We start from the raw sequence: 57,671 nt of genomic DNA, 5'->3' as shown, positions 1-57,671 counted from the left end.
AGAGATAATCTCTTCCCATAATAAGGCTATAGATAAAATAGAAAAAGGCTTCAAGTTGGTATATCTTGGGAAGCCTTTTAATAAAAATTCTAAACAAGGAATTTAAAAGTTTCTATGAAATAACATGGAGTTCTGTAAATTCTTTACTTACTATGATGGTATTATCTCCATTAAGTTTAACGTCTTCAAATAACACCTCTTCATTATCAATTTGAATTTTAGTGATATTAAATGGTAAACCGTGGAATTTAATTTTTAAGGTTTCGTAAGGCGTTATATATTTACCTGATTTGAATTGTTGGATAATTAATGACTTTTTCTTGCCTAATAGCTTAAAATTTCTTAAGCTATATCTGCCTTTAATATAATCATATCCGTCTTGAGCATCTTCAAAAACTTGAGAGGTTTCTTCACCTGCTTTGTAATAAACATCTAAAACAAGTTCATCAATAGTTTTCTCGCCTACATATTGTTGAATAGGGTATTTTGGAATAATAGCACCTTCTTTAACAAATATTGGCATACTATCTAAATCGGCATCTACCCATAATTCTTGTCCGCCTTCTAATACTTCGTCTGTCCAGATATTATACCAATTTCCAAAAGGGAAATACATACGTCTTCCTTTTGCATTAGGTTCTGTTATTGGGCAGGCCAATATTTTTTCACCAAAAACAAACTCATCGTTTCTATAGTGATTATGCGGGTCTTCTTGATCGTATAAAACAAGTGATTTTAAAATAGGAACCCCTTCGTTTGCATACCTCCAAAAGGCGGTATATAAATATGGTAATAATTGGTATCTTATTTCAATAAATTTTCTAACTACATCTGTAATGTTTTTCCCAAAAGCCCAAGGTTCTTGGTCTCCATGGTCTCCAGATGAGTGGGTTCTGCAAAATGGATGGAATATTCCTAATTGTATCCAACGTGCATAAAGTTCGCCATTTGGTTGTTCAGCAAAACCTCCAATATCCGATCCAATAAATGAAAATCCAGACATACACATGCGTTGTGCTTGTATGTTGGCAATAGTTAAATGTTCCCAACTGGCTACGTTATCCCCAGTCCAGCTGGAAGTATAGCGTTGTGTACCAGAATAAGCGGCTCTTGTAATAACAAAAGGTCTTTTTGGGTATGCGAATTTTTTAAGACCTTGGTAGGTGGCTCTAGCCATTTGCATACCGTAAACGTTATGTGCTTTTCTGTGGCTACATGGGTTTGCGTCATAATCATGTCTTACATCATTTGGAAACGTTTTACCTGGTACATCCATTACTGCAGGCTCGTTCATATCGTTCCAAACTCCTTTAACTCCTATGTCTTCTACAAGTTCTTTAAATAAATCGGACCACCATTCACGTACTTCTGGGTTCGTAAAGTCTGGAAAATAGCATTCCCCAGGCCACACTTTACCTTTCATGTAAGGCCCATCGGCACGTTTACAGAAATAATCTTTATCCATCCCTTCTTGATAAACCGAGTAATCTTTATCAATTTTGATTCCTGGATCGATAATTACAATGGTTTTAAAGCCATTGTCGGCTAATTCCTTAACCATTCTTTTTGGGTCTGGAAAGTATTCTTTACTCCAAGTGAAGCATCTAAATCCTTCCATATAGTCAATATCTAAATAAATAGCATCACAAGGAATTTTTAGCTTTCTAAATTCGTTTGTAATTTCTTTTACTTTTGATTCCGGATAATAGCTCCATTTACATTGGTGGTATCCCAACGTCCATAAAGCAGGCAACTCATGTGGTTTTCCTGTTAAGTCGGTGTATATGGAAACAACATCGGACATTTGAGGCCCATAAATGAAATAATAATTCATTTCACCACCTTGAGCCCAAAAACTGGTAATGTTTCTGCGTTCATGACAAAAATCAAAAAATGTTCGGAAGGTATTATCAAAAAAGATCCCGTAGGATTTTTTGTGGTGTAAACCTGTATAAAACGGAATGGCTTTATAAATTGGGTCTGTATTTTTGCCGTACGCGTAAGAATCTGTTACCCAGTTTTCGAAACGTTTGCCTTTCAGGTTATTGTCAACCGGTTTATCACCTAAGCCGTAATAGCTTTCACCTTCTTGAGCTGTTTTAGACATTTTAACAATATCACCACCAAACTCATAACTTTCTTCCCAGTGAAATCCTAATTCATCTTCGCAAATAAGGGTTTTATCTTTGGCATCAAAAAGAGCAATTCGCATATCGATTTTTGATATGTGACAAATAAGTTTTGATGTCGTAACAATATATTTATCTTCTTCTTCAGTTACCTCAAGGAAATTATAGCCTCTACTGGCGTATTTAGTAATAGCGTATGAGAAATCTTTTTCAAAAACCCCAGTAGTAGTATATCTAAATCTTAAAACACTGTCACGTTGTACGGTTACTTGTAAAACTACATTGTTTTCAGAAGTAAACGATAAGGTATCTAGATTCTTTTTATAAGAAATTATATTTGATGGGAATAGATTTCCCTTATATTCTAATTCAGTGTTTAATATCATTTTTAAGACGTTAGAATTAATTAGCGAAAATACTAAAAGAATTAAATTTTAAGAGCGTTTATTCATTAAAAATACCGTAAGAAACCTGTTTAATAATCAAATAATTACTTGTATAATTATATAATTCACAAATTTTATAGAAATAGTGTAATAAAAATGAATTTTTTTAATTTTTGAATACAAAAAAGGCTTCGCTAAGACCAATTTAGCCATAACGAAACCTAAGTTTTAACATTATAAATAAGCGTTTTTTAAGATTTAAACTGAAAAACAGTTACTGCTAAAGGAGGTAACGTTATTTCAGCAGAATACTCTTTACCATTCCAAGATTTTTTAGTAATTAATACCTGTTTTTTGGTTTTATTAGTTACACCACTACCACCAAAATCGATATCATCACTATTAAATATTTCAATGAGCCTTCCTTTTATAGGAAGCCCTATAAGATAGTTTTCTCTTATAGTTGGTGTTAAATTACAAACTACTACTACATCATTTTCAGCTTGATACCCTTTTCTTAAGTATGAGATCACACAGTTTTCATGGTCGTCGTAACTAATCCACTCAAATCCTTCACTTGTAAATGCTTTTTCAAATAGGGCAGGGGTTGATTTGTAGAATGTGTTTAATGCTTTATAATATTGCTGAAAGTTTTTATGCGGTTCGAATTCTAATAAATTCCAATCTAAGCTTTCTTGAAAATTCCATTCGTTATATTGTCCAAATTCGGTACCCATAAACATGAGTTTAGTTCCGGGATGGGTAAACATACAACCAAACAATAATCGAAGGTTTGCAAAACGTTGCCATTCGTCTCCTGGCATTCTTCCTAAAATGGAGTTTTTGCCGTACACCACTTCGTCATGTGAAAGCGGTAGCATAAAATTCTCTGAAAATGCATAGGCTAAACTAAATGTAATGTCGTTTTGATGGTATTTTCTATAAATTGGGTCTTTTCCAAAGTATTCCAGTGTGTCGTGCATCCAACCCATCATCCATTTCATTCCAAAGCCTAAACCTCCTAAAAATACTGGTTTTGAAACCCCTGGAAATGCTGTAGATTCTTCTGCTATTGTTTGTACATCTGGGAACGATGCATATACTTCTTGGTTTAGTTCTTTTAGAAATTCGATAGCAGCCAAATTTTCTCTACCACCATAAATATTAGGTTCCCATTCCCCATCTTCTCTAGAATAATCTAGAAATAACATGGAAGCGACAGCGTCTACACGCAGGCCATCGGCATGGTATTGATCCATCCAAAAGATGGCATTACTTATTAAGAACGATTTTACTTCGTTACGCTCGTAGTTAAATATTAAGCTTTTCCAATCTTGGTGGTAACCTTTACGTCTATCAGGGTGTTCGTATAAATTAGAGCCGTCAAAAAACCCTAATCCATGTGCATCTTCAGGAAAGTGTGAAGGCACCCAATCGAGTATAATACCTATATCGTTTTGGTGTAATTTATCTACTAAATATTTAAATTCTTCTGGATACCCAAAGCGCGATGTTGGTGCAAAATAACCTGTTAATTGGTAACCCCACGATGGGTCGTAAGGGTATTCCATAATTGGCATCAATTCTACATGCGTAAAATTCATGTCTTTAACATAGGTTACCAATTCGTCTGCCAATTCGTAATATGATAAAAAGCGGTCTTCTTCTAAATGGCGTTTCCACGATCCTAAATGAACTTCGTAAACCGAATAAGGTGCATCTAAAGCGTTGTGTTTTTTACGCTTTTTCATCCAATCTGTATCCTTCCATTTATAGGTGTCGTCCCAAACTATGGAAGCTGTTTTTGGTGGATGCTCACAACGGCGTGCATAAGGATCTGCCTTTTCTGTTTTGATATCGTTATTATGGCTTTGAATTTTGTATTTATAAATATTGCCTTTTCCAACCGTGGGAATAAAGCCTTCCCAGATACCGCTAGAATCCCAGCGAACGTTTAGTTGGTGCTCACCTTCAATCCAAAAATTAAAATCGCCAATAACAGAAACTTGTTTTGCAGTGGGTGCCCAAACTGCAAAATAAGTGCCTTCAATACCTTTAACTGTTGTTATGTGTGATCCAAATTTTTCGTAAAGTCTGTAATGTTTACCTGCTTTGAAAAGGTTGATATCGAATTCTGAAAACAAACTGTGAACTTGTACTTGAGCCATAAATTAGTGGTTTATAATATTAGAAATACCCTTTAAAGGGATAATTGCCCATTGCGGACGCGAATTAAGTTCGTAACCTAATTCATAAACTGCTTTCTCTAATAAGCAGTATTTTAAAATAAAAATGCGTTCTTGATTGTATCCTGTATTTAAATTTGCGTGTTGCGTTTTGGTCACATAAGTGCCTAAAAACACACCTGAAATGTAACCATAAATAATTTCGCCTGCTTTAAATAAATAATCTTGTGTAAAGTTGCTAAATCGTTCTTTGTTATTGAAAATTGTAGCATAAATGGCATAATGAAACGATCTGAGCAAACTTGCAACATCTTTTAAAGGAGGTTGTTTTACTTTTCTATCGCGAATAGTACTTTCGGGTTCTCCCTCGAAATCCAAAATATAAAAATCGTTGTCTTTAACTAAAATTTGCCCTAAATGATAATCGCCATGAACACGAATGCGCTCGCCTTTTAGTTTGGTCCAATCAAATGTTGTAAAACGCTTACGGATACTGTTTTTGTTTTTTAAAATTTCATGAGCCAATTTTAACGCTAAACCATCTAATTTGTGGAGGTTATTTTCAACAGCGTTTAACCTGTTTTGAAACTGGTATATCATTCTGTTTTTCAGCCAAACCGTATAATCTCCATTGAAACGAGAAGGTGTAAAGGCAGTTTCTTCAAATTCAGACCCTAAGGCAATGTGCATTTCTGCGGTGCGTTTTGCCAAGGTTTGAATTTTTTTAAAAAGGTCTAATCCTACCCATTCTATAATTTGCGGAGGAACGGCTTCTATTGCTAATCGCTGAAATAATTCGGTTTCGGGAAGCATATTAACATTAATGCTTTTTAACTCGATATTAGAGAAAACAGTATGGAATTCTTTTAGCATATATTCCCAAGCATCACCTTGGTTTGGCACCATTTCCTGCATCAATGCAATGGTTATATAATCGTTATCTGCATCAACCAAATTAATACTTCCAAGATAAGATGGAGTGTTTTTAAATTCTTTTTTCTCAGACAAAAACCGACTCATTTCATAATCTGGATTTTTATCGGCAAAAATGCGTCTAAAAAATTTTAATACATATTTTTCATCATTGTAAACCAACGATGTGTTGCTTTGTTCTAAGCCCATAAACCGAGACGATTTATATACTATATCAGTAAAAAAATGACTTTTATGGTATTGAACTTTTGTGGTGTCTTTTGGTAATGCCGTAGTTATTCTTTCAAAAACCAATTTTCTAAAAGATTCTAAATTAACGGCATCAATAATATAGCCTTTTTTGTTTTTAATGCTTATTGAAAGAATTCTATCTTCTTGAGAAAAAGTGTCATCAGTAACAAATGCAATGGGCAAAAAGTAATGCTGATAAAAAGCTTCAACAAAATTAACTTCTAAAAGCAGGCCGTAATAAATTTCACCAAATTGTTGAATTTTAAAATATTCGGCTAATTCAATGTATTTTATAGTGCTGGATTTACCACCAAACCACCGTTGTTTAATAATATAGGCTTCTAAAACATCTGATAAAAAGATTTTTACAAAATTGTTATTATCTAACAATTCTTCCCACGATTCGTTAAAATCGTAAGTTGTTTTCAATCCATTTATTGCAGGTTCTTTTAGCATGTTATTTCGTTATATTGAAAATATGGAACGGTAAGGTTGGGTGTAGTTCTACAAAATTCCATTCATTATACCAATTATAACTACTGTTGGTTATTAAATCTTTAACTTCTATTCTATGGCCTGCAGGAATACCTAATTCTTTTAATGGTAGCTGTATAGTTCCTTGTTGAGAATTGAAAGCATCTAAACTAATGATGATTAATAATTCGTTTGTTTTAGCTTCATTCCATTTATAAAAAGCCATAAGGTTTGAATTTTCAACATAACAGAATTTTATATTATTGGTTTGTTGAAGTGCTTCGTTTTGTTGACGGATATGATTTATTTTTGAAATAACGGTAATTAGTTTGTTTTCAATAGTCCAATCATAATGTGTTATTTGAAACTTTTCAGAGTTTAAGTATTCTTCACGGCCAATAAGGGCATCACTTAACATATATTCATAAACAGGACCATAAAGTCCGATACTGGAACTTAAAGTAGCTGCCAGCACATAGCGTTGAATATGTTTTGATTCGTTAGCCCCTTGCAAGTGCATTGGGTTAATATCGGGTGTATTTGGCCAAAAATTGGGCTGCATATACTCACGAAGTTCACTTTTTGTTAACTCCTCCACATATTCTGTTAGTTCATGTTTATTGTTTCTCCATGTAAAATAGGTATACGATTGTGTGTAACCTTGTTTTGCTAATTGCGCCATGACTTTTGGCGCCGTAAACGCTTCGGCTAAAAAGATAACATCAGGATGTTTTGCTTTTATGTTAGATATAATCCAGTTCCAGAAATAGAAAGGTTTGGTGTGTGGATTATCAACTCTAAAAACATTGATACCACAATCTATCCAATACATTAAAATATCTAAACACTCATCCCAAAGTGCTAGATAATCTTCGCTTTCCCAATAAATAGGTAAAATATCCTGGTATTTTTTTGGAGGATTTTCGGCATATTGAACAGTGCCATCTGGTCGCCATTTAAACCATTGCGGGTGTTCTTTTACCCACGGATGATCAGGAGCTGCTTGTAACGCATAATCCATGGCAATTTCAAGACCATGCTCTTTTGCTTTATGAATTAAACTTTTAAAATCATCTAAAGAGCCTAATTGTGGATGAATGGCTTTGTGTCCACCATGGTGAGATCCAACACCCCAAGTGGAACCTACATCGCCTTCAACAGTAGTAGTAGTGTTATTTTTGCCCTTTCTGTTTACCTCTCCAATGGGATGAATAGGGGGAAAGTATAATGTGTCAAACCCCATTTTTGCAACTCTTGGTAGCAAACGTTCACAGTCTTTAAAAGTACCGTGAACCCCTTGATGCTCTGAAGCAGAACGCGGAAAAAATTCGTACCAAGTACTAAAACGCGCCTTTTTTCTATCAACATAAACGGTGTATTCCTTGGAAGTATTTGCCAATATTTTTTGCGGGTTAGCACTAAAAATATGATGAAGGCGTTCACTGGTTGCTTCTTTTATGGCTTCGTCATAATGGTTTTCGTTAGCAAAAATGTTTTTTAAATGGTCTAGATAAAATTGATCGTTTTGAGACACTTTTTCATGAATTTCATCTAAAAAAGCTATTCCTTCAAGTAGTTCTGAATTTACATGTTGGCTATCGGCAATTTTACGTTCAATACCATGTTGCCAGTTTAAGGCATAATCTACCCAAGCTTCTACTTTATAGGTGTAAAACCCTTGTTTTTCAACATAAAAAGAACCTTCCCATTCGTTATTTACAACAAGTTGGATACGATTTTCCCTCCAGTTTTTTTCCTTTTCATGTTTGTATAAAACTGATGCCCCAAGCACATCATGGCCATCTGCGAGAATATGTGCTTTAATATTAACTATTTCGTTAACCACACGTTTTATATAAAATTCGCCACCATTAACACTAGGTGATACGTAGTCTATTACAACTCTTCTTTGGTCTTGCATTGTTTTTAGTTAGTTTTAAGATAGTAAAAGCGGTAAATGATAGTTCACGGCTTTTAAAATATACTTGCTATTAAGATAAATTATTGTTTAAATAACGTAGCCAACAGGAATTGTAGCGCCTTTTTTTATAACTACAATACCTTCTTTAATAACATACATATCGGTTTCTTTGTCCTCTAAATGTTTTCCGCCATTAATCCTTACATCATCACCAATTCGACAGTTTTTATCAATAATAGCATTTTTAATAAAACAGCGTTCGCCAATTCCCATTAAGATTTTAATTCTGTAATTCTCAATTTCTTCAAGGGTTTCATAATAATCGCAACCCATCATATAAGTATTAATTACTGTAGATTCATTTCCTATTCTGGAACGCACCCCGATAACCGATTGTTCAATTTTGGCCGCACTTATTATACAGCCCTCAGCAATCACAGCTTTATTTAATGTAGTACCTAAAATTTTTGAAGTTGGAAGCATTCTGGCACGGGTATAAATACGTTTTGATTTATCGTATAAATCGAATTTTGGAATGTCATCAGTTAGTCCAATATTAGCTTCAAAAAAGGAATCTATGTTTCCAATATCGGTCCAATAACCTTCATATTGGTAACTTAATGTTTTATGTGCTTCTATAGACTGAGGAATGATTTCCTTACCAAAATCTATAGTTGAAGGGTCGTTCATTAAATCAACCAAAAGTTTGCGGTTAAAGATATAAATACCCATAGACGCCAAATAATTACGTCCTTGATGCTTCATGTCGTCGCTAACTTCCGAAGTCCATTCTGGCAATAAACTTGCATCTGGTTTTTCTATGAATGAAGTAACAACGTTTTCGTCATTAGCTTTTAAAATACCAAAGGAGGTGGCATCTTTTGCGTTTACAGGAATGGTTGCGATAGAAATTTCTGCATTACTTGCTATATGCGCTTCAACCATCAAATCATAATCCATTTGATATAATTGGTCTCCTGAAAGTATTAAAGCATATTCAAAATCATGTCTTAAAAAGTGATGCATACTTTGTCTAACAGCATCAGCAGTACCTTGAAACCAACCTTTGTTGGCAGGCGTTTGTTCAGCTGCAAGTACATCAACAAAAGCACTACTAAAAAAACTAAAATGATAGGTGTCCTTTATATGACGATTTAACGAAGCCGAATTAAATTGTGTTAACACAAAAATTCGTTTTATATCGGCATTGATACAGTTAGAAATGGGAATATCAACTAACCGATATTTTCCAGCAATAGGCACTGCCGGTTTGGATCTTGATTCTGTTAAAGGGTAAAGTCTTGAGCCTTGGCCTCCACCTAAAATAATTGATAAAACTTTGTTGTTAATCATGGTCGGTTAGTTTTAAGGTTATTGTGTTTAATTTCTTTTATTGATTTGAACTCTAAATTAAAGATTTGTATAGTTCTTCAACTTGCTTTGCAATGGCTACCCAATCAAAATAGTCTTCTACTCGTTTTCGCCCATTTTTTGCCATGTTGTTTCTTAAGGCATCATCATTAATTAAATCATTAATCCCTTTGGCAAGATCTCTAGAAAATTTATCTGGATTTATAGGTTCAAACGGAGCTTCTTTTTGTTGTTCTAAAGGAATTAATATGCCAGTTTCACCAGGAACCACAACTTCTTTTATACCTCCAACAGCACTTGCCACTACAGCAGTGTTGCATGCCATGGCTTCAATATTAATGATTCCGAAAGGTTCATAAATAGAAGGGCAACAAAATACATCGGCATGTGAGTATAATTGAATGACCTCATGTTTTTCAAGCATTTTATCAATCCAAATAACGTTGTTGCGCGTTTTTTTAACCTCGTTAACAGCGTCTTCCATTTCTTTACCAATTTCCTTTGTATCAGGAGCACCAGCACACAAAATTATTTGAGTGTCTGGGTCTATATATTTTATGGCGTTTACTAAATGGATAATGCCTTTTTGCCTGGTAATTCTTCCAACAAATAATACATAGGGTTTTGTTTTATCAATTCCATAGGCATCAAGTGTTGTAGTTTCAGAGGTTACTATATATTGTTGAAGATTGATACCGTTGTAAATAACCTTTATTTTACTTTCATCAACATTAAAATGTTGCAAAACATCCACTTTGGTTTCTTTGGAAACGGCAATAATGGCATCTGCCATTTCAATAGCGGTTTTTTCTACCCATGAAGAGGCATCGTAACCTCTACCTAATTGTTCTCTTTTCCAGGGTCTTAATGGCTCTAATGAATGTGTTGTTATGACTAGTGGCGTACCATAGCAAAGTTTAGCAACAATACCAGCAAATTGTGCATACCAAGTATGGCAGTGTACAATATCGGCATCTATTTTATCGGCGTTCATATGTATAGCCGTACTTAAAGTTTGAAATACAGATTTAAGTTGGGAATCAGATCCATTAAAAACGGTATTGTCGTATGGAAATCCTTTAACGGTTAAATTTTCAGTTTTTTCATTCTGGTCACCAAAACTACGAACATCTACTTCCATTAGTTTTGATAATTCTGCTGCCAAATATTCAACATGCACTCCTGCTCCGCCGTATACATAAGGTGGAAATTCGCGCGTAAAAAACAATGCTTTCATAAAATCAAGGTCAAAATTAATTTAATAATAGTTTTTCATTTTATCGATACAACTTCATAGAACAATCTTTAAATTCACTAGAAATGACAAGGTATTACTTCTTTTAAAAGAAAATTGGTTAAAATTTAATTTTAAAAAAACCATATAAACTTGGCTTAGGAATAAAATATCAATAATTGAATGTAGTTAGTTTATAAACTTACAAAAATATTGTTAATAACTTTGTTGAAATCGCATTTTTAAAGAAAAAAGCACAGAAATGGAAATTATTGAAATAATCACTAAAAAAAAGCTTTAAATAGCGCTTTTTAGTTTTAATAATTCAATGATATTTTGCTTTGTATTAATGAAAAGAGGCTTCAATGAAAATTGAAGCCTCTAAGTCAAGAGAATTGTTAATAAATTTAAAGTACAGATTTTGATGGTTCACTCAAAAGAGTACTGGTTATGAAATTTTAATCATTCAATTTTAAAACAGCCATAAACGCTTGCTGAGGAATTTCTACATTACCTACTTGACGCATACGTTTTTTACCTTTTTTCTGCTTTTCTAAAAGCTTACGCTTACGCGAAATATCGCCACCATAACATTTAGCGGTTACATCTTTACGAAGTGCTTTTATGGTTTCACGCGAAATAATTTTAGCGCCAATAGCAGCTTGAATAGGAATATCGAATTGTTGACGCGGAATTAACTCCTTCAACTTTTCACACATTTTTTTACCAATATTTTGAGCATTATCGGCATGAATTAATGCAGAAAGCGCATCAACGGGTTGTGCATTCAGTAAAATATCTAAACGAACTAATTTTGATACTTTCATGCCAATTGGATGGTAATCAAAAGAAGCATAGCCTTTTGAAACGGTTTTCAATCTATCATAAAAATCGAATACAATTTCAGCCAAAGGCATTTCAAAAGTTAATTCAACACGTTCGGTAGTTAAATAGGTTTGATTGGTTACAATGCCTCGTTTTTCAATACACAACGACATGACGTTACCAATAAAATCGGCTTTTGTAATAATAGTTGCTTTAATATAAGGTTCTTCAACTCGGTTTACGGTGGAAGGATCTGGTAAATCGGATGGGTTATTTACAATAAACGCCTCGTCTGGGTTTTTGTTTGTAAATGCATGATAGGACACGTTGGGAACTGTTGTAATTACCGTCATATCAAACTCACGTTCTAAACGTTCTTGGATAATTTCCATGTGAAGCATGCCCAAGAACCCACAACGGAAACCAAAACCTAATGCCGCCGAACTTTCTGGAATAAATACTAAAGAGGCATCATTTAATTGTAGTTTTTCCATAGAGCTACGAAGCTCTTCATAATCTTCTGTGTCAACAGGATAAATACCAGCGAAAACCATTGGTTTTACATCTTCAAAGCCTTCAACAATATTGGTGGTTGGGTTTGCGAAATCGGTAATAGTATCACCAACTTTTACTTCTTTAGCGGTTTTAATACCTGTGATTAAATAACCAACATCGCCCGTTTTTACAGATTGTTTGGCTACTTGGGTTAATTTTAGCGTACCTACTTCATCGGCATAATATTCATTATCAGTCGCAACGAATTTAATTTTTTGACCCTTTTTAATTTCACCATTAAACACTCTAAAATACGTTTCAATACCTCTAAAGGTATTGTAAACAGAGTCAAAAATTAAGGCTTGCAATGGTGCATTGGGGTCTCCTTTAGGTGCTGGAATACGCTCAATAACTGCTGCTAAAATATTATCAACACCAAAACCTGTTTTTCCACTGGCGTGAATAACGTCTTCGGGTTTGCAACCTAATAAATCGACAATATCATCGGTAACTTCTTCAGGGTTGGCACTCGGTAAATCTACTTTATTAAGAACAGGAATAATTTCTAAATCGTTTTCTAAGGCTAAATATAGGTTGGAAATAGTTTGCGCTTGTATACTTTGTGCTGCATCTACAATAAGTAAGGCCCCTTCACAGGCTGCAATAGATCGCGACACTTCATAAGAGAAATCTACGTGACCAGGAGTATCAATAAGGTTTAAAATATACTGCTCACCTTTATAGGTATAGTCCATTTGTATGGCGTGGGATTTAATGGTAATACCACGTTCACGCTCCAAATCCATATTATCGAGTAGCTGGTTTTGCTTTTCACGCTCGGTAACTGAACCTGTAAAATCTAACAAACGGTCTGCCAAAGTACTTTTACCGTGGTCTATATGTGCAATAATGCAAAAGTTTCTAATATTCTTCATAAAGGAAATTCTATCCTAATTTAATTTGCAAATATAGATGTTTTTAAATGAGGCTGAAAGATTGCATACATGTAAATTGTACTATCTCATAACAGATTAGTTATAAATGTGCGATTTAAACCCAAATAACTATTTGTTGGTATTAAATTTATAATCTATTATGGTGTTTTTTATGTAAGAAATTAAACTTTTATCTATTTTTAAAGTCTTAATTTCATTTGTGTTACATAATATCTAAACTAAATTAACCTCCATTTTTAAATGTTAAATTCATTAAACAGAATTACGAAACAATTATTAAAGTGTTTTTTAGTGTTTTTTACCACGACGATCTTATTAAATGCACAGGAAAAAAAGTCGATTCCCAAAATTGAAAAAGTATATATACATACCGATAGAACTTGCTATACACTTGGTGAATCGTTATGGTATAAAGCCTATTCGGTTTACGCCTATAACCATATACTTTTTAATGAAAGCAATATTTTATATGTAGAATTAATTTCGCCCGATTCTAAAATAATTTCACGTAATAAAACACCCTTGGAAAACGGTTTAGGCCATGGTGATTTTAAATTGACTGATTCAATAGGCATAAAAAAACCAGGGACTTATCAAATTAGAGCATATACCAATTATAGTAGAAACTTTGGAAACGATTTTGTATTTGAAAAAGAGATTGAGGTTATTGATGTTTTTGAAAAACAAAAGGAGGCTAAAGAAACGGCAGGTAAATTGAAACCTAGGAAAGCAGATGAAAATGTGATTGGATCTTCTGAAAAATCTCCTAATATTCAATTTTTCCCAGAGGGAGGGTCATTGGTAAATAGTGTTCAAAGTGTTGTAGCTTTTAAGGCGGTTGATGATTATGGAAACCCTATTAAGGTGGAAGGGAAGGTTTTTGATGCAAATGAGGAATTAGTGGCAATGTTTTTAAGCAGTCATGATGGGATGGGAAAATTTCAAATGGAACCACAAGCAGGAAAAGCGTATCATGCTAAAGTTTCAATTTCAGACGGGCGTTTAATTAGTGTACCGCTTCCTAAAGTAAATGAAACCGGTTACTTATTGAGTTTTAAAAATGTTCAAGGAAAAGATATCATAACGATAAAAACCAATAAGGAAACCTTAACAGAAACACCACAAGCGTTGCTTACTTTTGTTTGTACCACAAGAGGAGCTTCTTATTTTGAAGGAAGCTTACCTTTAACCAGCACAACACTTTCTTTTGAATTGCCTAAATCTGAAATTGCCGATGGCATCACTCAAATAACATTATACGATGCTAATTTAAGACCGCAAAGCGAACGCTTGGTTTATATTGAAAAAGAACACGACCTGCAAGTAAGCGTAACAACCAATAAAAAGGTTTATAAACCATTGGAACAGGTGATGGTTAATGTGTCATCTAAAACCAGCACAGGTAATTTAGTGCCGGCGAGCTTTTCATTAAGTTGTACCGACACGAATGGACAGAATGATACAAAAGATTACGGAACAAACATTAGTTCTTATTTTTTGATGGAATCTGATATTAAAGGAAATGTACACAATCCAAGTTATTATTTCGATTCTAGCAACCCAAAACGTTTGTACCATCTAGATTTATTGCTTTTAACACAAGGTTGGCGCGATTTTTTATGGAAAGAAATGCCAAAAATGAATGATACTATTTATTACAAACCAGAAAAAGGCTTTACCGTATCTGGTAGAGTAAAGCAACTTTTTGGAAACAAACCAAAAATAAATAGTAACATGACTTTAGCTTTAATGGGAAAAACAGGGATAAATATATTTGATACCCAAACAGATTCTCTTGGGATTTTTAAATTTGAAAACCTTATGTTTTATGGAACAACCAATATGTTTTTAAATTCAAAAGACGACAAAGGAAAAGGTAAAGGAGAGATTATTGCATTTCCATTTGAGCAAAATCCTATGCCAGTAGAATTTAAAAAACAATCAACCAGTATACCATTAATTACAGAAATCATAAAAGAAACTATGTTAAAAAAGTATGTTAATTATGGAATTGCCCCAGAAAACATATTGGATGAAGTTGAAATTATTGCCAAAAAGAAGAACTCCACACCAAGTTTATACGGCATTCCAGATTTTAGCTATGTAGTAGGAGACGAAACTCCTGTTTTTAACGATATTTATCAATTAATTCAATACAACATCCCAGGTGTTATTGTTGACGGAGATAGCATCCGTTTTATGAGATTTAATGGGGCTGCACATATTATATTAGACGGATTTCCAATAAACGACTCTTCTCAGATAAACTTTATCTTGCCAGATAATGTTGAAAAAATTGATGCAATAAAAGGCCCGTCAGCAGCTATATTTGGTTCGGAAGGGGCTAATGGCGTTATTGCTATTTACACAAAGGACCCTACTGCAAATGTACAATCTAAAAAAGAATACCATAATATCAATCAAAGAATAGAAGGATTTTATGATGCTCGTGTGTTTTATTCACCCGATCCAAACAAACCATCTTTAGAAATGGATAATACAGATGCCGTACGCAATACGTTGTTTTGGAATCCGTACGTACACCCAGACCAAACAGGCACTTCTCGAGCAACCTATTATAACAGTAAGGTTGAAACTACTGTAAAAGTAACTTTAGAAGGCATTACGGCAACGGGTATTCCTGTGGTGGTAAAAACGGATTATATTATTAAAAATTAAACGGTTAGACACCTAGTTTTACATTTATATGTTTCAAATAACATAAAAAACTGTAATTTTGCAGTCCAAAATAAAGAACGTGGTAAAAATACACAACATAGAACTTCCTGATTTTCCATTGCTTTTAGCACCTATGGAAGATGTTAGCGATCCACCATTTCGCGCTTTGTGCAAAGAACAAGGTGCCGATGTTGTTTATACCGAGTTTGTATCTAGCGAAGGTTTAATACGTAACGCCGCCAAAAGTGTTATGAAGCTGGATATTTATGAAAAAGAGCGACCAGTTGGCATCCAAATTTTTGGAGCTAATTTAGAAAGTATGCTGCAAACCATTGATATTGTAGCAGAATCTAAACCAGACATTATCGACATCAACTTTGGTTGTCCCGTAAAAAAAGTAGTAAGTAAAGGTGCAGGTGCCGGTATTTTAAAAGATGTGTGTTTAATGGAGCAACTTACCGCAGAAATGGTAAAACGCACCAACATACCTATTACTGTTAAAACCCGTTTGGGTTGGGACCACGATTCCATAAGAATTCTAGAAGTTGCTGAAAGACTGCAAGATGTTGGGTGTAAAGCTATCGCTATTCATGGGCGCACCCGAGCACAAATGTACAAAGGGGATGCTGACTGGAAACCCATTGCCGAAGTGAAAAACAACCCACGCATGCATATTCCCGTGTTTGGCAATGGCGATGTAGATACGCCTGAAAAAGCTATGGAAATGCGCGATGTTTACGGATTAGATGGCTGTATGATTGGACGTGCCAGCATTGGTAACCCTTGGTTTTTTAAGCAAGTAAAGCACTTTTTTAACACCGGTGAGCATTTAGCACCCATTTCCATTGAAGAGCGTGTGGAAGCAGCACGCCGCCACCTGCAAATGGCTATCGACTGGAAAGGCGAAACTTTGGGTGTTTTCGAAACCCGCCGTCATTACACCAATTACTTTAAAAACATTCCGCATTTTAAAGAATTAAGGATGAAAATGGTAACGAGCGATCACTCAGAAGATGTCTTTGCCGCTTTTGATGAGGTGCTAGATCAGTTTGCTAATTATCAATTTGCAGAGTAGTTTTCTTGAGCGCAATCGAAGGGTTGTATCTTTTTAAAAACGTCCTTGCGAGGAGTGTGCGACGAAGCAATCTGTTAAATTTTAGTTTAGAGGTTTATTCACTTTTTAAAAAGGATACACTTTACTATCGCTTTTGCAAGTTTTCCAATAAGCTTTACTTTATTGTTTAAAGCATTTACAATACAAAAATACAGATCTCATTGGTTTTTAAAACCTGTGAGGTCTTCAAACAAACCATAAATAAAAAGATTATTTAAGGGCTTAGCAATACAGCTGAGGGTTGGTTCAAGAAGGATTGAACAATTTGTTTGAGCTCTCCCGATTTTTATCGGGAAGCGAGTTGTGAAAGCCTGTTTGCCATTTTTCATGGCAACTTGCCCAAATTAATACCCTTCTATCAAAGATTTTGTAACACGAACCGATGCTATTTTTGAAGCAATAATACCCAAAACCGAAATGGTTATAAATACAATAAACAAGTTTTCAACTTTAATATTTACAGGATAAGCCAGCGATGGGGTTATCATAACCAAAGAAAATGTTTTTTGAAGAAATACAATAATAAGGCTAATTAGTAAGCCTATAAAGCCACCCACAACACTCATTAAGCTTCCTTGGTAAAAGAAAATACGCCGAATATCCCTCACAGTTACCCCTACATTAAATAAAGTACTGAGGCTTCGTTTTTTATCAAGCATCATCATTATTAAGGAACCAATAACATTAAAAAAGGCAATAATTAACACCAACGTAAATATTAAGTAAACCGCTAAATTTTCGGTATTAAGCATTTTATAAAGGGCATCGTTTAATTGGGCTCTATTTTTTATAATAACTTTATTACCTAAAATAGCTTGAATGTGCTCTTTTGCAAGGGCTTCGTCAACGCCATCTTTAAGTTTAAACTCTATAGCGCTTATTTGGTTGGGTTCGTAATTTAATAAGTTTTGTGCCAAATCTATTGGAGCAAAAACATAGGTATCGTTTAGCTTTTCATTAATAAAAAACACCCCCACATTAATAACGTTTATACTATTAAATGCATTTGTTGTTGATGTGATTTGGTCTTTTCCGGGTTTTGGGACATAAACGTTCACTGGGTTTGTGTAATCTAAAATTCCTAATGATAAACTATTGGCAATACCCCAACCAACTATAATTTGTTGTGATTTTGGTTCTATCCAATTACCGTGTTCGATGACGGTATCAAAATTAACTACTTGTTCAAAATGCTCATCAACCCCTTTAATAGTGGCGATGGTACTTTTGTCCTGAGAGGCAATAATAACGCGTTCTTCAACAATTTTGGCATATTGGGCAATATCTATTAGGTTATTAAGTTTGTTAACATCATCATCAGTTAAAATAAACGATTTTCCTTTAGCGGTTTCAGCTTTTAAATTTGGATCTATAATACTAGAAAACTGAAGTGTAAAATCTTTCAAACCCGAAAAACCAGACAGCACAATAAATAAGGATGCTGAACCTAAAATAACGCCAACAATCGCAATAATGGTAATAAAATTAATAGCGTTGTTACTGCTTTTTGAGCGTAAATAACGTTTTGCTATATATAAGGGAAAGTTCAATTTTTAATTAGGATTTTTTCCTTTTATCTAAAATAGACGGGTCTTTAATGGGGTTTTCTTGCCCTTTTAAAGACTTATCAATTTGGTCTATATACTCTAAAGAATCGTCTATAAAAAATTCCAAGTTAGGCATGCGTCGTAGTTGGTTTTTAGTACGTTGTGCCAATTCGTGTCTAATTAATGGTGTGTTCGATTTGATGCCTACCAACAATTCTTTAGCCTTGTCATTAGGAAAAATACTTAAATATACTTTAGCAACCCCCAAATCGACTGTTACTTTAACTTTTGATACCGATATTAATATACCATGCATACCGCCTTGTGTGGCAGCGCCTTGTAAAACTTCAACTAAATCGCGTTGTAAAACCGATCCTATTTTTTTCTGTCTTTGACTTTCCTCTACGTTACTCATTATTTACCCATTAAAGGTTTAGAATGCAAAAATAGCGGTTATTTAAAGATTATCTTACTTTTGATTTACAAAATTTGTATCTTACTATAAAGCATTGATAAATGAATAAAATTGAACATATAGGAATAGCGGTTAAAAATCTTGAAAACAGTAACGAATTGTTTTCCAAAATTTTTGGAGCACCGATTTATAAAACCGAAACAGTTGAAAGTGAAGGAGTAAAAACATCTTTTTTTAAAGTAGGAGCTAATAAAATAGAACTTTTAGAAGCGACAAGTGAAGATAGCCCTATAGCAAAGTTTATTAATATAAAGGGCGAAGGCATTCATCACATTGCTTTTGATGTAGTTGATATTGATGCAGAAGTAAAAAGATTAACCAATGAAGGGTTTGTAGTTTTAAACGAAAACCCTAAGAAAGGTGCTGATAATAAACTAGTTGTTTTCCTGCACCCTAAGACTACAAATGGTGTCCTTATAGAGTTATGTCAAGAAATTAGTTTAAAAGAATAATTTTCTTGTAGAGTTTTAAAATTAGTATTAAATTCGCAGCCAATTTCGGTATGAAGCTGTTTTTAAATGGATAAATATATGAAATCGGTCCTATAGCTCAGTTGGTTAGAGCACCTGACTCATAATCAGGTGGTCCCTGGTTCGAGCCCAGGTGGGACCACTTTTTAAGCGTTAAAAGCCTTGTAAATCAATATTTTACAAGGCTTTTTTGTTTGTGGGGGACGAATAAGGGGATGAATATTTTATTGTTTTAATTCTTTAAAATGCTTGAAATCACAAACTAAAGTTGGGTGATTACCACTAGCGGAAGCCATTCCTGCTCCACCTTGAATTGTTGCAGAGCCTTTTGTATGTTTGTAAAAATCATTTAAGCTGATATAAAACCAACCATCTTTAAGCCTTTCTTTTTGGTTATTTACTTTTTTAACCATATACACATATGTTAAGCCAGTAAGTTTTTGAATTGATAGTAAGTCATTTAATCTTTGAGTATCCATACCAAATCCTTTAGGATTTCCTTTACTTAAATCTTTTTCTTTTATTTCAAGTAAGAAAAAATTATTTTCTTTCATGTCAATAGCATCTATATCAGATGGCACACCCTTAACCTTACCTAAGCCAATAAAACCGTCAAACACCAATCTATCAACATAAATATCAATTAATTGTTCTATTTCAAACACTTCTAACATTTCAAAACATTCCTGTTTTATTTTTTTATCTACTATAAACCTGTTAGGATTTCTAGTTTTGTCCATAAAAAGGTTTGTAATGTAGTTAATACCTTGTTTTGTGTGTTCTATTCTATTATATGTTTTTTCATAAACCGAAAAATCGGGAACTCGTAATAAATCTCCAGTTTGCATAACATCAATCGTATTCCAAGAGTCAATATCATAGTTTGGAAAATGAATTACTAGCATTTTTGAAAATGGAAAAGATTCGAGAATGCTATAAGTACGAAGAAAAGAATAAGGTTTTTTAGCTGTTATTGTAAAATAAAGAGGGGCGTGTAAAGTTGGCTTTTTATCCTGCATAGGGAGAATATAACCTCCATCAATTAACCTTCTAGATTTAAAATCGTTTTTAAATTCTAATTCAGACCTAAAACCAATAAACCTATTTCTATATGCTGAATTAAAGAAACCCTGGGTACTGCCATATAAGTTATGCGTTAACAGAATATGTAGATACTCTAGCACTTCCGTTTTTGATGTCATTTGAATTAGATTTATTTAATTGAGATATCATTTCTTTTGCTATTTGTTCAATTACTTTAACTGCAACACTATTGCCGAATTGTCTATAGGCTTGGGTGTCTGAAACTGGAATTATAAAGTTTTCTGGAAACCCCTGTAATCGTGCAGCTTCTCTAGGAGTTAATTTTCTTGGATTTTTACCATTTTGTTGTATCAAAATTTCACTTCCATCTTTGTAATATCTAGCTGAAATTGTATTCGTGTATTCAGAGTTTCTATTTACTATACCATATCCGAAACCTTTACCTTTTAATTTATTCTCCCTTTTTCTTCTCTGATGTCCTTCCCAAAGCTTATCTGAAATAGTATATTTTGAATCTACTTTATTTTGTAGAATATCCCCAACTCTAGTTTCAATATTCAGAGGTTTTGGAAAACGAAAGTCAATATTCTCGTCTAAAAATCCTATTATATATATTCTTTCTCTATTTTGTGGAAGTCCAAAGTCTCTTGCTTTTAAAACGGCATATTTAACATTGGAATAGCCTGCTTTTTTTAAGTGTTCAATTATTGTTTTGAGTGTATTCCCTTTATCATGTCCCCTTAATTGTTTAACATTTTCTAATAAAAATGCTTTCGGTTTTTTTTCTATCAAAATTCTTTCGATATCGAAAAACAAGGTACCTCTTGTATCACTAAACCCCTTTTTTAATCCTGCTTGCGAAAACGGTTGACATGGAAACCCTGCAAGTAAAATATCATGATTTGGGATTGCTGAAGTTTCAATTTTTGTAATGTCTCCATGTACAATTTCATCATTGAAGTTAGCCTTATATGTTTCTACGGCATATTTATCCCATTCACTCGTAAAAACACATTCTATATTTTCATAAGATTTTTGAAATCCCATGCGAATGCCTCCAATTCCAGCGAATAAATCTATAATTCTAATTTTTTTCATTATTTCCAATATTCAAAAATTGCGGGTATTTCATCAAATAAGTATTCTTCAAAACTAATAATATTTTTTGATGATTTTAGTTTAATTGAATCAGAAACCCAATCAAATGTTACAACAACAATATTATGTTTGGACATTTCAGATGCTTTGGATGAGGAAATATCTTCATCAGCTGTTAAAAGATGAATTTCAGGAATTTTAGTTCTTTCAATTTCTTCTGCAACTTCTTGCCATCTTTCTCTTAAGGAAGTTTTCATTGTTCCAATAATAGTTTTATTCCGTCGTTTGTTGAATTCGTTTATACCTGGTAATATTGAATCTACTTTTTTACCTAATCCAACTTCATCAAATATTTTTCTACCTACTTTGCCCTGTGAATCAAATTTGTAATCCAGTAAATCATATACTTTATAAATTATTGCTTCAAATGTTTTGCCAGCTCTTGACCTCCTTGATTGTGTATTGCTTAACGACAACTTGTATAAGTAAGGAAAAATTCTACCTGCATATTCCCCGCATAGTTCTTTAATGGATTCAAATAATTCGTCTCCTTGTTTCTCAACAATATTATTGTTTACCAATATGTTTAGAATTTCTCGAGGTGTGTGAATTAATTTATGTAAATCTCTCATTAGTTTTGCATTAAACTCAACTTCTTCTTTCAAGAATTCTTGCCATGCAGACTCTCTTAAAACGTTTATAAATTCACTAGCTTTTTTGCTGTTAATTAATTCTAGGTATTCTTTTTTATTCGTATTAAAAACTAATTCTACTATTTTATCAGATGAACTAATATATTTGTTTCTATACTCTCTAATATGTGTATCGAAAGCTAATGCTTCCTCTTTTGGAATATCAATGATAATAGGAATTTTGTTTTGTGTTACCATAAAATTCGTGTTTCATCAAAAATATATTAATGTTTGTTATTTGTGTAACATATTTCGGATAAATTATTCAGACTTTATTAACTTCACTAAATAGCATTATATTTTTATCATCAAGCCTTTTATAAAGAGGTAAAGTTTGCCTATTTAAATCAATCATTTTAACGTTAATTACAGGGCTTTTAATGTCTTTGTTTGTTATCTCTTTTGTAACAGCATTAAGGCGTTTAAATTGGTCTGTAAATTCGGCAGATGTATAAAAGTCTGTATAAAGTTCAGATACTTTCTTTGAACAATTCCAAATCTGACATTTAAATTTCTCATTATTCTTTGTTACATATTTTGTAACATATGAAGTTATTCTTTTGATATTAGTTGCGTTTAACTGTCTAACATCAAAAGCGGATGAGGGCTTAAAGTCTTTATCTCTTGGAATAACGCCATTTTTTTGTTGAAGCGTTAACCAGTAATTCCACCACTTTTCAATTTTCCAATATTTATTGGTTATCATGTGAAAATGAGGATTCCCCTTAAATTCGTCATTTTTTGTCTGTCTTTCAACAACCCAGATATATTGAAAATCTTCACTTCTTTTTTTAACGTTATCAATAAATTTCCTTAAAATATTTACAGCAACTTCATCGGATACACTGTTCAAAAAGGTTAGTGTAACAAAACTTAATCGCTTTTGGGTTCTTGAAAAACACGTAATCTTTTTTCTGATTTTTTGTTTCGAACGCCTAGACAAGGAACGTGCTTTCCGTTCCTTGTCCTTATTCTCATTTTTTTTTGCTTTTGTATTTTTTAAAGGTTCTTGTTTTTTACGCTGTAATGCCGAGCCTGTAAATTCACTTGTTGGTGTTATTCCATATTTAGCAGTTGAAAATGCTACACTTACGCCGTATGTGTTCTTGACTATCATAATCTGAATCGTTGTATAAGTATTAAAACCATTAAAAGGTTATTTATTAAAGGTTTTTATATAAAGGTTTTTAATTTTAAAGGTTAAAAAAAAATAAAAGTCATTCGATGAAGGCAGGTACAAAAACGCCTTTCCTGAATTGCTTCATAAATAGACCGCTTCGCCTGTTGTAAACATTCATATACTCCCAAGTAGGATGATTTTTTGAAAGAAACATAGAGAAGCCATTTAGCTTGTTCACATAAAGCCATTTTTTAGGCTTAGTTTCGTTTTCTAAAAAAACAATAACGGTGTAATCATTTTTCTTTTTTAGCATGATTTACCCCCTCTCTTTGTATTGGTTGCTATAAGGCACAGGGCGTTTGAAATATCCTCATGTTTGTACAAAACTCGTCCTCCAATTCGATAAGCTTTTATTATTCCTGTCTTTGTCCACTCGTTAAGAGTAGGCAAGGAAATGCATAACATTTTTGCTGTTGTTTCTCTTGTGAACAAAGAAATATTCACTTCATTTGATGGTGTAAGCTTGTCCCTTACTTCTTTTATTACAGTTTCTGTAATTACATTTTTTATCGCTTGTTCTAAGTCAGCGATTTTAAAGTTGTTGATTTCAATTTTTTCCATTTTTAATCGGATTTTATGATTTATAATGGTGCAAATATGAAATAGGGGTTACCGTATGGTAAGAGGTGTGGTAACCACAACTTTTATTTTATTTTTTCTATCTCTAAATTAATTTTAGTTGATACTTCTGTAATTCCAACATTTTCAAATAATTGGGATATTTTTTCAAGATTGTTTTTTGTTCTTACTTCATTTTTACCAGAAGATACATAAGACAAGTATTTTCTTGTATTTTCTTCTCCTTGGTCTATTATTTGTGATAATATTTTGGCGGTTTTTACATTGTCGTATTTGTTCAAATCTAGTCCTAAATAATATAGGGCTAACATTTTTTGCTTATGTGAAAGATTTGCCTTTTTTGATTCAGTTTTGGAAGCTTTATTTTTTTGTAATTCTTTGAGCCAAGTATAATATTCTGCAAAATATTTAGCTTGTTCATACCATGATTTAATCAGTGAATATGATATTTCTTTTTCACTCAATTCAGGCTTTTCATATATAAGATATTCAAAATAAATTTTATTAAATCTATCACGATCACCTATATAACTTAAATCGAATACGCTATTTGTTTTATTACTACACATACCAAATCTATCCATTTTTGAGTATTGAGGAGTAGTTGATGTAAATACTTCTATTTGAATTATTTCATTTTGTATTAGGTGTTCCTTGTTTTTGACTTTTTCTAATTCTTTATTAAAATCAATTATAAACGGATTTATGGATTTTTCGTTCATTATTTAAAAAATGGATGCGTTAATAATTTATCTGCATTTTCTCTTTGCGAAACACGAATATACTGTAAAAATGAACGTTCGGTTTTATGTCCTGTTATTTTCATTATTGAAATAGTTGGAACTTCGGCTAAATATAAATTTGTAGCAAAGCTTCTTCTTGCGGTATGCGTAGAAACTAACTTATATTTTGCAAGCACTTTTTTTTCGACTTTTCCGCCCTTTGTTATGGTGGTTTCAATAAGTTCTTTTATTCCAGCTAAACTAACTACTTCTTTTAAATAGTCGTTCATGGTTTGGTTAGTGTAGGCTTTAGGCAGTTTATTATTATGTTTTTCTAAAATACTTCTTACGGTTTTATGTAGCGGTATAGACACTCTTTGACCAGTTTTTTTTGTTCGCACTTCTATAACGGTATTATTTGAAACAATGTTTTCGGGTTTTATTTGAGTGAAGTCTGAAAATCGTAAACCTGTATAACAGCCTATTAAAAACAAATCTTTTACTTTTTCAAGTCGTGGAGAAGCTTTTAAATCTAATTCTTCAATTTTTTGCAATTCTTCAATGCTTAGATAAACGGTGTCAGCTTCTTCTCGAATAGTTTTAAAACGCTTATTTCTAAAGTCATAATTATTATTATAACCTCTTTCGGTTGCTTCATTAATAAAAGACTTGATAGTTTTTATATGTTTGCCAACAGTGTTAGATGATAAATTATGTTCTATTCTTAAAAAGGATAAATAGTGATTATAAAACTCTAAATTAATAGTTTCAAAATGTATAGGTCTATATTTCTGTGCATATTCTTTTAAGTATTTAAAAGTTGTGTTATAGACTTTAATTGTTCCCTCTTTTTTGTTTAGTTTACTTTCTTCTATATAATTTTCAACAAATGAAAAGAATGTAAGTTTATTAGGTTTTAAAATTTTGTCTGATAAAGTAGCTTCTAATTCTACTTTCAAATTTGCATTGTTTGGTTGAACACCATCATTTAACAGTTTTCTAAAAGCGGTATTAATACCATTTTCAAGAACATCAAGACGAGCGTTAAATTCGGGATATTCTTTAAACTGTTTAGATTCTTTTGCTCTTTCAGATGTTTTATTCCAAAACTTAGGATTTATTTTTTCTCCTGTAGAATATTTGAACCTTTTATACTGATAATTGTATATTAAGTATATTAAAGTTTCTACTTTTGAGTTAGGTTCTTTTAATATGAATTTTGCCTTTGCCATGGCACAAATATATATTAAAAAATCATTGTAGGGGACGAATGAGGGGACGAATAATTTTAATTTCGTTTAATTTCACTTAATTTCGTCTAATTGCAAAATGCCCTGTTTGTAAGGTTTAACAAGCTAAAATACAGCCAAATAGAATAAAATATAACCAAAACACATTGGGTACAGGTGGGACCACTAGTAAAATCAAGGCTTTACAGAGTTTTAACTCTTTAAAGCCTTTTTATTTGCAAACAATTTGCAAACAGCATAAAATTTAACATTTTTTAACAAAATTTCTCGGTAAATGGTTCGTTTTGCGTATCGTTGTTTCTTTTTATGACATTTTATTTTTATTGACCTACCAATTTATCATTTATAATCATCTATTCACCTAAAGTATCATCCTTTTTGTATAGGAAGCTTAAATTCGCTAGAATTGAAATTAAAGAAATTTCAATTTATGATTACTCATTGCCTTTAATTAGAAATTAATGCTATTAATGTGGGTTTTTTTACTAAGATAAAAGTAAAATTTTGGTTACATTGTTAATAAAATTACTTTTGATAAAAATATTTATAGAAAAGAACTAGGTGTTTGTTTGGAAGAATCAATACACAGATTTCACGAATTAAAGATATTTATACTTTCAAAGTCATTTTTTGACTTTATAAATCAGAAGTTAGATTAATTATTAAATGAATAACGAAGTCTTTTTTAACATCAGTAAAATCATAGAAAGAGACAGTAAGTCCACAACATATAAATATGCACTTTTGCGAGGTGTTATAGATATTATTCAAGATAATTCGCCCTATATTTCATTTGATAAATATCGAGTTCAAATACCGACAGGACTTCTTATTGAAAAATGGTTGATGTACTACTATCCGATTTTGCAATCCCAGACTTCAATCCCACAAATTAACGGTGAAACTAATTTAGCTTTCAGCATACAGTTAAATAAATTAATTTCTGATTATGAAGCTCGTGGTGGTTTTTCTGCATTTTACAACGACCTAAAGAATAAAGGAATACCTGAAGATTTGCAAAGTGATTTTTTCGAACTTGCTAAAAAACTTAGAGATACGATTACCAAAATGCCAATGAAGTATATTGGTCGTTCTATTACTAATGACTTTTATTCCATTTTCAATTATGAAAATCATACAATCAGAAGAAAATCAACAATAGACATTGAAACTTTAATCAAAGAATTTGGAACATTTTCAATTCCTTATGGATACTATGAAGCCTTTAAGATTTTAGGTAGTTTTATCAATGGGCAAGATTCTATTCTATTCAAATGGGCAGAATTTTCAGTGAATGCTTCTGGAAATAATCTTTCTGTTCATAAAGTTCTAAATGAAGCTTTAAAGAGTCCTATCACTATGCGAGATATTAAGGAATCGAAAAAATTGTATAAAGAGATTCTTCAAAAAGAAGGTAATGTTTATTGCGTTTGGACGGGTAGAAAAATTTCAAACTACGATATTGACCATTTGATTCCGTTTTCAGTATGGAAAAACAATGACCTTTGGAATTTACTTCCGTCAGACTCAAGAATTAACAATCAAAAGCGAGATAAAATTCCAACACCAGAAATAATTGAAAGGCAAAAAAATCTCATTCTTGATTATTGGGGAATCATATTTGAAAGTCAATCTAAACGATTCCAAAAAGAGATTCAAGTTGCACTTTTAGGTAATCATTCATTTGATTCATGGAAAAATATTGGAATTACTCAATTGCAAAATAGTTGTAATTATTTAATTGAAAATAGAGGTTTTGAGGGATGGAAAATTTAAAATCAAATCCAAACAGTCATTTAACAGCAAAAGAAAGACAATACCTTTCTTTTCCAGCTAAAATTCTATTCAATCAGAGTTTATTAGTTGGTGATGTTTTGGATTTTGGTTGTGGATTTGGAAATGATGTAAAATTGCTTCAAGAAAAAGGAATTAATATTGAAGGTTACGATAAGCATTACTTTCCTAATTTTCCTAAAAAGAAGTTTGACACCATAATTTGCTTCTATGTTTTGAATGTGCTGATGCCAGAAGAACAAGCAACAGTTTTAATGGAATTGTCACAACTTATAAAACCAACAGGGAAAGTATATATTGCAGTTAGACGAGATTTGCAATATGAAGGATTTAGGACGCATAAACTTCATCAAAAGAAAACATATCAATGTAATGTAATTCTAAATTCAAAATCATATTTCAAAAATGAATATTGTGAGATTTATGAATATCAGCATTACAATCAATTAAAAAGAAGTGAAAAATCCGATTGTCCTTTTTGCAATCCTGATTCTGAAGGAGAACTTATTGTTGAATCAGCAACTGCTTACGCTATTTACGATAAATTTCCTGTCAATGATGGTCACGCTTTAATAATTCCTAAAAGGCATAGTGCAGATTATTTTGACTTAACTTTCAAAGAACAAGCAGCTTGTATGTTTATGTTGAACAAGGTTAAAGAAATAGTTTCAGCTAAGTTGAATCCAGATGGTTTCAATGTTGGAATTAATGTAGGCGAAAAAGCAGGTCAAACGGTTGGTCACGTTCACATTCACTTAATTCCGAGATACAATGGAGATGTTGAAGAGCCAAGAGGTGGTGTGCGAGGGGTAATTCCTAACAAACAAAAATATTGAATAATAAGTACATTAAATGAGTAAAGGCATACAAAAAAGACATTATTCTAGGGTACTGGTTAATCCTAATATTTGAAAGTAGTTTTATGCTTTTAAATAAAATTTAGATAACAAAATTTATAAGATTCTTGAATAACGCTGTAATACTAACTCAATATATCTGACCTTCATACCATCTGATAAAAACGAGTTTTCAATCCATTTTACAGCAACACTTTTCTTTTTGTTAAATCGATTAAAAACACCAGTGATTTGCTTATCGGTTAAGTTTAAACTTATACCTAGCGCTTCAAAATTAGAACTTGTAAGCTTGCTTTTTTTGCCTTCGATGGTTAATGCCATTTCTTCTTTATCTTCTGGATTTACTATGGTTACATTTAGCAAGTCATAAGCAGGGGACAATAACCAACCAGAATTTGATTGAATCATTGAGAAGTTTTTAAGATGCATATCATTATTGCCAGTTAGGAAACTAAAAAGGGCTAGTTCGAAAAAGAAAATTTTGTCCAATACGGTATTACTTGAATACAAGCCTAAAGCTTTCCCAATTTTCTCCATGGAACTTTTGTATTTGTCAAAGGCTTCGGTAATTTGAAACATATCAAGCATATGAATCTTTTCATTATCATCTGTTCTATCTATGCGTTTTGTAATATAAGATAACTCTCCAGACTGCAAACGAATTAAGCTAGACTTTACTGTTTGAATACCAAAGGCTTCTGCAATACGCATGGTTACATGTTCATTTTGAGGCATATCGGGATAGTCTTTCGAAGGTGGTTTAAAAATGAAGTTTCCTCCTAAAGCTCCAACAACTGTTAATCGAAAGTTGGTGTTGTGGGTCACATCATTTACTATTGATAGAGATAATTTCGGCTGTACGCCTGGAACGGCAACACTGCGTTCAATAACGTCTTTTGCGAGTTCAGACATTTGGTATAATGAATATTCCAGTTTTGGAGGGAATTCTGTTCCAAAAAACGACAGGCTACATGCTTTATGAAAGTCTGTTTCATGGTCAAGTGGTTTGTAGCAGTATAAACAATTATGCTTCATTATCTTCTATTATTGGTTGAACACTAACGGCTCCTATACAGTTTTGGCAACAAGCAAGTAATAATCCCATACGATCGTTGGGGTTTAATTTCCAATTTTTAGTGGCAATGTTTAAGAGCCAACCTTCGGGAATTAAACCTTCAAAAAACGGAAATAAACGATTGCTTTTGTAACGCTCTGTTCTAACTGGCATTGTAAAGGTTATAAATTGACTGCTATAATTTTTAATGTAATATTTAGTGTATTCAAACAGGTAATCGCCATCATCAGTTTCTGTGAGAATGCCTGCAACTATTTCGTTGTAATAAATGGATGCTTTTCTCATTTTAAATGATTTTTAAGCACTTTTGAATCTACGGGCGCAAGCTCATGACCGAACATGCTTAATACAAGGTTTACCTTATCCATGTTTAGATTGGTTTTACCTTGTTCTATTTTTCTAACCACCGTTAATGCAACGCCAGCACGCTCTGCAAACTCTTCTTGAGTAAGGTTGACGTCTTTTCTACGGGCTTTTACAAATTCTGATAACTCGTTCATTATATGTTTTTAAATATAATTTTATACAAATATAACGAATTATATGCAAATGCGTATATTTAGTGTGTAAAATATGTTTTTATATGTTTATACGTATAAATACATATGTTTGTGTTATATAAAATCAGTCTTAAAGCTATTAATCCAAGTTGAAAAAGCCCCACTTCCAGCACATATTTTTTCTTTCACTCAGCAAAAAAAGCATCATTTCATAAAAAATAAGAGCTTACAGTTCCGCGCAATATCAGTTATGGCATTTTAGGATATTTCATTTATAAAACCTTTAAATACCATAACCAATATTTTTAGTCCACCCGCAATTTAGAATTTCTATTGAAATTTAGAAATGCCATCCTAATTATTCTAATGAGCTTGTAACTTTTCCAAAGAAAGCTATAAAATTTGTTTCTCAACAGATTGCATCATCAGGCTCGTACTTCGCTCTTTTTATAAATCTTTATGAGTTCCAAATTTTAAGTTGTACCAGTTTGGAAAAGGTAACAGCGAGAGCCTTTAGATTTGTATTATAGATTACATACATTTTTATACATGTACAATTTACTTATTTGTTAAGTTTATAAGTTTTATTTACTACAATAAACCATGAATTCGGATTGACTAAATATAATTTAGCAACTGCATTTTGTCTGTTTTTTATGTTGTTTGAAGATTTTATGTAATCGATTACTTTTTTTAATCTAAAAAACGTATAATTGTAATCAATTTTACAAAACTAAACTAAATTTTACATTATGGATTCAGCTTTACTCTTTAAAAGTCATAGGGCTTTTTTTATTGTTTTTTTTGCAACAAGTATGCAATTAATGGCACAAACTGTTAATGAAACAGCAACTATTATATGGCCATTTAATTTAGGAACAGCCAACCAAGTGGCTACTTATTCAGGTTCAGCTTCGACAGCAGACTATTTTAAACCAGATTATACAAGTCTTGGTAGTAACTATATTTATAATGGTTCTAAAACAGAGTCAACCCAGCCTGGAGTTACCTATACATCTATTAAAAATCCAGGGGGATCGAACACGCCTACAGGAGCAATAGTTGGAAACCTTTTAAGCTTTAATATAACACCTGTAACGGGATTAAATTTCGCTCCAACCTCCATCGCATTTAACTGTCAACGATTTGGAACAGGTTCAGGGCTTTTTGATTTATATTGGAAATCTACCGATGGAACATCTAAGTTAATACAAGCCAATGTAAAACCTGCTCGATCAGGTGCAGATGGGGTTAACTCAGTTAGTATAGACCTAACAAGCTTATCTATACCAAGCTCCAGTGGTTTATGTACATTAGAGGTTTATGTACATAGCCTTGGTGGTGGAAAAGATGTAGGGATTTCAAACGTTCAAATTATTGGGAATTTAAGTGGAACAGTTGCTACTGTTACAACTTATACTGTTACAACATCTAATATGCCTGTAAATGGAGGAAGCATTACAAGCTTTCCAGTAGGTTCTGTACATGATGAGGGCACAGAAATCACTCTTACTGCAAGCAGAAATTTTGGTTATCAATTTTCACATTGGGCAGATGGTGCAGAACAACAGGTTTCTACCAATAACCCATATACATTTACATTAAATAGTAATGTAGAATTAAAGGCCGTTTATACCGTAATTAACACTTATTCTTTAGACTTAACAGTAAATGGAGGTGCGGCAAATTATATGGTAGCTATTGCTCCAACAGGAACAATGGTTAGTTCTTCTAGGATGTATGAAGAAGGAACCAGTGTAACACTAACAGCAAGTAATAACGAGATTTTTAATTTTTCAAATTGGGAAAGTGGCGAAACGAATGCTATACTTAATGTTGTAATGGATGGAAATAAATCTATTTCAGCTGAATACAATGCCTTAGGTTATATTGTTGGATGGGATTTCTATGTCTCTGGAAGCAGCGGTCGACCAGCCGATTTTTCTTCAGATGTTGTAAACGATGCTTCTGCTTTAATACTTCGTCAAGCAGATGGCACACAAAGTTCTTGGTTAGATAAATCTTCGCCAGCAGGAGGTTATGAGGGCAGAAATGCTGCTGTTAACTGGAAACCTATTGCCGATAAATTTTACTATCAAATTAGTTTTAATGCTACAGATTACACCGATATTAGTGTAAAAGCTTCAATGCTTTATAATTATAACGCCTATTCAAAACAATTATGCGAATATTCAATAGATGGTACTAATTTTACTCAAATTGGTTCTATTGATTTAGTGAATGCTAAAACTTATTACGACGGAGTATTTACGTTACCATCAGACGCGAATAATCAAAGCGCTGTTTATATTAGATGGATTCCAGATTACAATTCAAGTATTATTGGAGCTACTGCAACTAATGATGGAACAACTATTTCTGGCATCTATGTTTTTGGAACAGAAAGTGTTTTTAATGATGGTATAGCACCAGTTCTTGCAAACTCTGTACCTACAAATAATGCATCGGGAGCATCAGCTACCGGAAAAGTAGTACTTAATTTTGATGAGCGTGTTAAAATAGCTGATAACACAACGGCTACACTTAATGGTAAAGACTTAACACCAGTTGTATTTGGTAAATCAATTTCATTTAATTACTCAGGGTTAGATTATAATACGCAATACACATTTGAGTTGGCCGGAAATGTTGTATCAGATTTAGCCGATAATACGAAAACAGATGCAATTTCAATCACTTTCACAACGCTTAATAAACCAACCGTAACAAAAAAAACCTACGATTTTATAGTGGGTGTAGATGGCAATTTTGCTGCGGCTTTGGCTGCAGCTCAAGCAGCGTCTTCAAGTGGAGAAAGATTCTTTATATTTTTCCCTGATGGTGAATATGATTTGGGTAACACCACAGGAGATGCTACACAACAAACCTTTATTAATATCCCTAAGGTGTCTTTTATTGGGCAAAGTGCCGATGGTGTCGTTCTTTTTAATGAGCCTCTTGCGGCAAATGAAGGCATAGGCACCACGCCAACTATAAATTTCCAAACAAATTCTAAGGATATTTATATGCAAGATATTACTCTTTTAAATAAGATGGATTATCGTAAAGGTGCGTTTACAGGAAGAGCGGTTGCATTAAGAGATCAAGGAGATAGAAACATTTATAAAAACGTTAAACTTCTAAGTAATCAAGATACTTTCTATACCGGAAGCAATAGAATTTATTTAGAAAACAGTGAAATTCACGGAACAGTAGATTTTATATTTGGTGGCGGTGATGTGTTTTTTAATGAATGTGATATTTATTTAGAAGACCGTGGTGGGAACCATGTTACGGCAGCGGCTACCGCATCAAGTTGGGGTTATGTGTTTAGAGATTGTACTATAGATGGTTTCCCTCAAACAAATGGCACATATAAACTTGGTCGTCCATGGCAAAGTAGCCCTAAAACGGTGTTTATTAATACAGTTATGAAAGTTTTACCGGCCAATGAAGGTTGGTCTGAGTGGGGGGCTGCTCCATCGGTTTATGCTGAGTATAATAGTTTAACATCATCTGGAGTGCCTTTAGATTTGTCTGGAAGAAGAACTACTTATAATTACACAAATGGTGGAGGCGGAACTGTGGTGCTTAATCCAGTTTTAACGCCAGAACAAGCAGGTACTTATACGATTGAAAATGTATTAAGTGGGACAGATACTTGGCAGCCAACATTATTTACAGAGCAGGCATCAGTTCCTGTTTTGTCAAAATCAGGCTCAACACTTAACTGGGACAATAATGATTATGTATTGGGATGGGCTGTATTTAAAGACAATGTGTTTGTAGATTTTGTAACTAGTAATAGCTATACAATACCAGGAAGCACCTCTACAGGAGTTTATTCGCTTAGAGCAGCCAATGCTATGGGAGGTTTAGGGCTTTCTTCAAATCAAGTGGATATCAGCTTAGGTATAAAAGAAAATAATTTATTAGGTGTTAAGGTATATCCAAATCCTGTGATTAATGATGAAGTTTTTGTATCGATTCCTTCGGTATCTCTAAATACAACTATGGCTCTTTTTGGGTTGGATGGAAGACTCATTATGAAAGAAAACATAAAGAGTAATAAATTAACAATTAATATGTCAAAAATGCCTTCGGGTGTTTATTTATTAAAAGTTGATTCAGAGAAAGGAACACAAGTTTCTAAGATAATAAAAAATTAAATTAACCAAATTAAACCAAAAAGCCCGTTTTTAAAAACGGGCTTTTTGGTTTAATAAGAACAAAGATTGAAAATAGTTTTTTAGAATATAATTCTCATCTTTAAAAAAACAGGTATTTGTTTAAAAGTCAATATAAATCAACCTTTTTTAAATTTATTTTCTATACTATTTTATATATATTTGCTCTGTTGATAAAAAAATGAGGGGTTATTTTTTCGTATTAGATACTTTTTTTATAATAGTATCGTTTTTAAGTACTAAAATAAAATAATTGCATTTCGTCGAATATTTTAAACACTTTACAGGTGTTTTAATACTGAATTTTATGTAATTATTTTGTTCGCTTATTTTTTTTTATACATTTGTACCCAATGATAATACAAAACAAAAGAATAATTGCCTCAATCTTATTTGTATTAATAAGTTTTGTATGTGTTGCTCAAGGAGGGCCCCCTCCGCCTGGGCCACCACCACCAGTTGGTTTACCCATAGATGGAGGTGTTTTAATGGGTGTTTGTGTGGGGTTGTTTTATGGAGCTAAAAAACTATTGTTTAAAAAAAACAAGTGTTAATTAGCATTGCCAAGCTCTAAAAGTCTAGAAACATATTTTCCTAAAACATCAAACTCTAAATTTACTACAGTCCCTTTTTTAAAAGTGTTAAAGTTAGTGTGGTTATATGTATAAGGTATAATGGCAACACTAAAACTATCTTTTTTCGAGTTTACAACCGTTAAACTTGTTCCGTTTACAGTTATAGAACCTTTTTCAATAGTGATATTGTTAAGCGACGTATCGTAATTAAAAGTAAACACCCAGCTGCCATTGGTTTCTTCAACATGTGTACAAACCGCTGTTTGGTCTACATGTCCTTGAACAATATGGCCATCAAGTCTGTCGCCTAGTTTCATGGCGCGTTCTAAATTAACTTGGTCTCCAATATTAAGAGTGTTTAAATTGGTTTTGTTTAAAGTTTCTTTTATGGCAGTAACGGTATATTCGTTGTTATTAATGCTAACAACCGTTAAGCAAACCCCGTTATGTGCTATACTTTGGTCTATTTTCAATTCGTGGGTAATAGTACTTTTTACAGTGATATGAAGATTGTCTAATTCGGTTTTTAAATTTGATATGGTTCCAATATCTTCAATTATTCCAGTAAACATAATATTGTTTGTTTATTTAACTAAATTTGCATCATCAAAATTACAAACAAAAGTTGTCATTCTTAATGAAGAAATCGGAAAATATAGTAGTTGGCATATCAATAGGTGACTTAAATGGCATTGGTGGAGAAATTGTTTTAAAAACATTTGAAGACTCTAGAATGTTAGAATTCTGCACACCAGTTATTTTTGCTTCGGCAAAGGTTATGAATTTTTTCAAAACTCATTTTAATTCAGAAATCAATTTTAACAATATAAATAATTTAAACCAATTGGTTTTTGGAAAAGTCAATGTGTTTAATTGTTGGAATGAGCCTGTAACAATTGAATTTGGTAAAGAAGATGTTAAAATAGGCGAGTACGCCATAAAATCTTTGCAAGTAGCAACAAAAGCTCTTAAAGACAATCAAATAGATGTATTGGTTACTGCGCCCATAAATAAGCACAATATACAATCTGAAGCATTTAAATTTCCGGGACATACCGATTATTTGGCACAACAGTTAGAAGGAGAAAGCCTTATGTTTATGGTGACCGACACATTAAGAGTTGGATTGTTAACAGATCATGTACCTGTAAAAGATATTGTAGAGAACCTGACAGAGGTATTAATAATTAAAAAAATAAATGCTGTTTATAGTTCGCTGTTAAAAGATTTTAATATTGTAAGACCCAAAATTGCGGTTTTAGGCATTAATCCGCATACGGGCGATAATGGTGTAATTGGTAATGAAGATGATACTATTTTGCGTCCAACACTTCAAAAAATTAAAGAAGAAGGTAAATTAGTTTATGGGCCTTATGCTGCCGATAGCTTTTTTGGATCTAATAATTATAAGAATTTTGATGCTATTGTTGCAACCTACCACGACCAAGGTTTGATACCGTTTAAAACATTGTCTTTTGGTCAAGGGGTTAATTTTACCGCAGGATTAAATAAAATTAGAACGTCGCCAGACCACGGAACTGCCTATGAAATTGCAGGAAAAGGTGTGGCAGATGAGAATTCTTTTAAGGAAGCTGTTTTTGCTGCCATTCAAATATTTAAAAACAGATTTGATTATGAGGAACTTACAAGAAACCCCTTAAAAAAATCAAATCAAAAGATGTAAACAAAAAAATGTTTATAAGTAATGTTGCTTAAATAAAAATTTATATATTTGCAGGCTCAAAATAGATGTGATAATGAAGCCATTAAAAGAGTTTACAATTCCGTTTGTAGGACTGAAGATAGGGAAACATCATTTTGAGTATAAAATTGAGAATGCGTTCTTTGAATATTTTGAGTATGAAGAGTTTAATGATGTAAATGTTGACGTACATCTTGTATTAGAAAAGAAAACAACATTGTTAGAATTGAACTTTAAAATTTCAGGATTTGTAAATGTTAATTGCGACTTAACAAATGAACCTTTCAATCAACCCATAAAAAATGAGTTTGATTTAGTGGTAAAGTTTGGAGATGAGTACAATGATGAGTTTATTGATATTCTTATTGTGCCTCACGGAACATACGAAATTAACATTCAACAATACATTTACGAATTAATTGTACTTGCAGTACCAATTAAACGTATACATCCAGGGGTTAAAGACGGAACTTTAGATTCCGACATACTAAAAAGACTAGAAGAATTAAGACCAAAGCTTAAGGAAGTAAAAGAAACTGAAGAGGAAACCGATCCTCGTTGGAATACATTAAAGAAACTATTAACGGATAAATAAACATAAAAAATGGCACATCCTAAGAGAAAAATCTCGAAAACAAGAAGAGATAAAAGAAGAACACATTACAAAGCAACTGCGCCACAGATTGCTACTTGCCCAACAACTGGTGAAGCACACCTATACCACAGAGCGCACTGGCATGAAGGAAAATTATATTATAGAGGTCAAGTGTTAATTGATAATTCTGAAGCTGTAGAAAACGTAGCATAGATAATATGTACGCATATAATAAAACGCTCACATGTGAGCGTTTTTTTTATGAAATGCTTTTTCTACAGGACAAAAACACGTATTTTGCATAAAGTTTCGTCAAATTTTATTAGTTTTCACGAGATATTGAGTGTTTTTGTTCAATTTTAATGATTTTTTGATCAATTTAACTATAAAGTTATGGGAAAAATCTCAGCAGCAATAACCGCCGTTGGCGCTTATGTGCCAGAATACGTATTAACCAATCAAATTCTTGAGACTTTGGTTGATACTAATGATGAATGGATAACTTCCAGAACAGGGATAAAAGAGCGTCGAATTCTTAAAGACGAAGGTAAAGGAACTTCTTATCTAGCCATAAAAGCAGCTCAAGATCTTATTAATAAAAAAGGGATAGACCCTAAAACAATTGAACTTGTTATTGTTGCTACAGCAACTCCAGATATGAAAGCGGCTTCAACAGCTTCTTTTACAGCTTCCGAAATAGGTGCAACCAACGCTTTTTCATTTGATATGGATGCAGCGTGCTCTAGTTTTTTATACGGTATGTCGGTCGCTGCTAGTTATATTGAATCTGGTCGTTATAAAAATGTATTATTAATTGGAGCTGATAAAATGTCTTCAATAATAAATTATAAAGATAGAGCCACTTGTATTATTTTTGGTGACGGTGCGGGTGCCGTTTTGTTTGAACCTAATGAAGAAGGTTTGGGACTTCAAGACGAATACCTAAGAAGTGATGGTACAGGTAGAGAGTTTTTACAAGCTACTTACGGAGGGTCTTCGTTTTCGTTAACAGCAGAAATTTTGGAGAAAGGCGGCCAATATGCCTTTCAAGAAGGAAAAACAGTATTTAAAAATGCGGTATTTAACATGGCTGATGCTGCGGTTAAAATATTAGAACGTAATAATTTAACAAAAGATGATGTAGATTGGTTGGCAGCACATCAAGCAAATAAGCGTATTATTGATGCTACAGCACAACGTATCGAATTAGAAGAAGAAAAAGTGATGATTAACATTCATAAATATGGTAATACTACCTCTGCTACGTTACCGTTATTATTAAATGATTATGAATCACAACTAAAAAAAGGAGATAATGTAATTTTTGCCGCTTTTGGAGGCGGATTTAATTGGGGAGCCATTTATTTAAAATGGTCATATAATTCAAAAAACTAACCACTAACTAATTAGTAAAGATTATGGATATTAAAGAAATTCAAAACTTAATCAAGTTTGTTGCCAAATCAGGGGCAAGTGAGGTTAAATTAGAAATGGATGATATTAAAATCACCATAAAAACAGGATCAGACCCGGAAACAACAGCAGTACATTATGCACCTGTTGCTCCTCAAATGCCACAAATGCCAGTACCAGTTGCTGAAGCAAAACCAACTGTGGAAACTTCTGCGCCTGTTGCTCCAGCAGCAGAAAACTCAAAATTCATCACTATAAAATCGCCAATTATTGGGACTTTTTATAGAAAACCAGCACCAGATAAACCATTATTTGTTGAGGTTGGACAAACTATTGCAGAAGGCGATGTGCTTTGTGTTATTGAAGCCATGAAACTTTTCAATGAAATTGAATCTGAAATTTCAGGAAAAATAGTTAAAATATTAGTTGATGATTCTTCTCCAGTTGAATTCGATCAACCATTATTTTTGGTGGACCCATCATAACCTATTAAAAATTCCAATACCACATCCCGATAGTTATTGGGACTCAAAATCCAATATTTGGAATTTGGCGATTGGAATTTGTAATTTTTAATTCAGAAAGTTATGTTTAAAAAAGTATTGATTGCCAATAGAGGGGAAATAGCATTACGAGTTATTAGAACCTGTAAAGAAATGGGCATAAAAACGGTAGCTGTTTACTCAACGGCTGATGCAGAAAGTTTGCATGTTAAATTTGCAGACGAAGCCGTTTGTATAGGACCTCCATCTAGTAGTTTATCTTATTTGAAAATTTCTAATATTATTTCGGCAGCCGAAATAACTAATGCAGATGCAATTCATCCAGGTTACGGATTTTTATCTGAAAACGCTAAGTTTTCAAAAATTTGTGAAGAACATGGAATAAAGTTTATTGGTGCTTCTCCAGAAATGATTGATAGAATGGGCGATAAAGCCAATGCCAAAGCTACAATGAAAGCTGCGGGTGTGCCATGTGTACCTGGAAGTGATGGTATTATAAATTCATTTGAAGACTGCGAAAAAATAGCCAAAGAAACGGGCTATCCAGTAATGCTTAAAGCTTCTGCTGGTGGTGGTGGAAAAGGTATGCGAGGGGTTTTTAAACCAGAAAACCTTAGAGACGCTTGGGATTCTGCACGTCAAGAAAGTAAAGCTGCCTTTGGAAATGACGATATGTACATGGAAAAACTTATTGAAGAACCAAGACATATTGAAATCCAAATTGTGGGAGATTCTACAGGGAAAGCATGTCATTTATCTGAAAGAGATTGCTCTATCCAACGTCGTCATCAAAAATTAACCGAAGAAACCCCTTCACCGTTTATGACCGATGAACTTCGTGAAAAAATGGGGAAAGCAGCCGTAAAAGCAGCAGAATATATTAAATATGAAGGCGCAGGAACTATCGAATTTTTAGTAGATAAACATCGCAATTTCTACTTCATGGAGATGAATACCCGTATTCAAGTAGAGCACCCAATTACAGAGCAGGTTATCGATTTTGATTTAATTCGTGAACAAATTTTGGTAGCTGCGGGTGTGCCAATTTCTGGTAAAAACTATTTACCAAAATTACACTCAATAGAATGCCGTATCAATGCTGAAGATCCGTTTAACGGCTTTCGTCCATCACCAGGAGCAATTACAACGTTGCATGCCCCTGGAGGGCACGGCGTGCGATTAGACACCCACGTGTATGCAGGTTATACCATTCCACCAAATTACGATTCTATGATTGCTAAGTTAATTACAACAGCGCAAACCAGAGAAGAAGCCATCAATAAAATGAAACGTGCTTTAGATGAGTTCGTTATTGAAGGGATAAAAACCACCATACCGTTCCATAGACAATTAATGGATCATCCAGATTATTTAGCTGGAAATTATACCACTAAGTTTATGGAAGATTTTGTAATAGAAAAACAAGTTGAAGAATAAAAAGTAAAGACTCCGAAAGCAATTTCGGAGTTTTTTTATGGTATTAGTTTCGTTTTAATTAGAAAAGCAAAATTCACTATTTTTACTACCAGCGAAACAACCAAAAATGAATTTATCCTATTGGGAAATAAAATCGTGGTTTACTAATATAGATTATACTATAGTTGGCAGCGGCATTGTAGGTTTAAGTTGCGCTTTGCATTTAAAAGAACAGTATCCCAAATCAAATGTTTTAGTACTAGAAAGAGGGATGTTACCTCAAGGCGCCAGTACAAAAAATGCAGGATTTGCCTGTTTTGGCAGCCTTAGTGAAATCCTCGACGACTTACAATCGCATTCAGAGGAAGAAATTTTTAATTTAGTAAAAAAACGTGTAAATGGGCTAAAGTTGTTAAGAGATACTTTGGGTAATCAGGCCATAAACTACCAAAATAGTGGAGGGTATGAGTTGTTTTTTAATAATGATAAATTGTTTGAAGTATGCCTTTCAAAACAAGAATACATTAATAATTTACTTCATCCTATATTTAAAAAGGAGGTTTTTAGGATCAAACCCAATAGTTTCCGTTTTGGAAATATAAAAGAACAATATATTTTTAATGCCTTTGAAGGACAAATTGACACGGGAAAAATGATGCAAGCATTACTTAAAAAAGTACAATCTAAAGGTGTTAAAATTCTTAATAATATAGTAGTTGAAAGTTTTTCAGAAGAAAGCAATTTGGTAAAAATAAAAACGAATTCAATCGAATTTTCAACGTCAAAATTATTTATTGCCACCAATGGTTTTGCTTCGCAACTTATTACAGAAGATGTAAAGCCGGCACGGGCACAGGTACTCATCACAAAGCCAATTAAAAACCTTCATATAAAAGGTGCGTTTCATTTGGACAAAGGTTTTTATTATTTTAGAAATATTGATGATCGTATTTTGTTAGGTGGTGGTAGAAACCTAGATTTCAAAAGGGAGGAAACAACTGAGTTTTCACAAACGGAGTTCATACAAAACAAATTAGAAAGTATATTGAAAACGGTAATTTTACCTCAAACTTCGTTTGAAATTGAACAACGATGGAGTGGTATAATGGGTGTTGGAAAACAAAAAAACACTATTGTAAAACCATTGAGTAATCACGTATATTGCGGTGTAAAACTTGGTGGTATGGGAATTGCCATTGGGAGTTTAATAGGTAAAGAATTAGCAGAATTAATAGTGTAAGTATGTTTAGAAAAGTATTTAGATTTTTATATAAAAGTTTACTTTGGTTTTTTGTCATTTCAATAGGTTTGGTGGTTGTGTATAAGTGGGTGCCCGTTGTTGTTACGCCGCTAATGGTTATTCGCACTGTGGAGCAAAAGATAGATGGGAAAGACATGGTGTGGAAACACGATTGGGAATCTATTGACAATATTTCTAAAAACTTGCAATTAGCGGTTATTTGTAGTGAAGACCAAAATTTTTTAAACCACCACGGTTTCGATATGAAAGCAATAGAAAAAGCGTTGGAATTCAATAAAAAAGGCAAGAGAACCAGGGGAGCAAGCACCATAAGCCAACAAACCGCAAAAAATGTTTTTTTATGGCCACACCGCAGTTGGCTACGTAAAGGGTTGGAGGCCTATTTTACCTTTTTAATAGAATTAATTTGGTCAAAGGAGCGTATCATTGAAGTGTATTTAAACAGCATAGAAATGGGAAATGGCATTTATGGTGCCGAAGCTGCTGCACAACATTGGTTTAAAAGACCCGCTGCCAATTTACGTCAACAAGAAGCTGCTGCCATTGCCGCTATTTTGCCCAGTCCGTTGCGATACAGAGCAAATCCTGCAACCAATTATATTCAAGGCAGAAAGAACTGGATAACAAGACAAATGCGGTTTTTTGGGCCTTTAAATTACGATTAAATAAATGAGTTTGAAAACCAAAGAAAGTTTGTATTCGCAATGTTTGGAATTTGTTGAAAATAGGTTTAACACCATTCAAAATACCATCAACGAACTACAAGAATCTCTAACATCTGAAACCAAAAGTAGTGCAGGTGATAAACACGAAACCGGTAGAGCCATGTTGCAATTGGAACGTGAAAAAGCGGGAAATCAATTGGCAGAAATTCAAAAGATTAAAGAAAATTTATCTAAAATTAATATTTCAAATACTACAGAATTTATTGGTTTAGGAAGCGTGGTTTATACAAACAAAAGCAATTATTTTATTGCCATTAGTGCTGGCGAAATAAAGTTTGAAAATGATGTGTTTTATGCCATTTCATCCAATACGCCAATCGGGCAATTGTTAATGGGGAAAACCGTTGGTGATGTGGTTGTTTTTAAAGAGCAAAAGTTTAAAATTGAAAAGGTATTTTAAATTATTTTAAATAGGAAAGATAGGTATTTATACCTGTTTGTAATTCAGCATCATGTTCAAATAACACCTTTTTCCCATCTAAGTCTGCTTCAATTAAATAATAACTTCCTTTGTAAAATGACTGTTTAACGGTTGCTTTTAAGTTTGAATTTTCAACCACTTTCAATTGATTTGCATATACAATTCCGTGGTTTTCAATTTCATTGAATTCATCAAAAAAAGAAGCAATCAATTTATTTTCAGGGTTTTTGTAAAGTTCTTGTGGTTTGCCTGTTGCCATAATTTTAGCTTCGTGCAACACTATCATGTGGTCTGAAAATGAAAGTACATCATCTTTATCATGAGTAGCTACTATACAAGTAATATTTTTTTCTTTCAGATATTTAAAAAGATTACGGCGTAACGATTGTTTTTTAAAATTATCGATATGGCTAAACGGTTCGTCTAACAATAAAACCTCGGGTTGTTTAGCAATGGCTCTAGCAATGGCAACACGTTGTTTTTGTCCGCCACTTAATTCTTTTACTTTAATATTCGCATAAGACGTTAATTCAATAACATCTAAAAGCTCTTGAATTCGAGTTTGTTTTTCTTCAGGATAAAAGTTAGAAAGAAAAGCACCAATATTTTCGGCAACGGTAATAAAAGGCATTAAATCAAATTCTTGAGCCACATATTTCATGTACTTAGGTCCTATAATTAGGTTGTACTTTGGACCTAAAATTTCGTTTTCTTTCCAAAAAATATGGCCTTCATTTAAATCGAAAGTGCCGTAAATTAGCTTTAAAAGGGTGCTTTTTCCTGAACCACTTTCACCAATAACAGAAAAATGCTCACCAGTTTTAACTGAAAAACTAATGTCCTTTAAAATAGGTTGTTTTTTATATTGAAAGGTTAGATTATTTACTTGTAACATTGACTTTTTGTTGTCTACTCGAGCGCAGCCGAGAGGTTTTTAATAGTTATCGACTTGGTTTATCTTGAGCACAGTCGAAAGGCTCGAACCTAAGCATATTTTAGTGTTTATTGATTTTATTTGGCAATTCCTGAAAGCCCATATTAAAAAGGGTAAACCCAAAAATATCCGCATATTGTTCAATGGTTTTACTAACCGGCGTTCCTGCTCCATGGCCCGAATCAGTTTCAATACGGATAAGCGTTGGGTTTGTACCAGTTTGTTTACTTTGCAATTGGGCAGCAAATTTAAAACTGTGTGCGGGTACTACACGGTCGTCGCGATCGCCAGTGGTTATTAAGGTTGCTGGATATTCTACACTTTTTTTTACGTTATGTATAGGGGAATAATTTTTGAGATATTCAAACATCTCTTTAGAATCTTCAACAGTGCCATAATCGTATGCCCAACCTGCACCAGCAGTGAAGGTATGGTAACGCAGCATGTCTAAAACGCTCACTGCGGGCAATGCTACTTGAGCCAAATCGGGACGTTGCGTCATAACCGCACCTACCAGTAAGCCACCATTAGACCCTCCTCGAATTGCTAAATAATTTGGTGAGGTATAATTATTAGCAATTAAGTAGTCTGCTGCAGCGATAAAATCATCAAATACGTTTTGTTTTTTTAATTGTGTCCCGGCATCGTGCCATTTTCTGCCATATTCGCCACCACCACGTAAATTAGGAACGGCTATGATGCCACCCTGTTCCATCCAAACGGCATTGGTTATACTAAATGCGGGGGTTAAACTTATGTTGAAACCGCCATAACCATAAAGGATGGTTGGGTTTTTACTGTCGAATTTTAAATCTTTTTTATGCGTTAAAATCATAGGGATTTTAGTGCCGTCTTTTGATGAGTAAAATACTTGGTTACTTTCGTAAGCATTACTGTTAAAATCTATTTTTGGTTTCCAATATAAACTCGTTTCACCTGTTTTCGGATTCAACTTATAAATATTTGAAGGCGTATTATAATTGGTGAATGAATAATATATGATCTCATCTTCCTTTTTACCGCTGAAACCATCGGCTGTCCCTAAACCGGGGAGCTCTATTTCTCTAATAAGATTGCCTTGATAATCGTATTGTTTTACTTTTGAAATGGCATCAACCATATAATTTGCAAAGAAAAAACCACTGCCTTTTGATGGGGTTAAAACAAATTCGGTTTCTGGAATTACATCTACCCAATGTTCTGGTGTTGGATTTGATGCATTAACCGATACTATTTTTTTGTTTGGGGCATTTAGGTTGGTTACAATAAATAAATTGCTGCCTTTATTTTGAATAATGTAAGAATCACTATTGGTATCATTCAAAATGGTAATTAATTTGCTTTTTTTATTAGATAGATCTTTAATAAATAGTTTGTTACCCGAGGTTGATACCCGAGGTGTTAAGATTAAAAACTGATTGTCCTCCGTAACATTGGCATAAATGTATCTGTGTTTTTCTTCAGGTGTTGCACCATAAACAATGGTGTCTTCGCTTTGAGGTGTTCCAAGTTTATGATAATATACTTTATGTTGATCGGTTTTGGCAGATAATTCGCTGCCATTTGGCTTATCGTAGCTTGAATAATAAAAGCCTTCGTTTTTGTACCAGGAAATCTGGCTGAATTTTATATCAATTAAGGTATTTTCAATTTGTTTTTTAGTTTCAACATTCAAAACAATTACTTTGCGCCAATCGCTACCACCTTCAGAAATAGAATAAGCCAAAAGGCTACCGTCTTTGGAAAAACTTAAAGCATCCAATGAGGTAGTACCATTTTTAGAAAACGTATTAGGGTCTAAAAAGACTTCCTCCTTACCGTTTTCTTTTTTTCGGTAAATAACATTTTGGTTTTGTAAACCGTCATTTTTTGAAAAATAGGTGTAATCGCCTTCAATAAAAGGAGCTCCTATTTTTTCATAATTCCAGATTGAAGAAAGGCGTTCTTTGAGTTGTTTTATATAGGGAATTTGCTTTAGATATTTTGCTGTACATTCGTTTTGAGCTTTTACCCAAGCTTCGGTTTCTTTACTTCTGTCATCTTCCAGCCAACGATATGGGTCTTTTACTTCCGTACCAAAGTAAATATCAACAGTATCAACGGTTTTCGTTTTTGGGTAATTCACAATATTATCTTTTTCCTTTTTTCATAAAAGATTAGCCTTAAGGTAAACGGACTAGTTGCATTGCTCTCAAAAATAATCAAAAAAGCTCCTGTACCAAAAATACAGAAGCTTTATATGTAAAGGTTTAGTGAAAATTATACTAAGTTGTTTGCAATTAAATACTCACTAATTTGAATGGCATTTGTTGCAGCACCTTTGCGTAAATTATCGGCAACAATCCACATATTTAATGTGTTTGGTTGCGACTCATCTCTACGTAAACGACCAACAAAAACGTCATCTTTATCGTGTGCAAACATTGGCATTGGATAACTGTTTGTTGCTGTGTTATCTTGTAAAACAACCCCAGGCGTGTCGCTTAATATTTGTCTAACATCAGCCAAATCAAAATCGTTTTCAAACTGTACATTTACAGCTTCTGAATGTCCACCAGAAGTAGGAACACGCACCGCAGTGGCAGTTACCGAAAATGTTTTATCGTTAAATATTTTTTGAGGCTCTCTAGCCAATTTCATTTCCTCTTTGGTATAACCATTTTCTAAAAACATATCGCAATGAGGTAATACGTTTCTATTAATTGGGTAAGGATAAGCCATCTCACCGTCAATACCAGCCATTTCATTTTCTAACTGTTTTACAGCTTTTACACCTGTACCAGAAACCGATTGGTAAGTAGAAACTACCACACGCTTCATTTTATATTTTTTATGAAGCCCAGATAAAGCTAATACCATTTGAATGGTTGAGCAGTTTGGGTTTGCAATAATTTTATCGTCTTTAGTTAATTCGTTCGCATTGATTTCTGGAACCACTAATTTTTTAGTAGGGTCCATTCTCCAAGCTGAAGAATTATCAACCACCGTTGTACCAGCTTCAGCAAATTTTGGCGCCCATTCTAAAGAGGTATCACCACCCGCCGAGAAAATAGCGATTTGTGGTTTTGCAGCCACAGCATCGGCTAAACCAATTACGGGATATTCTTTATTGTTATATGTTAATTTTTTTCCAACCGAACGTTCAGATGCTACTAAAAGCAATTCAGTTACAGGAAAATTACGTTCAGCAAGAACTTTCAGCATCACTTCGCCTACCATACCAGTGGCACCAACAACAGCTACTTTCATTTTAATTTATTTTAAAGTTTCAATAAAATTTACAAGGCAAAACTAATTAATAATTCTTTTTTAGAACCAAAAAAAAGCCCTTGTTTTATAAAAACGAGGGCTTTTTAACAACAAATAACACATTGTTATATATTTAACACATTGTTATTTTTTAAGCAAATCTCTAATTTGAATAAGTAATTCTTCTTGAGTTGGTCCTGCTGGAGGTGCTGGTTTTTCCTCTTCTTTTTTCTTGGTTTTGTTAATACCTTTTATAATCATGAACATCACAAATGCCACAATAATAAAGTCTATTAAACTTGTTAAAAAACTACCGTAAAGCACAGCAATTTCACCAGTAACAGTACCTGCTTCATCAGCAATTCCTGGTGTGATAACATATTTTAAATCATTGAAATCGGATTGGAATATTAATCCAATTAGCGGTGATACAATTCCGGCAGTAAATGAAGTAACTACTTTGTTAAAGGCAGCACCCATTACAAAAGCAACCGCAATGTCTACAAGGTTACCCTTCATTGCGAAATCTTTAAATTCTTTTAACATAATTTATTAGTTTTTAGTGGTTATGGTTATATGACCCTAATATAGTGAAAAAGTCACTTTTAATTTAAAATTATTTAATTTCCAACAAAAGTGCGTTTTACCCGCTGAGAGATAGCCGTAATAAGTTCGTAAGAAATGGTATGGGCTGTTTTGGCTAAATTTTCAGCAGTGGAGTTTGGACCAAAAACAATAACTTCATCACCTTCTTTGCAAATAATGTTAGTAATATCCACCATAATCATGTCCATACATACATTTCCTAAAATATATGCTTTTTGGTTGTTGATTATTACATAGCCTTTGCCTTTGCCATACTGTCTGCCAATACCATCGGCATGACCAATTGGTAGGGTAGCCGATTTTAATAGTTTGTCCGTTTTATAAGCGCGATTATAACCAATAGATTCACCTTTATTTATAGTGTGTATTTGAGAAATAATGGTTTTTAAAGAGCCAATAGGTTTGAAATTTTTGTTTTCTTTTTCTGAATTTCCAAAGCCATACAATCCAATGCCACTTCTTACCATATCAAAATGTGCTTCGGGATAATTTAGTGTTCCTGAAGTATTACAAATATGAAGCAAAGGTTTATAGTCCAAAGATTGCGTTACTTTTTTAGCAATTGATTTGAACTTTTCAATTTGATTTATAGTGAATTCTTTTTCGTTTAAATCTTCACTGGCCGCCAAATGTGAAAATATAGATTTTACTATTATAGCATTGGTTTCTTTTAGTTTTTCAGCAATAAAATCGACATCATTTTCAGAAAACCCCAAACGATTTAAACCTGTGTTAAATTTTATATGAACTGGATATTCGTGCAATTTTTCCGCGGAAGCGATAGCAATAAATTCACTTAAAATTTTAGCGTTATATAAATTGGGTTCTAAACAATTATCAATTAAAATTTTAAAATTTGCAGCTTGCGGATGCAGTACTAAAATGGGTTTGGTAATGCCTGCTTTTCTAAGTTGTACACCTTCGTGCACAAACGCCACGGCAAAATAATCTACAGCGAGGGTTTGTAAATAATTTGCAATTTCGCAAGCATCACTTCCATAAGCAAAGGCTTTAACAACCGCCATAAATTTGGTATTGTTGTTCAGTCTCGATTTTAGATGCTCAAAATTATGTTTTAGTGCATTTAAATCAATTTCAAGTACGGTTTCTTGAGCTTTAGGCATTGGGGTTTTGTGGTTTTGGAGCCACTTCTTCGGCATCGTTTACTTTCATGTTTCTTACTTTATCGCGTGTCATGGCTTTGTAGTATGCAGCTCTACTTAAGGGTTCGTATTCATCCACTTCACCTAATAAAACCAAATTATCGCTTTTCCCCTTTCTATAACTGTATTGCGCTAAATTGCCTGTTCTGGTGCAAACGGCATGTACTTTGGTAACATATTCGGCGGTTGCCATTAAATTGGGCATGGGACCGAAGGGGTTACCTTTAAAGTCCATATCCAGTCCCGCTACAATAACCCGAACTCCTTTGTTGGCTAAATCGTTGCAAACACGCACAATTTCATCATCAAAAAATTGTGCTTCATCAATACCAACTACATCACAACCATCGGCTAAAATAGGAATGTTAGCTGCCGCAGGAACGGGTGTGGAACGAATTTGATTGGCATCGTGAGATACCACCATATCTTCGTTATAACGTACATCAATAGTAGGCTTAAAAATCTCTACTTTCTGTCTTGCAAATTGTGCACGTTTAAGTCTTCGAATCAATTCTTCGGTTTTTCCAGAAAACATAGAGCCACAGATAACTTCTATCCATCCAAATTGTTCTTTATGATTTACTGTATTTTCAAGAAACATTTCGTAATTTTAACACTAAAATAAAGCGATTATTCGTTTGTATAAAGGTGGCGTAAATTTATTAAAAAACAAAAGCCTAAATAGCAATAATTTAAAATTTATAACAATGAAGAAGAAGTTAGAGTCGGAGTTGATGAGTATTGCACACAGAATTCTTAAATTAAAAGGGAAAGAAGATGTTATTAAAATGCACGCTGAAGTATCAGCCCTTTTTGAAAAACTATCAGTATTAAAATTTGCCAACGAAAATTTTGAGGGAGACTTACCAACCATTGGTAACGACTCGTCTTTTTTTGGCATGTTAGACAGCGCATTCAACAACAAAATAAGTGATAATATTGAAATTGAAGATAAAATTTATATCAATTTAGATGAAGTTGAAGACGACCATATTATGGAGCCAGGTATAGCAACTATTAAAGATATGGTGGCACACATGCCAATTGAACCTGAGGACATTGATGTAGTTATAGAAGAGGCAATTTCTAAACAGGAATACCACAAAAATGATTTGGACGATTTAATGTCTGGTTTTAAAGACATGCCTGTTTTTGAACCAGTTAATAAAGTATCGAATGGTATCTTTAACGAAAAAAAATCGTTGAATGATAAATTGAAAAATGGCGGATTAAACATTGGATTAAATGATAAGATAGCTTTTATAAAACACTTGTTTGACGGTAAAAGTGAAGATTATGAGCGTGTTATGTCTCAATTAAATTCTTTTGATTCCTTTGAAAATGCACAAGGATTTTTGATAAGTATTGTAAAACCAGATTACAATAATTGGGTTAATAAAGAAGAATTTGAAGCACGCTTTCTTCAAATTTTAGAAAGTAGATTTAGTTAATGAGTAAACTTTACATTGTACCAACACCTATTGGAAATTTAAAAGACATGACTTTTAGAGCTGTTGAAGTTTTAAAGGAAGTCGATTTAATACTTGCCGAAGACACCCGAACTTCAGGGAAATTATTGAAGCATTATGAAATTTCAACCCACATGCAGTCGCACCACATGCACAACGAGCATAAAACGGTTGAGAATTTGATTCAAAAATTAAAAGGCGGCACCACCGTAGCTTTAGTAAGCGATGCAGGAACCCCAGCCATTTCCGATCCTGGATTTTTACTCACACGTGCTTGTATTGAAAACAATATAGAAGTAGATTGTTTGCCCGGAGCTACTGCGTTTGTACCAGCATTGGTAAATTCTGGCTTGCCAAACGATAAGTTTGTGTTTGAAGGATTTTTACCCGTAAAAAAAGGCAGACAAACACGTTTGTTGTTACTCGCCGAAGAAACCAGAACCATTATTTTTTACGAAAGTCCGCATAAATTAATAAAAACATTGGGGCATTTTTGCGAGTATTTTGGTGAAGACCGAGAAGTTTCTGTATCTAGAGAACTTACAAAACTGTATGAAGAAACCATACGCGGCACCGCCAAAGAAGTATTAGAATATTACACCAATAAACCACCAAAAGGAGAAATTGTTATTGTGGTTGGTGGAAAAAAATAGAATATATTAATAATGAATTTAGACGTATTTAAACAAAAATTAAAAGATACCCCAAACAGCATCGAGTTTTCTGAAACCATGGCTGTAATAGAATCAAACCACGAGTTTACACCAACCGCTTTTAAAAATGGCGAATTGCAAAACAATGCAGGTGAAAACTCAGGATCGTGTAAATTGTTCGCCTTTGCCAAACTGCAAGGTTTTACAAAAGATGAAGCGTTGGCATGTTTCGGAAAATTTTATTTTGATGATGTGTTAAACGACCCCAATGGTGCAGGCCATCAAAACATTAGAAACTTTATGAAAACAGGTTTTGAAGGTTTGATTTTTGAAGGCGAACCGTTAAAACTTAAATAGTTTTTTGCTGTAAATGCAAGACTTGTTATTACATATTAAACAATGTACCATCTGCGAAAAACACTTGCCTTTAGGTTCGCGACCCATTGTAGTGGCGCATCCCGACGCTAAAATTGTTATCATTGGTCAAGCACCCGGAACCAAAGTGCATAAAACAGGCATTCCTTGGAACGACCCTAGCGGAAACCAATTAAGAAACTGGTTGGGCGTTACCGAAGAAGAATTTTATGATGCCACAAAATTTGCCATCATGCCCATGGGGTTTTGTTATCCAGGAAAAGGAAAAACGGGCGATTTACCACCACGTCCAGAATGTGCACCACAATGGCATAAACCCTTGTTAGAACACTTACCAGATGTGGAGTTGATTATTTTAATTGGCATGTACGCACAAAACTATTATTTAGGAAAGCAAGCAAAGAATACACTAACCGAAACGGTTGCTAATTTTAAAGACTATTTACCAACGTATTTGCCATTACCGCATCCATCACCTCGAAACAGGTTTTGGTTGACAAAGAACCCTTGGTTTAGTAAGGAGGTTTTGCCAGAGTTGAAAAATAGAGTTAAAAAAATTATTTAGCTTTTCGTTTTAAAAAGCATTTGTGCATTTGTGGCAAAAATAACAACTACAACCGTCATACAATCCTATAAATTTTATTAACTTCCATCAATCATACAAAGGTTTTTATGGAAGTTATTTTAAGGGCATTCAATTTAAAATTAAAGCATACATTTTCAATTTATAGAGAGTCGTACAATGAGCAACCAACGCTAATTGTAGAATTAAAAGATGGTGATTTTTCAGGTTTTGGCGAAGCGACTTCCAATCCATATTACAATATTACGGTTCAAAAAATGATAGACACCATTACGGAAACACAACCCTTAATAGAATCATTTTCTAATGTTTTACCCGAAACATTTTGGCAACAAATGTACCCACATTTAAAACATAACATGTTTGCATTATGTGCTTTAGATTTGGCATATAACGATTTATATGCTAAGCAGAAAGGCAAAAAACTGTATGAACTTTGGGGTTATAATGTTTCAAACAACCCATTAACCAATTATACTATAGGCATTGATACGGTTGAGAAAATGGTTTCAAAAATGAAGGAGTTGCCGTGGCCCATTTACAAAATAAAACTGGGCACTAAAGAAGATATTAAAATTGTTACCGAATTACGAAAACACACCAACGCCATTTTTAGAATTGATGCGAATTGTGGTTGGACGGTTGATGAAACCATTAAAAATGCACAAGCATTAAGAGAACTGGGGGTTGAGTTTTTAGAGCAACCCTTAAAAGCCGATGATTGGGATGGGCATAAAGAACTGTATCAAAAATCAGTATTGCCGGTTATTGCTGATGAAAGTTGCCAAATAGAAGCCGATGTTGCCAAATGTTACAATCATTTTCATGGGATTAACGTAAAATTGGTAAAATGTGGTGGCTTAACACCAGCAAGACGCATGTTGGTTCACGCCAAAGAGCTCAACATGAAAACCATGGTGGGTTGCATGACGGAATCTTCGGTAGGCATTTCTGCTATCGCACATGTATTGCCACTTTTAGATTATGTAGATATGGATGGCGCTTTGTTATTGTCTGAAGATATTGCTAATGGCGTCACTATTAAAAATGGCGTTGTACACTACAGCAATTTAAACGGAACCGGTGTTTCTTTAATTTAGATTTTATGGTTATCGACACATTTCCCGATAGAGAAATAATAGTTAAAGGCAAACCGTTTTTATATTTTGGAGGCACTGCCTATTTGGGGTTGGCAACGCATTCCGGTTTTCAGAATAATGTTATTTCAGGAATGAAAAAATGGGGTACAGCCTATGGAAGTTCCAGGAATGCTAATATTAAACTGGCCATTTTTGACGAAGCTGAAAAACTAATTGCAAAATTAATTAAAGCGGAAGCTGCTGTTACTTATTCGTCTGGTACTTTAGCGGGTAAATTGGTTGTTGAATATTTATCAAAATCTGAAAACACCTTTTATCACTATCCAAAAACGCATCCGGCCATTTTACAAAATAAGAGCTTACCATTGTTTGTAAATGAAAAGTTGCATCCAAATTTGCTAAACAATACGGCTGAAAACATTGTTATAACTGCCGATGCTTTTTTAGGTTTAGAAGTAACACCCACAAGTTTCGAGTTTTTAAACGACATTCCTTCAAACAAAAAAATAACTCTGGTGATTGATGAGTCTCATAGTTTGGGAATTGTGGGCATTTATATTGAAGGTATTTTTAATGCCATTTCAAATAAAAATCTAGTCAGAAAAATTATGGTGTCGTCTTTGGGAAAAGCCTTAGGAATTTCTGGAGGGATTGCTGCTTCCGATAAAAACTTCATAGATTCTTTAAAAACCGAACCCGATTTTATTTCGTCGTCAAGTATAAGTCCTGCTTATTTAGAAGCCTTTATGCTTTCACAAGATATAATTAAAGCACAACAAAAAAAGTTGCAAGTTAATTTAGAGTTTTTGTTTGATGGTTTCCATTTGAATTCTGATTTCAAATACAATAAAAACTACCCAGTTATTTATTGTGAAGATGAAAAAATATTTGAAAATTTATATGAAAGAGGAATCATCATAACCAATTTTAAATATCCAACCTATAAAAAAGAAATGTGCAGAATCGTTATTACACCTAATCACACTAAAAACGATTTAATTAAACTTAAAGAATGTTTAATAGCCTTTAATAGAAATAGTTAAATCTGTTTGGTATTTAATTTTAAATAAAAAACAAGGTTTTTAATAGAACATTTTCAGTGCATTAGCGTATAAATTATGATTTATATATATGTGTGTAACAAATTACATTGAATGTTTTTTTTGAATAATTAATACGTATTTTTGACGTTTACAAGTAATAAAATAGATTAAGAAAATGACGAATCATATTACAACTACATGGTTGGGTAACATGAAATTTGAGAGTACAAACCCATCTGGACATAATTTGTTTATTGATGCAGGACCAGAAAATGATGGCAATGGTGAAGGCTATCGTCCAAAAGCGTTGATGCTATCGGCTTTAGCAGGTTGTTCAGGTTTAGATGTTGCTTTGCTTATAAAAAAAATGAAATTGGATGTTGCCGATTTTAAGATAGATATTGAAGCAAATCTAACGGAAGAGCATCCTAAATTTTATGATAAGGTTGCGATGCATTTTCATTTTTATGGTGATAATTTAAGCGAAAAGAAACTTCAAAAAGCGGTCGATTTATCGGTTGAAAAATATTGTGGTGTTATGGAAATGTTCCGTCAGTTTGCAGAATTGACTATAGAAACCCATTTTCATAAAAATTAAAAACTATAATGATTTCCCCAATGGGAATAAAAGGGGACATGCGCTGGACAATAAAACCCAAACCCGATTCTAATAAGATTGAAGTCTTGCAAAAGGCACTTCAAGTAGATGCTGTGGTGGCAACATTGTTGATACAGCGTGGTGTTGAAACGTATGAAGATGCGAAAACGTTTTTTAGACCAAGTTTAGATGATTTGCACGATCCGTATTTAATGAAAGATATGGATAAAGCCGTAGCCAGAATAGAAAAGGCCATGGCTAATAGTGAAAATATTCTGGTATATGGCGATTATGATGTAGATGGAACTACTTCCGTAGCCCTTATGGCATCTTATTTAAAATCGAAATACAATTTGGTTTATACCTACATCCCTAATAGATATGATGAGGGTTATGGTATATCATATAAAGGCATCAATTTTGCTTTAGAAAATAATTTCACACTTATAATAGCTTTAGATTGCGGAATAAAATCAGTCGATAAAGTAGATTATGCCAAAGAATTAGGTATAGATTTTATTATTTGTGACCATCATAGACCTGCGGAAAAAATTCCAGAAGCAGCAGCCGTTTTAGATCCTAAAAGAGAAGATTGCAACTACCCGTATAAAGAGTTGTGTGGTTGTGGCGTTGGTTTTAAGCTCATACAAGCCTTAGCCCAAAAGGATGGTTTATCTACTGAAGATTTAATGGGATATTTAGATTTGGTAGCAACCGCCATTGGAGCCGATATTGTTCCCATTGATGGTGAAAACAGAGTATTGGCATATTTTGGGTTAATGGTAATAAACACCAATCCAAGACCAGGAATAAAAGCTATTTTAAGTCAAGTTGACAAAACGGAATTAACTATTACCGACGTGGTTTTTGTAGTAGCACCACGTATTAATGCCGCAGGACGTATGGAACACGGTAATTTTGCGGTAAGGCTATTAACAGAGGAAGAACACGATTTGGCTGCTAAGTATGCTTCGGAAATTAACGAATACAATATAGATAGACGTGAAACTGATAAACAGGTTACAGAAGAAGCTCTTAAGCAAATTGAAGAACAAAACGAACAAGACCGCCTTACTACTGTTGTTTACCATCAAGATTGGCATAAAGGCGTTATTGGTATTGTGGCTTCTAGACTAACCGAAACGTATTACAGGCCTACTTTGGTATTTACAAAAAGCGGTGATAAGTTGGCTGCTTCGGCACGTTCTGTGCGAGATTTTGATATTTATAATGCTTTGGAAGCGTGCAGCGAACATATTGAACAGTTCGGAGGGCACAAATATGCTGCGGGTTTAACACTTTTAGAGGAAAATTACGAAGCTTTTAAACAAGCTTTTGAAGATGAGGTTTCAAAAACTATCAACAGAAACCTTTTAACGCCCGAAATTAAAATTGATGTTAAAATTAATTTGGAAGACATCACTCCAAAATTCTACAGGATTTTAAAACAGTTTGCACCTTTTGGACCTAATAACATGACGCCTGTTTTTATGACAGATAATTTGATTGATACAGGTTATGGAAAATGTGTTGGGGAAGATAAAACCCACTTAAGAATAACCGTTGCCCAATCTCAATCTAAAAGTATGGTAGCCATCGGTTTTGGTATGGGCGATAAATTTGATATTATTTCTAATAGAAAAACCTTTAAAGCAGTTTATTCTGTTGATGAAAATGAATGGCAAGGGAATGTGAGTTTACAATTAAAACTGCGCGATATTAAACCATAGAAAGCCATGGCAAAAACCGACCCGTATGCCGCTTTACGTATTAAAGAATTCAACATATTTTTACTGGTTCGTTTTGTGCTTGTTTTTGGTTGGTCCATGCAATTTATTGTTATAGAATGGGAAGTGTACAGTTTAACTAAAGACCCATTATCACTGGGAGTTATTGGCTTAATGGAAATAATACCTGCTTTTACCATGGCACTGTTTGCGGGTCATATAGTAGATCAAAAAGAAAAACGGAACTTACTAGCATTATGTATTGCAGCTTTTTCTTTAATTAGTTTAGGCTTGTTTTTATTAACGTGGGACAAAGTAACTGGTAATTGGGAAACAAAAACCATATTGTACAGTATTTATGCTTTAGTGTTTTTTGGTGGGTTTTTGCGTTCATTTTTCGGACCCACTATTTTCTCATTAGTAGCATTAATAGTACCTAAAAAAGTATATCCTAACGCTGCCACTTGGAACAGTTCTACATGGCAAATGGCTTCGGTTTTGGGACCCGCGTTTGGCGGTTTCTTTATTGGATGGATTGGGGTACATTGGTCGCTTTGCATTATTTTTGGGTTGGTACTTTTATCATTTATCATTCTTTTACAGATAAAACGGAAACCTATTTTAAATCCGAAAATTGGCGAACCCGTTATTGAAAGTTTAAAAGAAGGCGTACGTTTTGTATTTAAAACCAAAGCCATTTTAGGGGCCATGACTTTAGATATGGTTGCCGTATTATTTGGTGGTGCTATTGCGCTTTTACCTGTTTTTGCCCAAGATATTTTAAAAGTAGGAAGTGAAGGCTTTGGTGTATTACGAGCAGCTCCTGCGGTAGGTGCTTTTTTAACCATGTTGGTTACTGCTTACATACCCATTAGTAAAAATGCCGGTATGAAATTGCTCGTAGCTATTTTTGGTTTCGGGGTTAGCATTATTGTGTTTGGACTGTCGTCTGTATTTTGGATTTCTGTTCTGGCATTATTTTTCAGTGGCGTGACTGATGGTGTATCCATGGTTATCCGTCAAACTATTTTACAAATTAAAACACCGGATCATATGCGGGGGCGTGTATCATCAGTTAACTCCATGTTTGTTGGGTCTTCAAATGAGTTAGGCGCTTTTGAAAGTGGCGTGACTGCTAAACTTATGGGTACAGTAA

At 33.4% G+C, this 57,671-nt stretch carries 53 protein-coding genes and 1 tRNA gene (2 of these 54 only partly in view); 27 read left to right on the top strand and 27 right to left on the bottom strand.

Annotation, left to right across the window (positions count from 1 at the left end; genetic code table 11):
- Window positions 1–106 carry the end of a cation:proton antiporter gene (locus VP395_RS08515; RefSeq protein WP_346241468.1) on the top strand. Its footprint begins 1,736 nt before the window's first position, so the window shows 106 of its 1,842 coding nt (coding positions 1,737–1,842); its start codon lies off the left edge, out of view; its stop codon occupies window positions 104–106.
- A gap of 6 nt (window positions 107–112) precedes the next feature.
- On the opposite strand, the gene VP395_RS08510 is transcribed toward VP395_RS08515, so the two are convergent.
- From VP395_RS08510 to lepA, 7 genes are all read right to left on the bottom strand, one after another.
- Window positions 113–2,515 (bottom strand): glycoside hydrolase family 31 protein, encoded by a 2,403-nt coding sequence (locus tag VP395_RS08510; RefSeq protein ID WP_346241466.1) that lies wholly within the window; start codon window positions 2,513–2,515, stop codon window positions 113–115.
- Between the two features lie 251 nt (window positions 2,516–2,766).
- The gene (gene glgB / locus VP395_RS08505) at window positions 2,767–4,683 is read right to left on the bottom strand and encodes a 1,4-alpha-glucan branching protein GlgB (protein ID WP_346241464.1); all 1,917 of its coding nucleotides are present in this window, start codon (window positions 4,681–4,683) and stop codon (window positions 2,767–2,769) included.
- A 3-nt stretch (window positions 4,684–4,686) separates the two neighbouring features.
- Complete coding sequence (locus VP395_RS08500) at window positions 4,687–6,321, bottom strand: trehalose synthase (RefSeq protein WP_346241462.1); 1,635 nt, start codon at window positions 6,319–6,321, stop codon at window positions 4,687–4,689.
- A gap of 1 nt (window position 6,322) precedes the next feature.
- A complete protein-coding gene (locus tag VP395_RS08495) occupies window positions 6,323–8,260 on the bottom strand; it encodes an alpha-1,4-glucan--maltose-1-phosphate maltosyltransferase (RefSeq protein WP_346241460.1) in 1,938 nt (645 codons plus the stop codon).
- Window positions 8,261–8,347: 87 nt separating this feature from the next.
- Entirely contained in the window at window positions 8,348–9,613 is a 1,266-nt protein-coding gene (locus VP395_RS08490) for a glucose-1-phosphate adenylyltransferase (protein ID WP_346241458.1), read from the bottom strand.
- 52 nt (window positions 9,614–9,665) lie between these two features.
- Window positions 9,666–10,868: a glycogen synthase gene (glgA, locus tag VP395_RS08485; protein WP_346241456.1), complete on the bottom strand. Its 1,203-nt coding sequence runs from the start codon at window positions 10,866–10,868 to the stop codon at window positions 9,666–9,668.
- Between the two features lie 455 nt (window positions 10,869–11,323).
- Window positions 11,324–13,120: a translation elongation factor 4 gene (gene lepA / locus VP395_RS08480; protein WP_346241454.1), complete on the bottom strand. Its 1,797-nt coding sequence runs from the start codon at window positions 13,118–13,120 to the stop codon at window positions 11,324–11,326.
- A gap of 261 nt (window positions 13,121–13,381) precedes the next feature.
- Between lepA and VP395_RS08475 the strand changes: the two genes are divergently transcribed.
- Entirely contained in the window at window positions 13,382–15,820 is a 2,439-nt protein-coding gene (locus VP395_RS08475; RefSeq protein ID WP_346241452.1) for a TonB-dependent receptor plug domain-containing protein, read from the top strand.
- A 79-nt stretch (window positions 15,821–15,899) separates the two neighbouring features.
- The gene (dusB, locus tag VP395_RS08470) at window positions 15,900–16,895 is read left to right on the top strand and encodes a tRNA dihydrouridine synthase DusB (protein WP_346241789.1); all 996 of its coding nucleotides are present in this window, start codon (window positions 15,900–15,902) and stop codon (window positions 16,893–16,895) included.
- A gap of 383 nt (window positions 16,896–17,278) precedes the next feature.
- Here the strand turns inward: dusB and VP395_RS08465 are convergent, their stop codons facing one another.
- Window positions 17,279–18,484 (bottom strand): ABC transporter permease, encoded by a 1,206-nt coding sequence (locus tag VP395_RS08465; RefSeq protein WP_346241450.1) that lies wholly within the window; start codon window positions 18,482–18,484, stop codon window positions 17,279–17,281.
- A gap of 7 nt (window positions 18,485–18,491) precedes the next feature.
- Window positions 18,492–18,896, bottom strand: a complete 405-nt coding sequence (rbfA, locus tag VP395_RS08460; RefSeq protein ID WP_346241448.1) for a 30S ribosome-binding factor RbfA — start codon at window positions 18,894–18,896, stop codon at window positions 18,492–18,494.
- Between the two features lie 101 nt (window positions 18,897–18,997).
- Here rbfA and mce point away from each other — a divergent pair, with 101 nt between their 5' ends.
- Complete coding sequence (gene mce / locus VP395_RS08455; protein ID WP_346241446.1) at window positions 18,998–19,408, top strand: methylmalonyl-CoA epimerase; 411 nt, start codon at window positions 18,998–19,000, stop codon at window positions 19,406–19,408.
- 86 nt (window positions 19,409–19,494) lie between these two features.
- Window positions 19,495–19,568 (top strand) — tRNA-Ile (locus VP395_RS08450).
- 82 nt (window positions 19,569–19,650) lie between these two features.
- On the opposite strand, the gene VP395_RS08445 is transcribed toward VP395_RS08450, so the two are convergent.
- The 8 genes from VP395_RS08445 to VP395_RS08410 all read right to left on the bottom strand — a co-directional run bounded on the left by VP395_RS08445 (window position 19,651) and on the right by VP395_RS08410 (window position 25,973).
- Window positions 19,651–20,628 (bottom strand): hypothetical protein, encoded by a 978-nt coding sequence (locus tag VP395_RS08445; protein WP_346241444.1) that lies wholly within the window; start codon window positions 20,626–20,628, stop codon window positions 19,651–19,653.
- Window positions 20,576–21,568, bottom strand: coding sequence for a DNA cytosine methyltransferase (locus VP395_RS08440; RefSeq protein ID WP_346241442.1), 993 nt, complete (start codon window positions 21,566–21,568; stop codon window positions 20,576–20,578). The genes VP395_RS08445 and VP395_RS08440 overlap by 53 nt, the downstream gene beginning before the upstream one ends.
- On the bottom strand, window positions 21,568–22,458 hold the full coding sequence (locus VP395_RS08435) for a type II restriction endonuclease (protein WP_346241440.1): 891 nt from the start codon (window positions 22,456–22,458) through the stop codon (window positions 21,568–21,570). Before VP395_RS08435 ends, VP395_RS08440 begins: the two co-directional genes overlap by 1 nt.
- A gap of 67 nt (window positions 22,459–22,525) precedes the next feature.
- Window positions 22,526–23,377, bottom strand: coding sequence for a rolling circle replication-associated protein (locus VP395_RS08430; RefSeq protein WP_346241438.1), 852 nt, complete (start codon window positions 23,375–23,377; stop codon window positions 22,526–22,528).
- A 100-nt stretch (window positions 23,378–23,477) separates the two neighbouring features.
- Window positions 23,478–23,693, bottom strand: a complete 216-nt coding sequence (locus VP395_RS08425) for a hypothetical protein (protein ID WP_346241436.1) — start codon at window positions 23,691–23,693, stop codon at window positions 23,478–23,480.
- Window positions 23,687–24,001 carry a helix-turn-helix domain-containing protein gene (locus tag VP395_RS08420; protein WP_346241434.1) on the bottom strand — a complete coding sequence of 105 codons (315 nt, stop codon included), beginning with the start codon at window positions 23,999–24,001 and terminating at the stop codon, window positions 23,687–23,689. Before VP395_RS08420 ends, VP395_RS08425 begins: the two co-directional genes overlap by 7 nt.
- An 83-nt stretch (window positions 24,002–24,084) precedes the next feature.
- Complete coding sequence (locus VP395_RS08415) at window positions 24,085–24,741, bottom strand: hypothetical protein (RefSeq protein WP_346241432.1); 657 nt, start codon at window positions 24,739–24,741, stop codon at window positions 24,085–24,087.
- Entirely contained in the window at window positions 24,741–25,973 is a 1,233-nt protein-coding gene (locus VP395_RS08410) for a site-specific integrase (RefSeq protein ID WP_346241430.1), read from the bottom strand. The genes VP395_RS08415 and VP395_RS08410 overlap by 1 nt, the downstream gene beginning before the upstream one ends.
- Before the next feature lie 684 nt (window positions 25,974–26,657).
- Here VP395_RS08410 and VP395_RS08405 point away from each other — a divergent pair.
- Window positions 26,658–27,767, top strand: a complete 1,110-nt coding sequence (locus tag VP395_RS08405; protein WP_346241428.1) for an HNH endonuclease domain-containing protein — start codon at window positions 26,658–26,660, stop codon at window positions 27,765–27,767.
- Window positions 27,755–28,621, top strand: a complete 867-nt coding sequence (locus tag VP395_RS08400; RefSeq protein ID WP_346241426.1) for an HIT domain-containing protein — start codon at window positions 27,755–27,757, stop codon at window positions 28,619–28,621. The genes VP395_RS08405 and VP395_RS08400 overlap by 13 nt, the downstream gene beginning before the upstream one ends.
- Window positions 28,622–28,738: 117 nt before the next feature.
- On the opposite strand, the gene VP395_RS08395 is transcribed toward VP395_RS08400, so the two are convergent.
- From VP395_RS08395 to VP395_RS08385, 3 genes are read right to left on the bottom strand one after another with little or no spacing between them, the layout of a single operon-like run.
- Window positions 28,739–29,677, bottom strand: a complete 939-nt coding sequence (locus VP395_RS08395) for a HipA domain-containing protein (protein WP_346241424.1) — start codon at window positions 29,675–29,677, stop codon at window positions 28,739–28,741.
- Window positions 29,667–30,002: a HipA N-terminal domain-containing protein gene (locus tag VP395_RS08390; RefSeq protein ID WP_346241423.1), complete on the bottom strand. Its 336-nt coding sequence runs from the start codon at window positions 30,000–30,002 to the stop codon at window positions 29,667–29,669. The genes VP395_RS08395 and VP395_RS08390 overlap by 11 nt, the downstream gene beginning before the upstream one ends.
- Window positions 29,999–30,217, bottom strand: a complete 219-nt coding sequence (locus VP395_RS08385) for a type II toxin-antitoxin system Y4mF family antitoxin (protein ID WP_346241421.1) — start codon at window positions 30,215–30,217, stop codon at window positions 29,999–30,001. Before VP395_RS08385 ends, VP395_RS08390 begins: the two co-directional genes overlap by 4 nt.
- Window positions 30,218–30,969: 752 nt before the next feature.
- Between VP395_RS08385 and VP395_RS08380 the strand changes: the two genes are divergently transcribed.
- Window positions 30,970–34,386: a pectinesterase family protein gene (locus VP395_RS08380; protein ID WP_346241419.1), complete on the top strand. Its 3,417-nt coding sequence runs from the start codon at window positions 30,970–30,972 to the stop codon at window positions 34,384–34,386.
- A gap of 371 nt (window positions 34,387–34,757) precedes the next feature.
- A complete protein-coding gene (locus tag VP395_RS08375; protein ID WP_346241417.1) occupies window positions 34,758–34,958 on the top strand; it encodes a PID-CTERM protein-sorting domain-containing protein in 201 nt (66 codons plus the stop codon).
- Here VP395_RS08375 and VP395_RS08370 read toward each other — a convergent pair.
- Window positions 34,955–35,551, bottom strand: coding sequence for a riboflavin synthase (locus tag VP395_RS08370; RefSeq protein WP_346241415.1), 597 nt, complete (start codon window positions 35,549–35,551; stop codon window positions 34,955–34,957). The genes VP395_RS08375 and VP395_RS08370 overlap by 4 nt on opposite strands.
- A 65-nt stretch (window positions 35,552–35,616) precedes the next feature.
- Between VP395_RS08370 and pdxA the strand changes: the two genes are divergently transcribed.
- The 9 genes from pdxA (at window position 35,617) to VP395_RS08325 (ending at window position 42,994) form a co-directional block, all read left to right on the top strand.
- Window positions 35,617–36,663, top strand: a complete 1,047-nt coding sequence (gene pdxA / locus VP395_RS08365; protein ID WP_346241413.1) for a 4-hydroxythreonine-4-phosphate dehydrogenase PdxA — start codon at window positions 35,617–35,619, stop codon at window positions 36,661–36,663.
- Between the two features lie 73 nt (window positions 36,664–36,736).
- Window positions 36,737–37,276: a YceD family protein gene (locus VP395_RS08360; protein ID WP_346241412.1), complete on the top strand. Its 540-nt coding sequence runs from the start codon at window positions 36,737–36,739 to the stop codon at window positions 37,274–37,276.
- Window positions 37,277–37,285: 9 nt separating this feature from the next.
- Window positions 37,286–37,489 (top strand): 50S ribosomal protein L32, encoded by a 204-nt coding sequence (gene rpmF, locus VP395_RS08355; protein ID WP_069829108.1) that lies wholly within the window; start codon window positions 37,286–37,288, stop codon window positions 37,487–37,489.
- A 180-nt stretch (window positions 37,490–37,669) separates the two neighbouring features.
- A complete protein-coding gene (locus VP395_RS08350; protein WP_346241409.1) occupies window positions 37,670–38,671 on the top strand; it encodes a beta-ketoacyl-ACP synthase III in 1,002 nt (333 codons plus the stop codon).
- Window positions 38,672–38,694: 23 nt separating this feature from the next.
- Complete coding sequence (accB, locus tag VP395_RS08345; protein ID WP_346241407.1) at window positions 38,695–39,174, top strand: acetyl-CoA carboxylase biotin carboxyl carrier protein; 480 nt, start codon at window positions 38,695–38,697, stop codon at window positions 39,172–39,174.
- A 102-nt stretch (window positions 39,175–39,276) separates the two neighbouring features.
- Window positions 39,277–40,629, top strand: coding sequence for an acetyl-CoA carboxylase biotin carboxylase subunit (gene accC, locus VP395_RS08340; protein ID WP_346241405.1), 1,353 nt, complete (start codon window positions 39,277–39,279; stop codon window positions 40,627–40,629).
- A 106-nt stretch (window positions 40,630–40,735) separates the two neighbouring features.
- Complete coding sequence (locus VP395_RS08335; protein WP_346241404.1) at window positions 40,736–41,848, top strand: NAD(P)/FAD-dependent oxidoreductase; 1,113 nt, start codon at window positions 40,736–40,738, stop codon at window positions 41,846–41,848.
- Window positions 41,849–41,850: 2 nt separating this feature from the next.
- A complete protein-coding gene (mtgA, locus tag VP395_RS08330; RefSeq protein WP_346241403.1) occupies window positions 41,851–42,534 on the top strand; it encodes a monofunctional biosynthetic peptidoglycan transglycosylase in 684 nt (227 codons plus the stop codon).
- A 10-nt stretch (window positions 42,535–42,544) separates the two neighbouring features.
- The gene (locus VP395_RS08325) at window positions 42,545–42,994 is read left to right on the top strand and encodes a 3-oxoacyl-ACP synthase (protein ID WP_346241788.1); all 450 of its coding nucleotides are present in this window, start codon (window positions 42,545–42,547) and stop codon (window positions 42,992–42,994) included.
- 1 nt (window position 42,995) lies between these two features.
- Here VP395_RS08325 and VP395_RS08320 read toward each other — a convergent pair whose 3' ends face one another.
- The 6 genes from VP395_RS08320 to VP395_RS08295 all read right to left on the bottom strand — a co-directional run bounded on the left by VP395_RS08320 (window position 42,996) and on the right by VP395_RS08295 (window position 49,568).
- On the bottom strand, window positions 42,996–43,910 hold the full coding sequence (locus VP395_RS08320) for an ABC transporter ATP-binding protein (protein WP_346241402.1): 915 nt from the start codon (window positions 43,908–43,910) through the stop codon (window positions 42,996–42,998).
- Window positions 43,911–44,010: 100 nt separating this feature from the next.
- Window positions 44,011–46,074: a prolyl oligopeptidase family serine peptidase gene (locus VP395_RS08315; protein ID WP_346241401.1), complete on the bottom strand. Its 2,064-nt coding sequence runs from the start codon at window positions 46,072–46,074 to the stop codon at window positions 44,011–44,013.
- A gap of 134 nt (window positions 46,075–46,208) precedes the next feature.
- Window positions 46,209–47,198, bottom strand: coding sequence for an aspartate-semialdehyde dehydrogenase (locus VP395_RS08310; protein ID WP_346241400.1), 990 nt, complete (start codon window positions 47,196–47,198; stop codon window positions 46,209–46,211).
- A gap of 144 nt (window positions 47,199–47,342) precedes the next feature.
- Window positions 47,343–47,744 carry a large conductance mechanosensitive channel protein MscL gene (gene mscL / locus VP395_RS08305; RefSeq protein WP_346241399.1) on the bottom strand — a complete coding sequence of 134 codons (402 nt, stop codon included), beginning with the start codon at window positions 47,742–47,744 and terminating at the stop codon, window positions 47,343–47,345.
- Between the two features lie 74 nt (window positions 47,745–47,818).
- Window positions 47,819–48,928 carry an alanine racemase gene (gene alr / locus VP395_RS08300; RefSeq protein ID WP_346241398.1) on the bottom strand — a complete coding sequence of 370 codons (1,110 nt, stop codon included), beginning with the start codon at window positions 48,926–48,928 and terminating at the stop codon, window positions 47,819–47,821.
- On the bottom strand, window positions 48,921–49,568 hold the full coding sequence (locus tag VP395_RS08295) for a thymidine kinase (RefSeq protein ID WP_346241397.1): 648 nt from the start codon (window positions 49,566–49,568) through the stop codon (window positions 48,921–48,923). Before VP395_RS08295 ends, alr begins: the two co-directional genes overlap by 8 nt.
- Window positions 49,569–49,674: 106 nt before the next feature.
- On the opposite strand from VP395_RS08295, the gene VP395_RS08290 reads away from it, so the two are divergent.
- The 9 genes from VP395_RS08290 to VP395_RS08250 all read left to right on the top strand — a co-directional run.
- On the top strand, window positions 49,675–50,418 hold the full coding sequence (locus tag VP395_RS08290; RefSeq protein WP_346241396.1) for a hypothetical protein: 744 nt from the start codon (window positions 49,675–49,677) through the stop codon (window positions 50,416–50,418).
- Window positions 50,418–51,089, top strand: a complete 672-nt coding sequence (gene rsmI / locus VP395_RS08285) for a 16S rRNA (cytidine(1402)-2'-O)-methyltransferase (protein ID WP_346241395.1) — start codon at window positions 50,418–50,420, stop codon at window positions 51,087–51,089. Before VP395_RS08290 ends, rsmI begins: the two co-directional genes overlap by 1 nt.
- Before the next feature lie 12 nt (window positions 51,090–51,101).
- Entirely contained in the window at window positions 51,102–51,446 is a 345-nt protein-coding gene (locus VP395_RS08280) for a HopJ type III effector protein (RefSeq protein WP_346241394.1), read from the top strand.
- A gap of 13 nt (window positions 51,447–51,459) precedes the next feature.
- A complete protein-coding gene (locus VP395_RS08275) occupies window positions 51,460–52,029 on the top strand; it encodes a uracil-DNA glycosylase family protein (protein ID WP_346241393.1) in 570 nt (189 codons plus the stop codon).
- A 107-nt stretch (window positions 52,030–52,136) separates the two neighbouring features.
- Window positions 52,137–53,147, top strand: a complete 1,011-nt coding sequence (locus tag VP395_RS08270; protein WP_346241392.1) for a dipeptide epimerase — start codon at window positions 52,137–52,139, stop codon at window positions 53,145–53,147.
- 5 nt (window positions 53,148–53,152) lie between these two features.
- Window positions 53,153–54,190, top strand: coding sequence for an aminotransferase class I/II-fold pyridoxal phosphate-dependent enzyme (locus VP395_RS08265; protein ID WP_346241391.1), 1,038 nt, complete (start codon window positions 53,153–53,155; stop codon window positions 54,188–54,190).
- A 175-nt stretch (window positions 54,191–54,365) separates the two neighbouring features.
- Entirely contained in the window at window positions 54,366–54,788 is a 423-nt protein-coding gene (locus tag VP395_RS08260) for an OsmC family protein (protein ID WP_346241390.1), read from the top strand.
- A gap of 38 nt (window positions 54,789–54,826) precedes the next feature.
- Window positions 54,827–56,518: a single-stranded-DNA-specific exonuclease RecJ gene (gene recJ / locus VP395_RS08255; RefSeq protein WP_346241787.1), complete on the top strand. Its 1,692-nt coding sequence runs from the start codon at window positions 54,827–54,829 to the stop codon at window positions 56,516–56,518.
- Window positions 56,519–56,524: 6 nt separating this feature from the next.
- Window positions 56,525–57,671, top strand: partial view of an MFS transporter gene (locus tag VP395_RS08250; protein WP_346241388.1) — the 5' portion only. Its footprint extends 119 nt past the window's final position; the window shows 1,147 of its 1,266 coding nt (coding positions 1–1,147); its start codon is at window positions 56,525–56,527; its stop codon lies off the right edge, out of view.

Origin of the sequence: Mariniflexile soesokkakense (assembly GCF_039650365.1) — a bacterium.
GTDB lineage: Bacteria > Bacteroidota > Bacteroidia > Flavobacteriales > Flavobacteriaceae > Mariniflexile > Mariniflexile soesokkakense.
Note: the sequence above shows the minus strand (reverse complement) of the source record. Positions and strands in the feature narration are given on the sequence as shown.

Coding starts and splice junctions, on each gene's coding strand:
- rbfA (WP_346241448.1), bottom strand. CDS start 18,896: ATGAGTAACGTAGAGGAAAGTCAAAGACAGAAAAAAATAGGATCGGTT.
- VP395_RS08370 (WP_346241415.1), bottom strand. CDS start 35,551: ATGTTTACTGGAATAATTGAAGATATTGGAACCATATCAAATTTAAAA.
- VP395_RS08410 (WP_346241430.1), bottom strand. CDS start 25,973: ATGGCAAAGGCAAAATTCATATTAAAAGAACCTAACTCAAAAGTAGAA.
- pdxA (WP_346241413.1), top strand. CDS start 35,617: ATGAAGAAATCGGAAAATATAGTAGTTGGCATATCAATAGGTGACTTA.
- VP395_RS08265 (WP_346241391.1), top strand. CDS start 53,153: ATGGTTATCGACACATTTCCCGATAGAGAAATAATAGTTAAAGGCAAA.
- VP395_RS08310 (WP_346241400.1), bottom strand. CDS start 47,198: ATGAAAGTAGCTGTTGTTGGTGCCACTGGTATGGTAGGCGAAGTGATG.
- mscL (WP_346241399.1), bottom strand. CDS start 47,744: ATGTTAAAAGAATTTAAAGATTTCGCAATGAAGGGTAACCTTGTAGAC.
- VP395_RS08440 (WP_346241442.1), bottom strand. CDS start 21,568: ATGAAAAAAATTAGAATTATAGATTTATTCGCTGGAATTGGAGGCATT.
- rpmF (WP_069829108.1), top strand. CDS start 37,286: ATGGCACATCCTAAGAGAAAAATCTCGAAAACAAGAAGAGATAAAAGA.
- lepA (WP_346241454.1), bottom strand. CDS start 13,120: ATGAAGAATATTAGAAACTTTTGCATTATTGCACATATAGACCACGGT.
- VP395_RS08495 (WP_346241460.1), bottom strand. CDS start 8,260: ATGCAAGACCAAAGAAGAGTTGTAATAGACTACGTATCACCTAGTGTT.
- VP395_RS08490 (WP_346241458.1), bottom strand. CDS start 9,613: ATGATTAACAACAAAGTTTTATCAATTATTTTAGGTGGAGGCCAAGGC.
- VP395_RS08415 (WP_346241432.1), bottom strand. CDS start 24,741: ATGAACGAAAAATCCATAAATCCGTTTATAATTGATTTTAATAAAGAA.
- VP395_RS08280 (WP_346241394.1), top strand. CDS start 51,102: ATGAATTTAGACGTATTTAAACAAAAATTAAAAGATACCCCAAACAGC.
- mce (WP_346241446.1), top strand. CDS start 18,998: ATGAATAAAATTGAACATATAGGAATAGCGGTTAAAAATCTTGAAAAC.
- glgA (WP_346241456.1), bottom strand. CDS start 10,868: ATGAAAGCATTGTTTTTTACGCGCGAATTTCCACCTTATGTATACGGC.
- VP395_RS08435 (WP_346241440.1), bottom strand. CDS start 22,458: ATGGTAACACAAAACAAAATTCCTATTATCATTGATATTCCAAAAGAG.
- VP395_RS08260 (WP_346241390.1), top strand. CDS start 54,366: ATGACGAATCATATTACAACTACATGGTTGGGTAACATGAAATTTGAG.
- VP395_RS08420 (WP_346241434.1), bottom strand. CDS start 24,001: ATGGAAAAAATTGAAATCAACAACTTTAAAATCGCTGACTTAGAACAA.
- VP395_RS08375 (WP_346241417.1), top strand. CDS start 34,758: ATGATAATACAAAACAAAAGAATAATTGCCTCAATCTTATTTGTATTA.
- VP395_RS08320 (WP_346241402.1), bottom strand. CDS start 43,910: ATGTTACAAGTAAATAATCTAACCTTTCAATATAAAAAACAACCTATT.
- VP395_RS08405 (WP_346241428.1), top strand. CDS start 26,658: ATGAATAACGAAGTCTTTTTTAACATCAGTAAAATCATAGAAAGAGAC.
- VP395_RS08275 (WP_346241393.1), top strand. CDS start 51,460: ATGCAAGACTTGTTATTACATATTAAACAATGTACCATCTGCGAAAAA.
- VP395_RS08430 (WP_346241438.1), bottom strand. CDS start 23,377: ATGATAGTCAAGAACACATACGGCGTAAGTGTAGCATTTTCAACTGCT.
- rsmI (WP_346241395.1), top strand. CDS start 50,418: ATGAGTAAACTTTACATTGTACCAACACCTATTGGAAATTTAAAAGAC.
- VP395_RS08475 (WP_346241452.1), top strand. CDS start 13,382: ATGTTAAATTCATTAAACAGAATTACGAAACAATTATTAAAGTGTTTT.
- VP395_RS08390 (WP_346241423.1), bottom strand. CDS start 30,002: ATGAGAAAAGCATCCATTTATTACAACGAAATAGTTGCAGGCATTCTC.
- VP395_RS08335 (WP_346241404.1), top strand. CDS start 40,736: ATGAATTTATCCTATTGGGAAATAAAATCGTGGTTTACTAATATAGAT.
- VP395_RS08400 (WP_346241426.1), top strand. CDS start 27,755: ATGGAAAATTTAAAATCAAATCCAAACAGTCATTTAACAGCAAAAGAA.
- VP395_RS08295 (WP_346241397.1), bottom strand. CDS start 49,568: ATGTTTCTTGAAAATACAGTAAATCATAAAGAACAATTTGGATGGATA.
- VP395_RS08380 (WP_346241419.1), top strand. CDS start 30,970: ATGGATTCAGCTTTACTCTTTAAAAGTCATAGGGCTTTTTTTATTGTT.
- VP395_RS08510 (WP_346241466.1), bottom strand. CDS start 2,515: ATGATATTAAACACTGAATTAGAATATAAGGGAAATCTATTCCCATCA.
- VP395_RS08290 (WP_346241396.1), top strand. CDS start 49,675: ATGAAGAAGAAGTTAGAGTCGGAGTTGATGAGTATTGCACACAGAATT.
- VP395_RS08350 (WP_346241409.1), top strand. CDS start 37,670: ATGGGAAAAATCTCAGCAGCAATAACCGCCGTTGGCGCTTATGTGCCA.
- VP395_RS08445 (WP_346241444.1), bottom strand. CDS start 20,628: ATGACATCAAAAACGGAAGTGCTAGAGTATCTACATATTCTGTTAACG.
- VP395_RS08425 (WP_346241436.1), bottom strand. CDS start 23,693: ATGCTAAAAAAGAAAAATGATTACACCGTTATTGTTTTTTTAGAAAAC.
- glgB (WP_346241464.1), bottom strand. CDS start 4,683: ATGGCTCAAGTACAAGTTCACAGTTTGTTTTCAGAATTCGATATCAAC.
- VP395_RS08395 (WP_346241424.1), bottom strand. CDS start 29,677: ATGAAGCATAATTGTTTATACTGCTACAAACCACTTGACCATGAAACA.
- accC (WP_346241405.1), top strand. CDS start 39,277: ATGTTTAAAAAAGTATTGATTGCCAATAGAGGGGAAATAGCATTACGA.
- recJ (WP_346241787.1), top strand. CDS start 54,827: ATGCGCTGGACAATAAAACCCAAACCCGATTCTAATAAGATTGAAGTC.
- VP395_RS08385 (WP_346241421.1), bottom strand. CDS start 30,217: ATGAACGAGTTATCAGAATTTGTAAAAGCCCGTAGAAAAGACGTCAAC.
- VP395_RS08270 (WP_346241392.1), top strand. CDS start 52,137: ATGGAAGTTATTTTAAGGGCATTCAATTTAAAATTAAAGCATACATTT.
- mtgA (WP_346241403.1), top strand. CDS start 41,851: ATGTTTAGAAAAGTATTTAGATTTTTATATAAAAGTTTACTTTGGTTT.
- alr (WP_346241398.1), bottom strand. CDS start 48,928: ATGCCTAAAGCTCAAGAAACCGTACTTGAAATTGATTTAAATGCACTA.
- VP395_RS08500 (WP_346241462.1), bottom strand. CDS start 6,321: ATGCTAAAAGAACCTGCAATAAATGGATTGAAAACAACTTACGATTTT.
- accB (WP_346241407.1), top strand. CDS start 38,695: ATGGATATTAAAGAAATTCAAAACTTAATCAAGTTTGTTGCCAAATCA.
- VP395_RS08360 (WP_346241412.1), top strand. CDS start 36,737: ATGAAGCCATTAAAAGAGTTTACAATTCCGTTTGTAGGACTGAAGATA.